Annotated in this window: 52 protein-coding genes (1 of these 52 running past the window's edge); 28 read left to right on the forward strand and 24 right to left on the reverse strand. The window is 69.8% G+C overall.

The annotated features are described in order from the left end of the window. The first annotated feature begins 47 nt into the window (after nucleotides 1–47). Nucleotides 48–2,597, forward strand: coding sequence for an AAA family ATPase (locus ACMGFH_RS00005; protein ID WP_415380723.1), 2,550 nt, complete (start codon nucleotides 48–50; stop codon nucleotides 2,595–2,597). 30 nt (nucleotides 2,598–2,627) lie between these two features. Here the strand turns inward: ACMGFH_RS00005 and hutH are convergent, their stop codons facing one another. The 5 genes from hutH to ACMGFH_RS00030 form a co-directional block, all read right to left on the reverse strand. After that, nucleotides 2,628–4,280 carry a histidine ammonia-lyase gene (hutH, locus tag ACMGFH_RS00010; protein WP_415380724.1) on the reverse strand — a complete coding sequence of 551 codons (1,653 nt, stop codon included), beginning with the start codon at nucleotides 4,278–4,280 and terminating at the stop codon, nucleotides 2,628–2,630. Beyond that, nucleotides 4,273–5,598, reverse strand: a complete 1,326-nt coding sequence (gene hutI / locus ACMGFH_RS00015; protein WP_415380725.1) for an imidazolonepropionase — start codon at nucleotides 5,596–5,598, stop codon at nucleotides 4,273–4,275. Before hutI ends, hutH begins: the two co-directional genes overlap by 8 nt. Further along, nucleotides 5,591–6,733, reverse strand: a complete 1,143-nt coding sequence (locus tag ACMGFH_RS00020) for an agmatinase family protein (protein WP_415380726.1) — start codon at nucleotides 6,731–6,733, stop codon at nucleotides 5,591–5,593. The genes hutI and ACMGFH_RS00020 overlap by 8 nt, the downstream gene beginning before the upstream one ends. Then, the gene (hutU, locus tag ACMGFH_RS00025; protein ID WP_415380727.1) at nucleotides 6,726–8,573 is read right to left on the reverse strand and encodes a urocanate hydratase; all 1,848 of its coding nucleotides are present in this window, start codon (nucleotides 8,571–8,573) and stop codon (nucleotides 6,726–6,728) included. The genes ACMGFH_RS00020 and hutU overlap by 8 nt, the downstream gene beginning before the upstream one ends. A 69-nt stretch (nucleotides 8,574–8,642) precedes the next feature. Further along, complete coding sequence (locus ACMGFH_RS00030; protein ID WP_415380728.1) at nucleotides 8,643–9,566, reverse strand: thiamine-phosphate synthase family protein; 924 nt, start codon at nucleotides 9,564–9,566, stop codon at nucleotides 8,643–8,645. Between the two features lie 153 nt (nucleotides 9,567–9,719). On the opposite strand from ACMGFH_RS00030, the gene ACMGFH_RS00035 reads away from it, so the two are divergent. Next, nucleotides 9,720–10,652 (forward strand): sulfide-dependent adenosine diphosphate thiazole synthase, encoded by a 933-nt coding sequence (locus ACMGFH_RS00035; protein ID WP_415380729.1) that lies wholly within the window; start codon nucleotides 9,720–9,722, stop codon nucleotides 10,650–10,652. 354 nt (nucleotides 10,653–11,006) lie between these two features. Here the strand turns inward: ACMGFH_RS00035 and ACMGFH_RS00040 are convergent, their stop codons facing one another. Beyond that, entirely contained in the window at nucleotides 11,007–12,233 is a 1,227-nt protein-coding gene (locus ACMGFH_RS00040; RefSeq protein ID WP_415380730.1) for an NAD(P)/FAD-dependent oxidoreductase, read from the reverse strand. 119 nt (nucleotides 12,234–12,352) lie between these two features. Between ACMGFH_RS00040 and ACMGFH_RS00045 the strand changes: the two genes are divergently transcribed. Then, the gene (locus ACMGFH_RS00045) at nucleotides 12,353–12,517 is read left to right on the forward strand and encodes a hypothetical protein (RefSeq protein WP_415380731.1); all 165 of its coding nucleotides are present in this window, start codon (nucleotides 12,353–12,355) and stop codon (nucleotides 12,515–12,517) included. A 15-nt stretch (nucleotides 12,518–12,532) separates the two neighbouring features. On the opposite strand, the gene ACMGFH_RS00050 is transcribed toward ACMGFH_RS00045, so the two are convergent. Continuing rightward, complete coding sequence (locus ACMGFH_RS00050) at nucleotides 12,533–14,074, reverse strand: SagB/ThcOx family dehydrogenase (RefSeq protein ID WP_415380732.1); 1,542 nt, start codon at nucleotides 14,072–14,074, stop codon at nucleotides 12,533–12,535. A gap of 269 nt (nucleotides 14,075–14,343) precedes the next feature. Here ACMGFH_RS00050 and ACMGFH_RS00055 point away from each other — a divergent pair, with 269 nt between their 5' ends. After that, nucleotides 14,344–16,263 (forward strand): SLC13 family permease, encoded by a 1,920-nt coding sequence (locus tag ACMGFH_RS00055; RefSeq protein WP_415380733.1) that lies wholly within the window; start codon nucleotides 14,344–14,346, stop codon nucleotides 16,261–16,263. 8 nt (nucleotides 16,264–16,271) lie between these two features. Beyond that, nucleotides 16,272–17,138 (forward strand): universal stress protein, encoded by an 867-nt coding sequence (locus ACMGFH_RS00060; RefSeq protein ID WP_415380734.1) that lies wholly within the window; start codon nucleotides 16,272–16,274, stop codon nucleotides 17,136–17,138. Between the two features lie 85 nt (nucleotides 17,139–17,223). On the opposite strand, the gene ACMGFH_RS00065 is transcribed toward ACMGFH_RS00060, so the two are convergent. Beyond that, complete coding sequence (locus ACMGFH_RS00065; RefSeq protein WP_415380735.1) at nucleotides 17,224–17,916, reverse strand: class I SAM-dependent methyltransferase; 693 nt, start codon at nucleotides 17,914–17,916, stop codon at nucleotides 17,224–17,226. Between the two features lie 121 nt (nucleotides 17,917–18,037). Between ACMGFH_RS00065 and ACMGFH_RS00070 the strand changes: the two genes are divergently transcribed. The 3 genes from ACMGFH_RS00070 to ACMGFH_RS00080 all read left to right on the forward strand — a co-directional run bounded on the left by ACMGFH_RS00070 (nucleotide 18,038) and on the right by ACMGFH_RS00080 (nucleotide 20,370). Next, the gene (locus ACMGFH_RS00070; RefSeq protein ID WP_415380736.1) at nucleotides 18,038–18,184 is read left to right on the forward strand and encodes a hypothetical protein; all 147 of its coding nucleotides are present in this window, start codon (nucleotides 18,038–18,040) and stop codon (nucleotides 18,182–18,184) included. A gap of 73 nt (nucleotides 18,185–18,257) precedes the next feature. After that, a complete protein-coding gene (locus tag ACMGFH_RS00075) occupies nucleotides 18,258–19,022 on the forward strand; it encodes a DUF7001 family protein (protein ID WP_415380737.1) in 765 nt (254 codons plus the stop codon). A gap of 85 nt (nucleotides 19,023–19,107) precedes the next feature. Then, entirely contained in the window at nucleotides 19,108–20,370 is a 1,263-nt protein-coding gene (locus ACMGFH_RS00080; protein ID WP_415380738.1) for a glycosyltransferase family 87 protein, read from the forward strand. Between the two features lie 381 nt (nucleotides 20,371–20,751). On the opposite strand, the gene ACMGFH_RS00085 is transcribed toward ACMGFH_RS00080, so the two are convergent. The 5 genes from ACMGFH_RS00085 to ACMGFH_RS00105 form a co-directional block, all read right to left on the reverse strand. Beyond that, entirely contained in the window at nucleotides 20,752–21,420 is a 669-nt protein-coding gene (locus ACMGFH_RS00085) for a class I SAM-dependent methyltransferase (protein WP_415380739.1), read from the reverse strand. After that, nucleotides 21,420–22,316, reverse strand: coding sequence for a thiamine-phosphate synthase family protein (locus ACMGFH_RS00090; RefSeq protein WP_415380740.1), 897 nt, complete (start codon nucleotides 22,314–22,316; stop codon nucleotides 21,420–21,422). The genes ACMGFH_RS00085 and ACMGFH_RS00090 overlap by 1 nt, the downstream gene beginning before the upstream one ends. A 48-nt stretch (nucleotides 22,317–22,364) precedes the next feature. After that, nucleotides 22,365–22,952, reverse strand: coding sequence for a dCTP deaminase (dcd, locus tag ACMGFH_RS00095; protein WP_415380741.1), 588 nt, complete (start codon nucleotides 22,950–22,952; stop codon nucleotides 22,365–22,367). Nucleotides 22,953–23,064: 112 nt separating this feature from the next. Continuing rightward, nucleotides 23,065–24,240 (reverse strand): glycosyltransferase family 39 protein, encoded by a 1,176-nt coding sequence (locus ACMGFH_RS00100; RefSeq protein ID WP_415380742.1) that lies wholly within the window; start codon nucleotides 24,238–24,240, stop codon nucleotides 23,065–23,067. A gap of 98 nt (nucleotides 24,241–24,338) precedes the next feature. Further along, the gene (locus ACMGFH_RS00105; protein WP_415380743.1) at nucleotides 24,339–25,100 is read right to left on the reverse strand and encodes a sugar phosphate isomerase/epimerase family protein; all 762 of its coding nucleotides are present in this window, start codon (nucleotides 25,098–25,100) and stop codon (nucleotides 24,339–24,341) included. A 96-nt stretch (nucleotides 25,101–25,196) separates the two neighbouring features. Here ACMGFH_RS00105 and pth2 point away from each other — a divergent pair, with 96 nt between their 5' ends. The 5 genes from pth2 (at nucleotide 25,197) to psmB (ending at nucleotide 28,408) form a co-directional block, all read left to right on the forward strand. Next, nucleotides 25,197–25,535, forward strand: coding sequence for a peptidyl-tRNA hydrolase Pth2 (gene pth2 / locus ACMGFH_RS00110; RefSeq protein WP_415380744.1), 339 nt, complete (start codon nucleotides 25,197–25,199; stop codon nucleotides 25,533–25,535). Between the two features lie 142 nt (nucleotides 25,536–25,677). After that, nucleotides 25,678–26,070 (forward strand): DUF5518 domain-containing protein, encoded by a 393-nt coding sequence (locus ACMGFH_RS00115; RefSeq protein ID WP_415380745.1) that lies wholly within the window; start codon nucleotides 25,678–25,680, stop codon nucleotides 26,068–26,070. 305 nt (nucleotides 26,071–26,375) lie between these two features. Next, complete coding sequence (locus ACMGFH_RS00120) at nucleotides 26,376–26,825, forward strand: hypothetical protein (RefSeq protein WP_415380746.1); 450 nt, start codon at nucleotides 26,376–26,378, stop codon at nucleotides 26,823–26,825. Nucleotides 26,826–26,940: 115 nt separating this feature from the next. Then, entirely contained in the window at nucleotides 26,941–27,675 is a 735-nt protein-coding gene (gene psmA, locus ACMGFH_RS00125) for an archaeal proteasome endopeptidase complex subunit alpha (protein ID WP_415380747.1), read from the forward strand. After that, the gene (gene psmB, locus ACMGFH_RS00130) at nucleotides 27,668–28,408 is read left to right on the forward strand and encodes an archaeal proteasome endopeptidase complex subunit beta (RefSeq protein WP_415380748.1); all 741 of its coding nucleotides are present in this window, start codon (nucleotides 27,668–27,670) and stop codon (nucleotides 28,406–28,408) included. The genes psmA and psmB overlap by 8 nt, the downstream gene beginning before the upstream one ends. 22 nt (nucleotides 28,409–28,430) lie before the next feature. Here psmB and ACMGFH_RS00135 read toward each other — a convergent pair whose 3' ends face one another. After that, nucleotides 28,431–28,703 (reverse strand): MarR family transcriptional regulator, encoded by a 273-nt coding sequence (locus ACMGFH_RS00135; RefSeq protein ID WP_415380749.1) that lies wholly within the window; start codon nucleotides 28,701–28,703, stop codon nucleotides 28,431–28,433. 192 nt (nucleotides 28,704–28,895) lie between these two features. Here ACMGFH_RS00135 and ACMGFH_RS00140 point away from each other — a divergent pair, with 192 nt between their 5' ends. From ACMGFH_RS00140 to ACMGFH_RS00150, 3 genes are all read left to right on the forward strand, one after another. After that, the gene (locus tag ACMGFH_RS00140; protein WP_415380750.1) at nucleotides 28,896–29,297 is read left to right on the forward strand and encodes a PPOX class F420-dependent oxidoreductase; all 402 of its coding nucleotides are present in this window, start codon (nucleotides 28,896–28,898) and stop codon (nucleotides 29,295–29,297) included. A gap of 79 nt (nucleotides 29,298–29,376) precedes the next feature. Next, nucleotides 29,377–30,087, forward strand: a complete 711-nt coding sequence (locus ACMGFH_RS00145) for a class I SAM-dependent methyltransferase (protein ID WP_415380751.1) — start codon at nucleotides 29,377–29,379, stop codon at nucleotides 30,085–30,087. A 116-nt stretch (nucleotides 30,088–30,203) separates the two neighbouring features. Then, the gene (locus tag ACMGFH_RS00150; RefSeq protein ID WP_415380752.1) at nucleotides 30,204–31,106 is read left to right on the forward strand and encodes a glycosyltransferase family 2 protein; all 903 of its coding nucleotides are present in this window, start codon (nucleotides 30,204–30,206) and stop codon (nucleotides 31,104–31,106) included. Between the two features lie 47 nt (nucleotides 31,107–31,153). On the opposite strand, the gene ACMGFH_RS00155 is transcribed toward ACMGFH_RS00150, so the two are convergent. Further along, complete coding sequence (locus tag ACMGFH_RS00155) at nucleotides 31,154–31,975, reverse strand: amidohydrolase family protein (RefSeq protein WP_415380753.1); 822 nt, start codon at nucleotides 31,973–31,975, stop codon at nucleotides 31,154–31,156. Nucleotides 31,976–32,280: 305 nt separating this feature from the next. On the opposite strand from ACMGFH_RS00155, the gene thsA reads away from it, so the two are divergent. Further along, nucleotides 32,281–33,834, forward strand: coding sequence for a thermosome subunit alpha (gene thsA / locus ACMGFH_RS00160; RefSeq protein WP_415383294.1), 1,554 nt, complete (start codon nucleotides 32,281–32,283; stop codon nucleotides 33,832–33,834). A gap of 191 nt (nucleotides 33,835–34,025) precedes the next feature. Continuing rightward, nucleotides 34,026–35,387: an APC family permease gene (locus tag ACMGFH_RS00165; protein ID WP_415380754.1), complete on the forward strand. Its 1,362-nt coding sequence runs from the start codon at nucleotides 34,026–34,028 to the stop codon at nucleotides 35,385–35,387. A 74-nt stretch (nucleotides 35,388–35,461) separates the two neighbouring features. On the opposite strand, the gene ACMGFH_RS00170 is transcribed toward ACMGFH_RS00165, so the two are convergent. After that, nucleotides 35,462–36,001 carry a nicotinamide-nucleotide adenylyltransferase gene (locus ACMGFH_RS00170; protein ID WP_415380755.1) on the reverse strand — a complete coding sequence of 180 codons (540 nt, stop codon included), beginning with the start codon at nucleotides 35,999–36,001 and terminating at the stop codon, nucleotides 35,462–35,464. Between the two features lie 343 nt (nucleotides 36,002–36,344). Between ACMGFH_RS00170 and lonB the strand changes: the two genes are divergently transcribed. The 3 genes from lonB to ACMGFH_RS00185 all read left to right on the forward strand — a co-directional run bounded on the left by lonB (nucleotide 36,345) and on the right by ACMGFH_RS00185 (nucleotide 40,098). Beyond that, the gene (gene lonB, locus ACMGFH_RS00175) at nucleotides 36,345–38,510 is read left to right on the forward strand and encodes an ATP-dependent protease LonB (protein WP_415380756.1); all 2,166 of its coding nucleotides are present in this window, start codon (nucleotides 36,345–36,347) and stop codon (nucleotides 38,508–38,510) included. A 114-nt stretch (nucleotides 38,511–38,624) separates the two neighbouring features. Continuing rightward, nucleotides 38,625–39,677 (forward strand): lysostaphin resistance A-like protein, encoded by a 1,053-nt coding sequence (locus tag ACMGFH_RS00180; RefSeq protein WP_415380757.1) that lies wholly within the window; start codon nucleotides 38,625–38,627, stop codon nucleotides 39,675–39,677. Between the two features lie 43 nt (nucleotides 39,678–39,720). Further along, complete coding sequence (locus tag ACMGFH_RS00185; RefSeq protein WP_415380758.1) at nucleotides 39,721–40,098, forward strand: hypothetical protein; 378 nt, start codon at nucleotides 39,721–39,723, stop codon at nucleotides 40,096–40,098. Nucleotides 40,099–40,124: 26 nt separating this feature from the next. Here ACMGFH_RS00185 and ACMGFH_RS00190 read toward each other — a convergent pair whose 3' ends face one another. The 4 genes from ACMGFH_RS00190 to ACMGFH_RS00205 form a co-directional block, all read right to left on the reverse strand. Then, complete coding sequence (locus ACMGFH_RS00190) at nucleotides 40,125–40,310, reverse strand: hypothetical protein (RefSeq protein ID WP_415380759.1); 186 nt, start codon at nucleotides 40,308–40,310, stop codon at nucleotides 40,125–40,127. Nucleotides 40,311–40,371: 61 nt separating this feature from the next. Beyond that, nucleotides 40,372–40,833, reverse strand: a complete 462-nt coding sequence (locus tag ACMGFH_RS00195; protein WP_415380760.1) for a methylated-DNA--[protein]-cysteine S-methyltransferase — start codon at nucleotides 40,831–40,833, stop codon at nucleotides 40,372–40,374. A 42-nt stretch (nucleotides 40,834–40,875) separates the two neighbouring features. Further along, on the reverse strand, nucleotides 40,876–41,514 hold the full coding sequence (locus tag ACMGFH_RS00200; RefSeq protein WP_415380761.1) for an NUDIX hydrolase: 639 nt from the start codon (nucleotides 41,512–41,514) through the stop codon (nucleotides 40,876–40,878). Nucleotides 41,515–41,568: 54 nt separating this feature from the next. Next, entirely contained in the window at nucleotides 41,569–42,027 is a 459-nt protein-coding gene (locus tag ACMGFH_RS00205; protein WP_415380762.1) for a hypothetical protein, read from the reverse strand. A 591-nt stretch (nucleotides 42,028–42,618) separates the two neighbouring features. On the opposite strand from ACMGFH_RS00205, the gene trpC reads away from it, so the two are divergent. From trpC to trpA, 3 genes are read left to right on the forward strand one after another with little or no spacing between them, the layout of a single operon-like run. Continuing rightward, nucleotides 42,619–43,404, forward strand: coding sequence for an indole-3-glycerol phosphate synthase (gene trpC, locus ACMGFH_RS00210; RefSeq protein ID WP_415380763.1), 786 nt, complete (start codon nucleotides 42,619–42,621; stop codon nucleotides 43,402–43,404). After that, nucleotides 43,401–44,660: a tryptophan synthase subunit beta gene (gene trpB / locus ACMGFH_RS00215; RefSeq protein WP_415380764.1), complete on the forward strand. Its 1,260-nt coding sequence runs from the start codon at nucleotides 43,401–43,403 to the stop codon at nucleotides 44,658–44,660. The genes trpC and trpB overlap by 4 nt, the downstream gene beginning before the upstream one ends. Then, the gene (gene trpA / locus ACMGFH_RS00220; protein ID WP_415380765.1) at nucleotides 44,660–45,508 is read left to right on the forward strand and encodes a tryptophan synthase subunit alpha; all 849 of its coding nucleotides are present in this window, start codon (nucleotides 44,660–44,662) and stop codon (nucleotides 45,506–45,508) included. The genes trpB and trpA overlap by 1 nt, the downstream gene beginning before the upstream one ends. 25 nt (nucleotides 45,509–45,533) lie before the next feature. On the opposite strand, the gene ACMGFH_RS00225 is transcribed toward trpA, so the two are convergent. Beyond that, nucleotides 45,534–47,060, reverse strand: a complete 1,527-nt coding sequence (locus ACMGFH_RS00225) for a hypothetical protein (protein ID WP_415380766.1) — start codon at nucleotides 47,058–47,060, stop codon at nucleotides 45,534–45,536. A gap of 174 nt (nucleotides 47,061–47,234) precedes the next feature. On the opposite strand from ACMGFH_RS00225, the gene ACMGFH_RS00230 reads away from it, so the two are divergent. Continuing rightward, nucleotides 47,235–48,041, forward strand: a complete 807-nt coding sequence (locus tag ACMGFH_RS00230) for a 2-amino-3,7-dideoxy-D-threo-hept-6-ulosonate synthase (RefSeq protein ID WP_415380767.1) — start codon at nucleotides 47,235–47,237, stop codon at nucleotides 48,039–48,041. 60 nt (nucleotides 48,042–48,101) lie between these two features. Here ACMGFH_RS00230 and ACMGFH_RS00235 read toward each other — a convergent pair whose 3' ends face one another. Together ACMGFH_RS00235 and ACMGFH_RS00240 are read right to left on the reverse strand one after the other, a co-directional pair. Further along, nucleotides 48,102–48,791: an HAD family hydrolase gene (locus tag ACMGFH_RS00235; RefSeq protein WP_415380768.1), complete on the reverse strand. Its 690-nt coding sequence runs from the start codon at nucleotides 48,789–48,791 to the stop codon at nucleotides 48,102–48,104. An 81-nt stretch (nucleotides 48,792–48,872) separates the two neighbouring features. Beyond that, nucleotides 48,873–49,055 (reverse strand): hypothetical protein, encoded by a 183-nt coding sequence (locus ACMGFH_RS00240; protein ID WP_415380769.1) that lies wholly within the window; start codon nucleotides 49,053–49,055, stop codon nucleotides 48,873–48,875. A gap of 177 nt (nucleotides 49,056–49,232) precedes the next feature. Between ACMGFH_RS00240 and ACMGFH_RS00245 the strand changes: the two genes are divergently transcribed. Next, the gene (locus ACMGFH_RS00245) at nucleotides 49,233–49,496 is read left to right on the forward strand and encodes a HalOD1 output domain-containing protein (RefSeq protein WP_415380770.1); all 264 of its coding nucleotides are present in this window, start codon (nucleotides 49,233–49,235) and stop codon (nucleotides 49,494–49,496) included. 12 nt (nucleotides 49,497–49,508) lie between these two features. Here ACMGFH_RS00245 and ACMGFH_RS00250 read toward each other — a convergent pair whose 3' ends face one another. Beyond that, nucleotides 49,509–50,609, reverse strand: coding sequence for an SDR family oxidoreductase (locus tag ACMGFH_RS00250; RefSeq protein ID WP_415380771.1), 1,101 nt, complete (start codon nucleotides 50,607–50,609; stop codon nucleotides 49,509–49,511). 480 nt (nucleotides 50,610–51,089) lie between these two features. Here ACMGFH_RS00250 and ileS point away from each other — a divergent pair, with 480 nt between their 5' ends. Next, entirely contained in the window at nucleotides 51,090–54,326 is a 3,237-nt protein-coding gene (gene ileS / locus ACMGFH_RS00255) for an isoleucine--tRNA ligase (protein ID WP_415380772.1), read from the forward strand. A 349-nt stretch (nucleotides 54,327–54,675) separates the two neighbouring features. Next, nucleotides 54,676–55,634 carry the 5' portion of a Glu/Leu/Phe/Val family dehydrogenase gene (locus tag ACMGFH_RS00260; protein WP_415380773.1) on the forward strand. 298 nt of this gene lie beyond the right edge of the window, so only the first 959 of its 1,257 coding nucleotides appear in the window; it begins with the start codon at nucleotides 54,676–54,678; its stop codon lies beyond the right edge, outside the window.

Consider the following 55,634-nt stretch of genomic DNA (forward strand, 5'->3'; position numbering starts at 1 on the left):
GTGACACTCGACTGTAATGACGCTCGCACGTGGCGGGGTGGCCTGACGTGGTCCCGGAACGCTTCGCGTTCGACCGGCGGCTACCGGACGAAGAGACGGTCCGCGCGGCCCTGGACGAGCGGACCGTGACCCCCTTCGGGCCGGGGGAGCGCCTCGACCGCCTCCACCGGGTGCTCTACCCGGCCTTCCGCCTGGAGTTCGAGTACGAGGCGTCGGAGCTGCTGTCGTTCGGGTCGAGCGCGGAGACGGCGACGACGCTCGTCGACGGGCTGGTCGAGGGCAACGACCGGTTCGTCCACGAGTACGTCGACGGCACCGCCGACCCGGTGACGGTCGACCCCGACGCGTTCGATCTGGGCACCGAGCACCCCTCGCTCGGGACGACGGTGATGCTGGAGTTCCAGGCCACCAACGACCGGGCCGAGAGCGTGCTGGTCGAGCGACTGATCGACTACCGCGAGCGCCGGGCCGCCGCCGGCGAGGAGGCCGCCGCGGTCTTCCTCAACAAGTTCAGGGACGCCCACGGCCTGCCGGAGGACTTCGACCCCGACGGCGGCATCGAGGTGACGGACGTGAGCCGCGTGTACCTCCCGTTCTGGCTCGCGGAGTTCCGCGCGGGCAGCGCCGAGCACGCGTATCTCGTCTCCTTCCGCGACGAGGGGGACGCCGACGTCGAACACCCCGACGGCTGGGTGGCCGAGTGGGTATCGGCCGACCCGACGGTCGTCGGCGAGTACGGCCACGAGGTCGACCTCGACCGCGTCCAGCGGGCGGCCGACGCGGCCGACGACGCCGGCGGAACCGGGCCGACCAGCGGCGCCGAGACGAACCATACGGGCGGTCCCGAACCGCTCGAATCGACCGGTCGGAGCGAGGCCGGCGCGACGGACGGTGCGACCGAGGTGGTCCAGCCCGACGGCGTCGAGATGAACGCCGAGTCGCTGGTCGATCCATCGCCCGACCACGGCTTCGGCGAAGTCGGCGGGATGGGCGAGCTGAAGGAGACGCTGCGGCACAAGGTCGTCCGGCCGGTCACCGACCCCGAGCGCTTCGCCGCCTACGGCCTGAGCGTCGTCAACGGCGTACTCCTGCACGGTCCGCCAGGCTGCGGGAAGACCTACGTGACCCGGGCGCTGGCAGGCGAACTCGGCCACTCGTTCGTGGAGGTGTCGCCCGCGGACGTGACGAGCAAGTACATGGGCGAACCGGCGCAGAAGATCGCCGACGTGTTCGAGATCGCTCGCGCGAACGCCCCCTGTCTCCTCTTCGTCGACGAGATCGACGGGATCGCCGGCGACCGCGGCGGCGAGACCGACATGAACTCCAGCGAGCAGCAGCTCGTCAACCAACTGCTGACGGAGCTGGAGTCGCTGGACGATCACGACGTCGTCGTGGTGGGTGCCACCAACTTGCTCGAAGACGTCGACCCCGCGATCCGGCGGTCGGGCCGCTTCGACGAGCGCGTGGAGGTGCCGCCGCCGAACGCCGAGGCGCGTCGCGCGATACTCGACCTGCACCTCGCGGGGCGGCCGACGGTCGACGACCTCGACCTGTCGCCCGTCGTCGAACAGACGGTCGGCTACGCGGCGAGCGACGTCGAGCTGATCGCCGAGAACGCCGCCCGCGCGGCGCTGCGCGACGAGGAGCCGATCGGCCAGTCCCACCTCGAAATCGGGCTCGACGAGACCGAGTCGAGCATCGGCGACTGGGTCGGCGTCTCCCACAAGGAGGGGACCCACGTCGTCCAGCCCGACGGCGTCGACCTGTCGGCGCACTCGCTGGTGTCGGTCGACGTCGACCAGTCGTTCGACGACGTGGGCGGGATGGCGGACCTGGAAGCCCGCCTGCGGGAGACCGTGATCGACCCGCTGGAACAGCCCGAGGCCTACGAGCGCTACGACATCGACGTGCTCTCCGGGCTGTTGCTCTACGGCCCGCCAGGCTGCGGGAAGACCCACGTCACCCGGGCGCTGGCGGGCGAACTCGGCCACGCGTTCGTGGAGGTGTCGCCGGCGGACCTGACGAGCAAGTGGATGGGCAAGCCCGAGCAGAACGTCGCCGACATGTTCGAGATCGCCCGCGCGAACGCGCCCTGCCTCCTCTTCGTCGACGAGATCGACGCCGTCGCCGGGTCGCGGGGCGACCTGCAGTCCGGCCAGCAGGGGATGGTCAACCAGCTCCTCACCGAACTCGAATCGCTGGAGGACGACGACGTCGTCGTCGTGGGCGCCACCAATCTCCTCGAAGACGTCGACCAGGCGATCCGGCGGTCGGGTCGCTTCGACGAGCGCGTGGAGGTCCCGCCGCCCGACGCCGAGGCGCGGCAGGCCATCCTTGACCTGCACCTCGACGACCGGCCGGTCGCCGACGACGTCGACTGGGACCGGATCGTCGCGGGGACCGAGGGGTACGCGGCCAGCGATATCGAACTCCTCGCGGAGAACGCGGCCCGCAACGCCCTGCAGGACGGGGAGGAAATCCGGACGGACCACCTCGACACGGCGCTGTTCGAGACCCAGTCGAGCCTGCGCAACTGGGCGGACGGCGACCGCTACGACGCCAGCGACGCCGGGTCAGACCTGCGATTCTCCGGGTGAGCTGGCGTCGCTATCGGCCCTGACAGCGACTCACTCCAGCGGCTCGTCCAGCGCCTCGGTCACTCGTGATTCGAGGGCGCCCGACGCGACCAGGTCCGCGGTGGTCTCGATCTCGCCGGCCAGCGGGCGGTCCTCCTCTAGAGGTGGGACCCGCTCGCGGACCGCCTCGAAGGCCGCGCCGGTGCCTCGGCCCGGCGTGAGATCGTCGTCGACGAACTCGGCGGCCTGGGCGCCGCAGAGCAGTTCGATCCCGAGGACGCGGCCCACGCGCTCGGCGACGTCGCGGGCCTGGAACGCGGAGGTGGCGCTCATGCTGACGTGGTCCTCCTGGTTGCCGCTGACGGGCGTGTTGTCGGTGGCGGGGCGGCCGTTTCCGCGGCACTCGTTGACCAGCGCGGCGGCGGTGTACTGGGCGATCATGAGGCCCGAGCGGACGCCGGGGTCGGGCGTGAGGAAGGGCGGGAGGTGCGACTCCTGCGTGTTCGGGTTGAGCATGCGATCGACGCGGCGCTCGCTGACGGCCGCGAGGTCGGTCAGGGCCGCGGCGAGGTAGTCCAGGCGGTGGGCGAGCGGCGCGCCGTGGAAGTTGCCGCCGGAGAGGACGGCCGCGCGGTCGGTGCCGCTGGCGCGCGTGGCCGCGGCCGCGGTGCCAACGTCCTCGCCCGGGTCGGCCACGGTGTCTCTGGCGAACACCAGCGGGTTGTCGGTCGCGCTGTTGAGTTCGGTCTCGACGGCTTCGCGGAGGTGCGCGACGGCGTCGCGGACGGCGCCGTGGACCTGCGGCAGACACCGCGTCGAGTAGGCGTCCTGCACGCGGTCGCAGTTGCGGTGAGACTCGACGATATCGGAGTCGGCAGTAAGGCGGCGAACGTTCGCGGCGCTTTCCATCTGACCGTCGTGGGGCCGGGCCGCCTGGATCGCGGGGTGGCTCGGCACCGTGGAACTCATCGTCACCTCCGTCGTGAGCGCCCCGGCCACGTCGGCCGCGCGGACGAGCCGTTCGGCGTCCGCGACGAGGAGCGCGCCCAGGCCGACGGAGAGTTGCGTGCCGTTGATGAGCGCCAGCCCCTCTTTGGCGCGCAGGGTGAGCGGTTCGAGGTCGGCGCGGGCGAGCGCCTCCTCGCCGGCGAGGCGTCGGCGGCCACCGTTCTCGTGCGGGTGCTCGCCACTGTCTTCGGCGTCGCCGTCGATTTCGGCGACGCCCTCGCCGATGAGGACGATGGTCGCGTGGGCCAGCGGCGCGAGGTCGCCGCTCGCGCCGAGGCTGCCGGTCCGCGGGACGACCGGCGTGATCCCCTCGTTCAGCATCGCGACGAGGTGGTCGACGACGACTTCGCGGATCCCCGAGTAGCCCTTGACGAGCGCGTTGACGCGGGCCACGAGCATCGCGCGGACGGCCTCGGCGGGGAGTTCCTCGCCGGCCCCGGCGCTGTGGCTGCGCAACAGGTTCGTCTGCAGCGTCTCGACGTCCTCGCGGGGGATGCGCTCGTCCACGAGTTCGCCGAAGCCCGTGTTGACGCCGTAGACCGCCTCGTCGCTCGCGAGCACGTCGTCGACGCGCTCGCGGGACGCGCGGACGGCCTCGCGGGCGTCCTCGGCGACGGAGACCGCTGCCCCCTCGCGCGCGACCGCGACCACGTCCGCCGGGGTCAGCGACTCGCCGTCGAGGACGACCTCAGACATCGGCGTCACCGCCTGACTCGTCACCCTGCTCGTCCCGCGGGGAGTCGCCCGGTTCGCCGACCCACTCGGGACCGACGACCGGGCGGCCCTCTTTCAGCACGGTCGCGACGCGGTTGATCCCGTAGCTGTAGGGGACGTGGACGTGCGACGGTGCGTCGAGGACGACCAGGTCCGCGGGCGCGCCCTCGCGGACGGCCCCCAGGTCAGGGCGGTCGAGGGCCCGGGCGCCGTTGCGCGTCCCGGCGACGAGGGCCTCTGCGGGCGTCAATCCCATCTCGACACAGGCGAGCGCGGAGGCGAATCCCATGCTCTGGGAGTGGCAGTTCGGGTTGAAGTCCGTGGCGACGGCGACCGGTGCGCCGGCGTCGACCATCGCCCGCCCGTCGGCGTAGTCGGCGCCGAGGCCGAACGCGGTCCCCGGCAGGAGTACAGGTGTGACGTCCGCGTCGATCAGCGCCTGCACGTCCTCGTCGGTGGCATGCAGCAAGTGGTCGGCGCTGGCGGCGTCCACCTCCGCGGCGAGTTTCGTCCCGCCGCGGTGGGCGAGTTCCTCCGCGTGGACCTTCGGCGTGAGACCGTGTTCCATTCCGGCTTCGAGGACGCGTCGCGACTGCTCGACGGTGAACGCGCCCTCGTCGCAGAACACGTCGCAGAACTCGGCGATGCCCTGATCCCCGACGGCGGGCAGTTGTTCGGAGACGACCCGGTCGACGTAGTCGTTGGCGTCGACGGGGTCGCCGCCCCCGTCGTAGTCTCGCGGGACGGCGTGGGCGCCCATGAACGTCGGGACCACGTCGACGGGGTGGCGGTCGTCGGCGCGGTCGATGGCCTCCAGCATCCGCAGTTCGGTCTCGACGTCGAGGCCGTAGCCGGACTTGACCTCGACGGTGGTCGTGCCGTGGGCGACCATCACGTCCAGCTGGTCGAGCAGGTTGTCCAGCAACTGCTCGTCGCTCGCGCCACGGGTCGCGCGGACGGTCCGGTGGATCCCGCCGCCCGCGGCGAGCAACTCGCCGTAGCTGGTCCCGCGGAGCTTCGCCTCGAACTCGTCGGAGCGGTCGCCCGCGAACAGGGCGTGGGTGTGCGAGTCCACGTACCCCGGGATCACCGCTCGACCGTGAGCGTCGACCGCGTGGGTTGCGTTCTCCGGCGGGTGCTCGCGAGTTACCTCGTCAGTGGGGCCGACGGCGGCTATCTCGCCGTCGACGACGGCGACGGCGGCGCCTTCGACGACACCGGCGGGGTCGTCGCTCCGGAGGTCGCCGGTGGCTGTCGCGACCTCGGCGGCGTCGCGGACGACGGCGGTCAGTTCAGGCATCGAGCGCCCCCCGTCGCGAGTGGCGACCCTTCGGCGCGGCGAGGCTGGCGAGGAAGTGGGCGACCGCCCGGGCGGCGGCGTCGACCGTCTGACCGTCGCGGTCCAGCGGCGGCGCGCACTCGACGACCTCGAACCCCGCGACGCGGCCGTGGGTCGCGACGTGTTCGAGCAACCGGTAGAGTTCCCGCGTCGTGAGCCCGCCCGGCGTCGGCGCGCTGACGCCCGGCGCGGCGGCCGCGTCGAGCACGTCCAGATCCACGCTGACGTAGATAGCGTCCACGTCGCCCAGCGAGGCGATGGCGTCGTCCATCGCGTCGATGGGCGCCTCCGCCACGTCGGTCGGCGTGAACACGCGGCCGCCCTGCTCGTGGAGGTAGTCGTGGTAGGCAGTCGACGTCTCGAAGTTCCGGGCGCCGAGGACTGCGAGGGCGTCCAGACCGTCGTCGTGGAGCTGCCGGTAGGGCGTGCCGCTGGTCGGGCCGGTCCCCTCCCGGACCTCGCGGCAGTCGAGATGTGCGTCGAAGCTAAGGACGCCGAGCGATCCCTGATCGAGCAGCGGTGCCGCGTTCGGGTAGGTAAGCGAGTTGTCGCCACCGAGGAAGACCGGGACCACGCCCCGCCCGTACAGGTCGCTCGTCACCGCGCGGACACGCTCCTGGACGGCTTCGACCGACGGTTCCCGGTCCCTGTCGTCGACCGGCACGTCGCCGCCGTCACCGCCGTCACCGCTCGGGGACCTCTCGTCGGCCTCGGGCAGTGCAACGTCTCCCAGATCCGCCAGACCGACTTCTGGGCCGATCGGCCCATGGATGCGCTCGTGGGGGACGTTCTCGCCGTCCTCGTCGGCGGGGTCACCCGCGACGGAGATCGGTCCCAGGTCGACGTGGTGCGTCTTCGTCTCGGCGAGCGACTCGCGGATGGCTGTCGGCCCCTCGGCGGCGCCACGGCGGCCGATGACTGCGCCGTCGTACGGTTCGCCGACGATCACGGCGCCGTACTCGTCGAGGTCGTCGAGCGTCGCCGGTTCGACCACGTCGCCGAACTGCTCGTCGTTCGGGTCGGCGGACGGTCCGACCCACTCGGGCGGCGGGACGAGACCATCGTTGCCGGAGGCATCGCGGGCGTTCTCACTCATCCGCTCGGTCCTCCATCGGGATCGGGATTCCGGAGTCGTCGGCCTGCTCGTGCGCCCGCTCGTACCCCGCGTCGGCGTGGCGGACGACGCCCATCCCGGGGTCGGTCGTGAAGACGCGGCGGGCCTTCTCGGCGGCCAGGTCGGTGCCGTCGAGGACGACGTGGTTGTTCGTGTGCAGGGCGTTGCCGATGCCGACGCCGCCGCCGTCGTGGACGGAGACGATGTCCGCGCCCGCAGCGCAGTTCAGGAGGGCGTTGAGGATCGGCCAGTCCGCGACGGCGTCGGAGCCGTCGCGCATGTCCTCGGTCTCGCGGAAGGGGGAGGCGACGCTGCCGGCGTCGAGGTGGTCGCGCGTCACGACGACGGGGGCCGTTATCTCCCCGTCGGCCACGAGGTCGTTGATCCGCAGAGCGAAGCGGGCGCGTTCGGTGACCCCCTGTTCGTCGGTTTCGGCCCCGAGCCAGCAGACCCGCGCGGGGAGCCCCTGGAAGGCCACCTGCTCCTGTGCGAGGTCGATCCAGCGGTGCAGGGCCTCCTTCTCGGGGAACAGCTCCTTCACCGCCTCGTCGGTGCGGTGGACGTCGTCGGGATCGCCCGAGAGCGCAACCCAGCGGAAGGGGCCCTTACCCTCGCAGAATAGCGGTCGGACGTACGCGGGGACGAAGCCCGGGAAATCGAAGGGGTCGCGCTCACCGGCCGCGGCACCCGAGAGCGGCCACTGCCGTTCGCCGTCACCATTGCCTCGATCTGCCCGCCAGTCGGCTACCTGCCCGCGGATGTTGTTGCCGTACTCGACGGCGACCGCGCCGCGATCCCGGAGTTCGAGGATGGCGTCGACGTGCCGTTCCATCGTGTCGAGGCTCTCCCGTTCGTAGCGCTCGGGGTCCCGTTCGCGCAACTCGTCCGCCTCGGCGATGGTGTAGCCCGACGGGTAGTACCCCTCCAGCGCGTCGTGGGCGGCGGTCTGGTCGGTGACGATGTCGGGGACGAACCCCCGCTCCAGCATCGCTTCGAGCATGTCCGCGGCGTTGACGTGGACGCCCACGGAGTAGCGCTCGCCGGCCGCGGCGGCTTCCTCGGCGCGCTCGATGGCCTCGTCGAGGTCGTCCGTCTTCTCCTGGCAGTAGCCGGTCGCGATGCGCCGGTCGATGCGGGCCTCGTCGACCTCGGCGGCGATACAGACTCCCTCGTTCATCGTCACCGCGAGCGGCTGGGCGCCCCCCATCCCCCCGAGTCCGCCGGTGACGACGATCCGCCCTTCGAGAGACGCCGCTCGCGGGTCGCTCTGCTCCCCGCTCGCGTTCGAGGCGCTTCGCGCCTCGCCCCCGAAGTGCTGTCGGCCCGCTTCCGCGAGCGTCTCGAAGGTCCCCTGGATGATGCCCTGCGTGCCGATGTACGCCCACGACCCGGCGGTCATCTGGCCGTACATGATGAGGCCCTTCGCCTCGAGTTCGTGGAAGTGCTCCCAGTTGTCCCACTTCCCGACGAGATTGGAGTTGGCGATGAGGACCCGTGGCGCCCGCTCGTGGGTCTCGAAGCGCCCGACGGGTTTGCCCGACTGGACGAGCAGGGTCTCGGTGTCGCTCAGTTCGCGAAGTTCCCCGAGGACCGCGTCGTAGGCGTCCCACGAGCGGGCGGCGCGGCCGGTCCCCCCGTAGACGACGAGGTCCTCCGGGCGCTCGGCGACCTCCGGGTCGAGGTTGTTGTTGAGCATGCGGAGCGCGGCCTCCTGGCGCCACCCCTCGCACTCGATGTCGGTCCCCGTCGGCGCCCCCTGGTAGGCGCGCCACTGGTCGCTCGGCTCGCCGACCGCGGCGCTGTCGGTCGTCTGCTGTGCCATGCGGTGACTTGGGTCGAGACGGACAAAAGGACGGTGGCGGCGCGACCGCTCTCGGGACGCACCACGCGCCTATCCGTCGACTCGTTCGAGCAGTTCGACGGCGAGCGCGGCCGCCTCGACCGCCGTCTCGCCGAAGACGTGGCAGACGGGTTCGATGCCGAACGCTCCCTCGTGGTAGACGAGGCGGGGGACCGCGCCGCGCTCGCGGAACCGCTCGCGCAGTCGCTCGCCGCGGTCCTCGTAGGACGCGTCGAACTCCAGCGGGTCGATGCCGCGCTCGCGCGCGGCGTCGAGTAGTTCCGCGGAGGTCGCCAGGTTCAACGCCCCGCGCACGTCCGACTCGACGCTCATCGCGGCGATGATCGCGCCCGCGACCCGCTGGGAGGCGCCGAACTCGGGGTCGGCGGGGACCACGATCCGACCGTTGACCGCCTGGAGCCTGCCGGGAACGGCGGCCACGTCGGTCGCGTCGGCGGCGCCCGGGACGGCCGTCCCCACGTTCGTGCCGACGTTCGGGATGAACGAAGCCATCCCCTGCGCGTTCGATATCCGCCGGGACGCCCGGCGGACCGCGGCGAGCGCCTCGCGCTCGGCGAGGACGGCGTCGTCCGTGCCGCGGACGCACAGATCACAGCCCATCCCCTCCAGCGCGGGCATCTCCTCCTCGTGGACCGCGCAGATCGGGCCGCGGTCCTCGAAGGCGCGGACGAGGTCCAGTAGTTCGGCGAGCGCTTCGTAGCCGTCCATCGAACCGTCGGCGAACCCGTCGGCGATGGCGTCGACCGTGGCCTGCATCCGCTCGTCCTCGGCGAAGCGGTCCTCGACGGTCACGCCCCCGCGGAGGTACTTGCTGACCGCCGCCTGGGTGAGGCCCAGGCGGTCGGCGACCTCCTTCTGGGTGAACCCGCGGTCGTGTAACTCCGCGGCCAGCATGGTCCGCGCGGTCGGCAGGAACCGCTCGACCACGATCTCGCTCGGTAGCCGCAGCGACATACCCCCCGATTCTCCCGGCCGGTGTATAAGTGCGTTGTACAACCGGCGGGTTCGACGTGCAGCGGCTCGACCACCGTTCCCTGCCGAAAATGCCATTGTACAACCGTATTATAGCGAAAGACGTTTTACCACTGGCTGTTAACACCGAGTAATATGAGCCAAGACGGCTTCGACAAGTTCAGCGACGTCGGCGAAGCGGAAGTCACGCGAGCGATCGGCCAGGAGTGGACCGAGGAGTTCATGGACTTCTCGGACTCGGACGTCATCATCGTCGGTGGCGGCCCCTCCGGGCTGATGGCCGCGAAGGAGCTCGCCGAGCGCGGCGTGCAGGTGATGGTCGTCGAGAAGAACAACTACCTCGGCGGCGGCTTCTGGCTGGGCGGGTTCCTCATGAACAAGGTCACCGTCCGGGACCCCGCCCAGCAGGTCCTCGACGAACTGGAGGTCGACCACAAGCAGTCCCAGGACTCCGAGGGGCTGTACGTCGCCAACGGTCCCGAGGCCTGTTCCGGCCTCATCAAGGCCGCCTGCGACGCGGGCGCGAAGATGCAGAACATGACGGAGTTCACCGACATCGTGATCCGCGAGGATCACAGGGTGGGGGGCATCGTCATGAACTGGACGCCGGTCCACGCGCTCCCGCGTGAGATCACCTGCGTCGACCCCATCGCCGTCGAGGCCGACCTCGTCATCGACGCCACCGGCCACGACGCGATGGCCGTCAAGAAGCTCGACGAGCGCGGCGTCCTCAACGCCCCCGGTCTGGAGGAGGAAGCCAGCGGCATGGACAAGACCGGCGACGACACCTACGGCGCGCCCGGCCACGACTCGCCCGGCCACGACTCGATGTGGGTCGGCGAGAGCGAGGACGCCGTCGTCGAGCACACCGGCCTCGCCCACGACGGCCTCGTCGTCACCGGCATGGCCACCGCGACGACCTACGGCCTCCCGCGCATGGGTCCGACCTTCGGCGCCATGCTCGTCTCCGGCAAGCGCGCCGCCCAGGTCGCGCTGGACGAACTGGAGGTCGACGCGGAGCCCGTCGACCTGACCAGCCGCAACGCAGCGGCCTCCGCTGACGACTAAGACCACAGTTTCGCCGTCACAGTTTTATTTTTGGCGCGCGCTGTCGAGGGTCCCGAGCGACAGCGAGGGCGTGAGACGAAGCCGCGCGAGGGATGAGTAGCGCAGGAGCTTGCGACGAGCAACGCAATCGGGTGGGGAGGTGTGTGGCTCTCTGCGGTGCTGTCCTGGTGGACTGAAAGGGCGAGACCCGGTGGCGCGGTCTGCGCGGGCCACTATCCGAGCGTAGCGAGGATATCCCGCACAGACCGTGCGAGCGGGTCGAGGGCTTTCGTCGCCTGCTTTCGGTAGCGGTTCATCCAACTCATAGCGAGCGGGTCGAGGACGCTCGGGGCTGTTCGAGAACTGCGATACGGCTCAGGGTCTTCCAGTCGAATCTCTCCCGTCCGTCCACCCGTCGAATCGGGAGATCGACACGGCGTCGTAGTACTCGGTCGGGTGGCCGTCGACGAGTTGTCGGGCGACGATGGAGCCGACCGAAGGGGCGTACTGGATGCCGGCTCTCGTCACAGCCAGTGAGAGTCCCTTGACGGCGGTCCAGCCCACGATTGGCTTGCCGTCAGGTGTGCTCGTCCCAACGCCGACCCACTCGTCCACCAGTTCTGCGTCTCCGAGAACCGGCAGTAACCGTTCGGCCCATCGGAGCGCGGTTTCACGGTACTCGTCGGGGGCGGTGTCGCTCACCGCCGAGGGGTCGTAGGTGGACTGGCGCTCGTCGCTGTCGGGTGTGTAGGTCACGAGGACGAGGTCGTCGCGCTTCGGGTGGATACCGACCGAGGACTCGTGGGATTTGATCATCGGGAGCGAATACCGGAACGGCTCGTCGAGTTGCAGCGCGAACACCGGCGATGGGACGTGTTCGATCGGGAGGTCCAGTCCCGCGAGCGACCCGACCCGGTCGTTCCACGGGCCGGCCGCGCAGACGACTGACTTGACGGCGGTCGTGTCGCGTCCGTCGGTCTGGATAGCGGTCACGCGCCCGTCCTCGGTATGGATGTCAGTCACTTCGGTATCCGTCTCGAAGCAGACCCCCTGGTCCCTGGCGCGCTCGACGAACTCCAGGGCCAGTTCACGGGGGCCGAGCGTTCTGCTGTCGTCCTGTACGTACCCGTACTGGGGCCGGTACAGCGCGCCTTCCACGGTTTTGGTCTCCAGCGGGGGGACGATGAACCGCCGGTCGACCCGCTCGCCCGGGACGTAGCTGACCGGGCTGTTGGCGTACTTCTCCGCGCCGTCCGGCGCGTCGCCTCCTTCGGAGGAGGAACCGGCGCGGGCGAACCCGGCGAGTTCGCTGGCGCCGGCCGTCGAAGTCGCGACCCTGAGCCGGCCCGACTGCCTGTACTGGGGATCTGCCGCCGGGTCGGCGAAGAAGTCGTTGTACAGTCGGAAGCCGTACTCCTTCATGCGGTGGTACGGGTCGGGACCGGCGACGCCGATCATCGCGGTCGCCCGGAACGTCGTCTCGGCCGCCAGCTCTCCGCACTCGTAGACGACGACGGGGTCGTCCGTCCGCTCGACGAGGTGGTAGGCGACGCTCGCGCCAACGATACCGCCGCCGACGACCGCGTGTCGCGTCGTTCCCATCTGATCGCCTCGTCGAACGGTGGTGTATTAGAGACTGCGGCGGCCTGAGAGGGACGCACACTCTCCCGGACGGAGGCCACCGACGGACCTATACTCGCGAGATCCGAACGCCGAGGTGAGTGACCGACGAGACCGAGTACTGCCGACTCTGCGGGGCGGAACTCTCGACGGGGCTCGCAGCCACGGACAGCCGGCAGTGCTGTCTCAACGCGACGCCGATCGCGGGTGTCTGCCCCGAACACGGGCCGCTCGGGCCTCATCACACCACGACCGACCCGACCTAACCACGCCCTCGGTTCTCACGCCGGCTTGCCGAACGCAAAGAGCGTCATCGGCGTCTGCCCGTCGGCGTGCGGCGAGAGGTACTCCGCGACCTCGCCGTCAAAGAAGGTGAACCCGCGACCGCCCAGTTCCAGGTGGGCGTACGTCGCCAGATACAGTCGGCCCAGCGCGATCCCGGCCTCCAGTTGCGCGAGCCGGTAGCCACGATTCCCGAACTCCTCGACCACCGCGTCCACGTCGGCGACGAGGTAGACGTTCACCGCCGCGTCGCCGACGACGGACTGGCCGAGCGCGAGGTGCCCGGCGGTCTCCCGGTCGGTCTCGCCCACCCACTCCAGTTCGTCGCTCCCGGGGTGGTACTCGTAGACGCCCTGGTCGATGTCCTCGACCGCGTGGACGAGGCAGTAGCAGTCGACGAGTCCTCGCAGGTCGCCGGCGAAGGCGTCGGCGGGGACCCCGCGGAGCGCCCGGTCCAGCACCGTCGCGAACTTCCGGGCGCTGATGGGGTCGTGGCTGTAGTCGCGACAGGAGCCGCGTCGCTCGATAGTGTTCCCGACCGGTCGCGCCGAGGCCGTCTCCGCGTCGACGGGGTCGAGTGCGACCCGCTCCCCGTCGGTGTCGGGGCGCGCGCCGAGCGAGGCGTCCGCGACTTCCGCGGCGACCCCGTCGCGCCAGGCGTCGGCGGCCACACCGTCGTCGAGTCGGCTCTGGCGCCACGCGTCGGGGACGAGCGGGTAGTCGACGGGGTCGTCGGAGAGCGGACGTTCGTCGGGGTCGATGGGGTCGAGGTCTGCCGAGTTCGGCGCGTCGGGGACGGGTGCGCCCGAGCCGACGGGGACGAGTTCCAGCGGCGCCTCCTCGTCGGGGTCCAGACCGAGCAGGTCGACGACGGGGTCGTCGGCGAACCCCGCGACCACCTCGGTGCGGTGGCCGCTCCCGTGGGCGACGGCGAGCAGGTTCGCGAGGATCGTCCCGGAGTCCCAGAAGGCGTGGCGGTAGGTGCGCTCGCGGTACTTCCAGGCGTTCCGCCACCACTGGGAGGTGGCGACGAACGTGACCGGCGCCTCCGCGACGCCCGCGTGGTCGCCGGAGGTCTCGGTCAGCACCGGCCGGTAGTCGCCCTCCCGGAGCACGTCGAACTCGCCCGAGTCCGGGTCGAAGTGGTACACTGCGGGGTCGAACTGCCCGCACTCGCCCGCGACGGCGTATAGGTCGACGTGATAGAGCTTCCCCGTGCAGGCGGCGGCCCGGAACGGCATCGACTGCCCCTGGATCTCCAGTTCCTTCGTGATCCCGGCGGCGTAGTGACAGAGCGTCTGGATGTCGGGGTCGCCCGACGGATCCGGAACCCCGTCGGGCGGCTCGGGATCGGTCGCCGCCACGGCGGCGAGGGCCGGGGTTTCGGGTGGGTCCGGGTCACCGCCGGGCGCGATCCGGGGGAGGTGCTCGTAGACCTTGTACGGGCGGGGCTGGTTCGTCCGGTCGAGCCGGAACGACTCCTGGCGGAGCTTCTCGGGAGAATGATTCGTCCGTTCGTGGTACTCGCGGGCGTCGACCATGCCATCCGTTCGACCGGTCGGAACTAACCCCTTGGGGAGCCGCGGGGGTCGATGTCACTGGGGGCGCCCCAGCCGTTCCGGGACTCGACGGCCAGTCCGTCCCCGCGATGCCCCCGGCGAACGCGCCTCCTATCGCCGGGATGGCAGTCGATAACCGAACGTCGGCTCCGAGTAACGGCTCTCTACGGCGCTCCGGGGGACGCCGTCGCGCGGAGCGGCCGGTTCAACGTATACAGGCCTTCTTAACCGGTACATCCGTTCGTGTCGCTATGGTCTCCGCGAGCGTCGGGCAGGCGGTGCCTCCGGCGGGCGTGACTCCCGAGATGCTCGTGGTGTTCGCCGTCACGCTCGCCGCGGTCGTGCTCTTCGTGACGGAGTGGCTCCCCATCGACGTGACCGCTATCGCGATCATGGTCACGCTGATCGTGCTCGAACCGTGGACCCAGATCTCGCCGACCGACGGGATATCGGGCTTTTCCAGCCCGGCGACGATAACGGTCCTCGCCATGTTCATCCTGAGCGCGGGGATCAGCCGGACGGGTGCCGTCCAGATCGTCGGCCGGAAGATCGCCGCGTTCGCCGGCGATAGCCTCGAGAGGCAACTGCTGGCGACCATCGGTGTCGCCGGGCCGTTGTCAGGGTTCGTCAACAACACGCCGGTCGTCGCGATCCTCGTGCCCGTCATCTCGGACGTCGCCCACAAGGGGAACACGTCGCCGTCGAAACTGCTGATCCCCCTCTCGTACGCCTCGCAACTCGGCGGCATGCTCACGCTCATCGGGACGTCGACGAACATCCTCGCGAGCGCCACGTCGGCGCGGCTCTCCCGCAAGTACCCGAGCCTCCACGCGTTCGACTTCTTCGAGTTCACCGCGCTCGGCGCCGTCGTCCTCGTCGTGGGGGGGATCTACCTCGTGACCATCGGCCATCGGCTCCTCCCCGAACGGGTCCCGCCGGATGTAGCCGTCGATGAACCCGGCGTCAAGGAGTACCTCGCGGAAGTCGTCGTCGACGACGGGTCGCCCCTCGTGGGTCGGCGGGCGACGACCGCGGTCGAAGCGTCCGACGTGGACGCCGACCTCCTCCAGCTGGTCCGCGACGGTGAGCGGTTCACCGACGGGTTGGACCAGCGGCGACTCCGACCGGACGACACGCTGCTGATCCGGGCGAGCAGCGAGACGCTCGGGGGACTCGACAGCGTCGACGGGCTGGTCCTTCCGGGAGCGGGCGAAGCGGTCGACGCTGCCGATCGGGCGGCGACGGACGACCGGTCGCTCGTGCAGGTCGTGGTCCCGTCGAGTTCCCCGCTCGTCGGCGAGACTCTCCGCAGTTCGCCGTTCCGGGGGCGCTACGACGCGACGGTCCTGGCCCTTCGAACGCGGAGCGGTGCCGTCCGGGACCGCCTCGACGACTTCACCATCCGGGGGGGCGACACGCTCCTCGTCCGGGCGAGCGACGGCGGCGTCGACCGCCTCGCGCGGACCCGCGACTTCGTTCTCTCGCGGGACGTCGGCGACCCCGACTACCGGTCCGAGAAGATCCCGCACGCGATCGCGATCATGATCGGAGTCGTGGGCCTCGTGGCGCTCCCGTGGGAGTTGCTCGCGACCGTTCTAGTCGGTGCGACCGGGATCCAGCAGCTTTCGGTGGTCGCGGGCTTCCAGCAGGACATCTTGGTCTCCGCGCTCGCCGGCGTCGTCGCCATGGTCGTCGCGGGCGTGCTCGGACCGGGCGAGCTGTACGAGTCGGTGGACTGGACTATCATCTTCCTGCTAGCGGGTGTCATTCCGCTCGGCGTGGCGCTCGAACGGACCGGCGCCGCAGCGCTCGTCGGCAGCGCGGTGGCAGCGTCGGCGGGCTTCCTCCCAGACCTGCTCGTGCTGTGGGTGTTCTACGTCACGACCGGACTGATCACCGAGGTGATCAGCAACAACGCGAGCGTGGTGTTGATGATCCCCGTCGCGGCGGCCGCAGCCACCGCTATCGGCGCGAACCCGTTCGCGTTCGTGCTGGCGGTCACCTTCGCCGCGTCGACCGCGTTCCTCGGCCCCATCGGCTACCAGACGAACCTGTTCGTCTACGGCCCGGGCGGCTACCGGTTCACCGACTACATGCGCGTGGGCGCCCCGCTGCAACTTCTCCTCTCGATGGTGACCGTCCTCGGAATCGCCTTGTTGTGGGGGCTCTAACGGATCGTATGTTCGACCGGATACTCGTCCCAGTCGACGGGAGCGAGGCGAGCGATCGCGCCGTCAGGTACGCGCTCGCGCTCGCCGACGACGATACGACGGTCCGCGCGCTCGCCGTCGTCGACAGGAGCGCCGTCCCCGAGCGCTCCCGCGACTCCGATCTCGGCGATCGGATCGAGGCGTCGGTGCGGGAGGCAGCGCAGTCGGCTCTCGACGAGGCGACCGAGGCCTGCGACGACGCCGGTGTCGCCGCCACTGGAGCGATCGCCGTCGGGCACCCGACGGAGGAAATCGTCGAGGACGCGTCCGCGAACGAGGTCGACCTCGTCGTGATCGGTGCGCACGCCCGCGGGCGACTGGCCCGGTTCCTCCGGCGCTCGGTGGCCCGACAGGTCGCCCAGCACTCGACGATGCCGGTGTTGATCGTCCGCGCGGACGGTCCCGACGTCGACCGGGGGATCCGCCGCATCCTGCTGGCGACCGACGGGAGCGAGAGCGCTCAGCACGCGCGCGATTACGCGTTCGGACTCGCCGCCGCCCACGACGCGACGGTCTATGGCCTCTACGTGGTCGACAGCCGATTCGGGAGCACGGGGGCGCTGCACGCCGTGCTCGAACAGCAGGGCGAAGCGATCGGCGACGCCCTGCGCGCTCGCGGTGCGCAGGACGGTGTCGACGTCGCGCCCGAGACGCGGGAGGGCGAACCCGAACGGACGATTCTCGAGTTCGCGGACGAACAGGACGTCGACCTGATCGTGGTCGGGACCCACGGGCGGACGGGTCTCGACCGGTTCGTGATGGGCAGCGTCGCCACGGCGGTCGTACGCGGCGCCAGCAGACCCGTGTTGACCGTCCGGACCCCCGCGCGAGAGTGACCTGGACTCGACGCACCGGCGGAATCCTGTCGCCCAGACGGATCGACGCGACGGCGTCGACGCCACAGCGCGCCGACCGGTCGGCTCACGGTTCGATCACGAGCATCTCCGTCGCGCCGGGCTGGAACTCGTAGGGGACCTCGCGGAGCGAGACCGCGTGGCCGTCTGCCCTGAGCGAATCGACGACCGGATCGACGTACCCCGACCGGGTGCGGTCGAGCGAGTGCAGCGGGAACACCCGCACCGCATCGCGGGCCACGCGGGCCAGTTCTCGGAGCGCGGCCGCGTGGAACTCGCGGTCGAGCCGGTCGTCGTAGACGAACAGGAGGTTCGCGACCAGCGCGAGGTCGACGCTGTCGTCGCCGAGGGGGAGGTCGGGGAGGCCGCCGGCGACGTAGCGGTCCGGGTGGGTCGCGTAGTCGGCGAGGAAGCGTTCGGCGGCCGCGCGGAGGTACCGCCCGCGGGTGTCGACGTCCCCGTAGACGTCCCAGACGAAGAGATCCCGCTTCTCGCGGAGCTGCGCGACGTTGTACTCGATCGCCGCGTCGAGGTCGGATTCGAGCGCGTCGGGCGGTGGCCCGTACAGGGGATCGACAGCCACGACCCTGTCCGCCAGCTCGGCGGCTGTGGCGGTGAACGCGCCCGCGCCACCACCGCAGTCGAGTATCTCGCGGCCCGCCAGGTCCTCGACCCCGAGGTCGAACATCCGCCGGTACTCCGCGAACGTCCGTCCGATCGTCAGGAAGTCGTCCGCGACTTCGAACTTCTCTCCCGACATCTGTGTTCCCTATCGAACTAGTCTGTACATCAGTGTATAATATTTTCGGGTATACGACCCGAAGGTATCCGGGACGTATCTGGGCAGACGGAACTTTGCGGGAGCGAGCGTAAGTCCGTACATGCCCGATACCGAGGCATCACAGCGGGAGTACGTCGCGTGTCCGGCGACGGCGTGCAACCGGAAGGGGAGACGAAGCGTGATCCGCGACCACCTCGCCGAGATGGACGACCAGCGCCACGAGCGGTTCGACGGGAGCGAGGTATAGACCGAGGGCCCGGGTCACGCGACAGCGCGGGCCGGACCGTAACCAGTTTCACTCGGTGGTACCACCGGTTCGTATGGTCGAGGAGGTCACGCTCTATCGCGCGCCCACCACCGAAGCCGGTGCCGACGCGGTCGCCGACTGGCTCCGCGAGCGGGTCGACGCCGAAGTTTCGGTACGCGATCGGTTTCTGTCCGTGTTCGGCGACCCCGACCTCGCCGAGTCGTTCGCCGAGGCGCGAGTACTCTCCCCGTACGAGCGCGAGACGGGCAACACGATGGTCGGCATCGTCCGCTACGAGGAGCGCGCGCTGGAGACTCCCGAACGCGCCGGCGGAGTCATCTACGACGGATATCAGGTCCAGGCGATACTCCGCGACTTGCTCCCCGACGACGAGCGCGGGCTCGACCACCTGCACGTCCCCGTGCTCGACCGCGTCGTCGGAACCTGGGGCGACCACGACGGCCGCTGGCACAAGCGCGTCAACGTCCTCGGCCAGCCCGGAGTCGTCTCCGTCCCGGGGCTCTACGAGGCGCCCGCCAAGCCCGAGCAGTACTACAAGGAACAACAGAAACACGCGCTGCTCTCCGGTGACTCGCCGCCGCGGGAAGTGCTGGAGAACGAGGTCGAAGGGGAGTTTCTCGTCGCCGCCGACCCGCGGACGACCGAGGCGCTGAAGGGCTACGTCCTGCAGGCGTACCACTACCTGGCGACCGGCGAGGGCTTCTGTGACGACGAGGACTGTCGGCTCCACAACCCGCACCGCCAGCCGGGCGTTATCCGGGCGCAACTGCGGGATCCCGAATTCTGCCCGGAACACGCCGAGCGGTATCGAGTGTAGCGCCGTTTCCGAGGCCGTCCGCTCCGCCCGCCGATCGAGACAGTCGTTCGACACGCCCAAGACCCTCACCGTCGCACCGGCGAGTATGGCCGACCGGAGACGCGACGCGCTGGCGGTGTTCGGAACGGGAGCGCTCCTCGGGCTGATCGCGCTCGCCAACTACGCCGTCAACCGGCCGGGCACCTTCGGGCTCAACTACCGCGTCTACCACGTCGCCGCAGAGGCGGCCCTCGCGGGCGAGAACTTCTACGCAGTCACTCCTCCGAACAGCGGCTTTCACTACCTCTACCCGCCCGCGACGGTGCTCGCCTTCCTCCCCTCCGCGCTCGCCGAGAGCTGGGTGCCGGGATTCGTCGCGATCACGCTGGTCTCGGTACTGGCCTCGGTCGTCACGACTCGGCTCCTCTCGGGCTACGTCGAGTCGCTGGGCTATTCCGTCGGTCGTGCCGAGCGCGCGCTGCTGTTCGCGTTCCTGTTCGCCTCGGCGCACTCGGCGCCCTCAATCGCGTACGGACAGGTCAACCACCTCCTGGTCGCCGCGCTCGCGGCCGGCTTCGTCTGGCTGGCCCGCGACCGGGAAGCGCGGGCCGGTGCCGCGTTCGCGCTCCCGGCGTTCGTCAAGGTGTTCCCCGGCCTCGTCGGACTCTGGCTCCTCCGCAGGCGCGCCTGGCGAGCGATCGGCGCGGCCGTCGGGACCGCCGCCGGACTGACGGCGCTCGGCCTGCTCGCCTTCGGCGTCGACACGACCCGGACCTACGTCGTCGACGCGCTCGTCCCCCGGCGCGAAACCGCGGCGTTCGTCGGCGGCCTCCCGGCCGACCGGAGTTTCGTCACCCTCCGCCGCCCGCTCTCGGTGCTGTTCCCCACCGCCGACCCGACGTGGTACGCGGTCGGCGCCGCGGTCCTGCTCGCGCCCGTCCTCGCCGCCCTCTACTGGCGCGTCGAGACGACCACCGACCGCCACGTCGCCGTCCACGGGACCCTCGTCGCGATGATCATCGCCGTCCCGTCGCTGTTGCTCTACTACGCCTACACGGCCGTCTCGCTGGTCGTCCTGCTGTACGACCTGCCCGCCGGCCGCGGCCGCCGGGTGTTCGTCGCCGGCGCGCTGCTGGCCAACCTCTCGATGTCGTTCCGCACGCTCCGGGAAGCCGTCAGGACGGCCCCGCTCGACCCCGGAACCGCGCAGGCGATCCTCGACTCGCTCCTGCCGGTCTTCCGATTCGGGACGCCCGTCCTCTACGGCAGCCTGCTGACCCTCGCCGGCTGCCTCATCTATCGCGTCGAGTCGGGGTCGTTATCGGTACCCGACTCGCTCGGGGCGTCCGTCTTCGAGCGCGACTCGTGATGTGAGAGATCCGGGGATAGACGACAGCCAGGCGCCAGCACCGCGAACAGCGTGAAAGCCCCCGCTGGCTCGTGGTCCCTGACTCGCTGCGCGCTTCGGTCGCTGCGCTCCCTGCAGTGCTTGCATCGTCAGATGTCCACGAGCCAGCGGCCCCTTTCATACCCACCCGTGTCGGCTGGTCGGCCTGTCTGTGCGGGTGGGAATGAAAGGGGCGACGCGTTCGACGAAGGCGGGCGACGTAAGCACGCGACCGAAGGGAGCGCGCGCAGCGAGCCCCCCAAGTCGAACGCGTCGGGGCTTTCACGCTGTTCGCGGTCGGCACGTCGGTAGCGGTAGCGGTCACAGACTTCGCGGTTGAACAGTTTACTCCCCGGACAACCGCTAGACCTCGCTCCGTTCGCCCCAGGCGAGGCCAAGGTAGCCGAGGCCGAACTCCTCGAAGCCGTGATCGGGGCAGTTCGAGTACACCGCGTCGCGCGCGGTGGCGACGCGCCGTTCGAGGCTCTTCGACGGCGACTCGCGGCCGTCGCCGGGGGCGGCCGCTCGGACGAACGCGCGGAAGCCGAGGTTGAGCGGCGCGGCCACACGGCGGTCGGAGCGGCCGGCGTTCAACAGCGCGATCCGCCCGCCGGGGGCGAGCATCTCGATCCAGCGCTCGACGGCCGGGCGGGGATCGGCGAACATGCCGACGACGAACGTCGCGAGGACGGCGTCGACCGGGCCGTCGATCGGTGGTCGTCGCGCGTCCGCGCGAGCGAGGTGAACGTTCCGCCAGCCGGCGCGGTCGACGCGCTCGCTCGCCCGGCGCAGCATGCCGCGGGTCAGGTCGACGCCGACGACTCGCCCCTCGGGGCCGACGCGGTCGCGCAGGTGCGAGACGTTCGCGCCGGTGCCACAGCCCATCTCGACGACGGTGTCGCCGGGCTCCAGGTCCAGGGCGTCGGCGGCGCGCTCGCGCCAGGAGCCGACGCCGGGGGCGGTGGCGAGCCAGTCGTAGGCTCTGGCCCATCGGCCGTAGAACGACTGCGTGGCGCCGACGTCGTCTGGCATTACAGCTCCCGGACGACGCGCGCCGCGGTCGGCCCGTCGACCGCCAGCACGTAGACGATCGGTTCGACGCCGAACCCGCCGGTCTGGTAGAGCACGTCGGCGTCGGGCGACTCCGCGAGCGCGTCGGCGATAGCCGGCTCCAGGTCCGCCTCGGCGTCGAACTCGACGGCGGTGTATCCCGCCTCGGTCAGCGTCTCGACGATGTCGGAGCCGTAGCGAACGTTGAGGGCGGCACGGGCGTCACTCCCGCCGGCGCGGGCGGCGAGCAGGACGCTCGCGACGTGCTCGCTGACGCCGAACTCGGGGTCGGCCGGAATCGCCGTCGTCCCTTCGAGGTCGAGGATGCGGCCGGGGACGGCGGCGACGTCCTCGATGCCGTCGGCGTCGGGGAGGCACTCGACGAGGTTCGACCCGACGGCGGGGACGAGATCCGGGAAGTCGTCGGTGTTCTCGAGGATGCGGACGCCGCGGCGGAGGGATGCGAGGACCTCCTCGGCGGCGCGGACAGTGCTCTCGGGGTCGTGGATGGCGAAGCGGTCGTCGCCGTACTCGGCGAGGCCGGGCATCGACTCCTCGTGGAGCTGGGCGAGCACGCCGCCGCGTTCGAGCCGGCGGACGAACACCTCGGCCTCGACGAGCGCCTGGACGCGGCTCATCTCGCCGCTTGCGAGCCCCTCGGCGAGTCGCTCGACCAGTTCGCGCAGCCGGCGGTCGCCGAGGAGGCGGTCGTTGCGCTCGACCTCGCCGTGGACGTACTTCGAGACGGCGCTCTGGCTGATGCCGAGGTGGTCGGCCACCTCGCTCTGGGTCAGCCCCCGCTCGCGCAGTGCCTCGGCGAGCATCGAGCGGAACGTCGGCAGGAACTCCTCGACGACGAGCTCCTCGACGAACTTCATCGGCCGCCCCCCGTCGGCTCGGGGACCGCGCTGGCGCCAGTCATCGCCCTACTGGTCACCCCCGAACTCGCGGTCGCCCTGGATCTTCGAGGCCTGCGGCCCGGACTGGTCCTGGTACTTCGAGCCCCGCTCCTCGCCGTAGGGGCGCTCGGCGGGCGTCTTCAGTTCCGTGAAGGTGAGCTGGGAGATGCGCATTCCGGGGGTGAGCGCCACGGGCGCGGTGCCGAGGTTCGAGAGTTCGAGCGTGATCTGGCCCTTGTAGCCGGGGTCGCAGAGACCGGCGGTGGCGTGGACGACGATGGCGAGGCGGCCCAGCGAGGAGCGCCCCTCGACGTGGGCGATGAGGTCGTCCGGGATGCCGACGCGCTCGTAGGTCGTGCCGAGGACGAAGTCGCCCGGGTGGAGGATGAACTCCTCGTCCTCGTCGACGACCGTCTCCTCGACGTACTCGGCGACCTCGTTCTCGCTGTTGGGGTGGATGCAGGGGATGTTGGCGTGCTGGAACTCCAGGAACTCCCGTCCGAGCCGCAGGTCGACGCTGGCGGGCTGGATCTGGATGTCCGGATCGTCGAGGGGTTCGACCACCAGGTCCCCTTCCTCCAGGCGCCGCAGGATGTCCGCGTCCGACAGTATCATACAGGTTTCTCTGCCCGCCGGCGGTAAAACATCACGGTTGCCAGCGGCCCCGAATCCGGTCGCGGACCGCGCCGACGCGACGGATCGGCGCCTGCGCGCGACGGGCCGGCGCCTACGTCCGAGTGAGGGCGCGCGCCCTGCGCGGCCAGTCGGTCAGCGAGACGTAGTAGCCGGCGAACAGCGTGTAGACGACGACGGCGGGGCCGAGGAAGTTGCGCCAGCCGGCGACCCAGATCCCCATCGCGGTCACGACGATGGCGACCAGCGGCGTCGCCCACAGCGCGAGCAGGTCCCACCGCTCGCGGACCACGGCCGCGTGGATCCCCAGCACGGCGAGAACAAATAGCGGCCCGAGCGTCACCATCGCCCTCAGCGCGTGGCCCTCCGACCAGCCGGGCATGACCGGCGAGAAGAACCAGGCGCCGCGGAGGGCGGCGATGGCGACGACGTGCTCGGCGTTGGCGACGAAGAAGTCGACGACGCCGCTGGCCGGGGCCGGCGAGTAGTCGTAGACGAACCGGTCGGGCGTGATGACGATCCCCTCCCGCCAGTGGAACAGCATCGACCCGCGCGCCCAGCCGAACTGCAGGCGGTAGGCGATGGCGGCGACGAGGCCGCCGACGAGCGCGAGGTTGACCTTCGCGGGGAAGCCCAGGTTCAGCCGGTGGTCGCTCGTCGCCGGCAGGAGGTCGTAGAGGAGGTACGCGGCGACGATGGGCAGGCCGTTGGGCCGGACGAGCGCAGCGAACCCGAGGGTCCCGAGTGCGAGCAGACGGTTGCGCGTCGTGGGCGTCGTGTGGTAGTGCGCGAGGCGCCACAGCGCCAGCGCGACGGCGAACGTCAGCATGAACTCCGACTGCGGCCGGGCTGCCCAGCGGTACACCTCCCACTGGACGGCGAGCGCGCCGCCGGCGACGAGGCCCGCGGAGCGACCGACGAGATGCCGGCCCGTCGCGTAGACGAGGACGCACGACAGCGCCGAGAGGGCGACCTGGACGGCGACCCAGCCGTGGACGTACTCGCCCGTCGCGCGCAGCCAGCCGCAGTAGGGGAGCCAGTAGCCGGAGTAGACCAGCGCCCGGGTGCCGAAGAGCGTGCCGAGCGAGAACTCGTTGCACCACGCCAGGTATCGGGTGGCGTCCCGGACGACCATGGTGCCCATGTTCGACCAGACCCACCCGCGGAGGACGAGCGCGACCAGGAAGATGGCAGTGGCGTCCCGCTGCCAGGTCTCGTCCGGGATCGGCCCGGAGAGGGCGGCGGCGACGCTGGAGCGGCGGAGGACCATATGTAGCGTTGCCGACACCCGCCTCGCATGAAAGTCTTGTTTCTGCTATCGCATGCTCGAAGCCGACTCGTCGACGAACCGCCCGACGCGAGCGCGGTTCAATCGCCGTCGGTGCGAGCCTCGCGCCGACCGAGGTGACCAGTGTGCTCGTCGAGCAGGAGCGACGCGTGCGATGGCTCGGCCACGGGGTCGACGGGCTCGTCGTTCTCGAACAGTCCCCACTCGGCACCGATGCGGCGGGCCGCCGCGACCGCCTCGGCCAGGTCGAGGTCGCCCTCGCCGACGGTGACGAACTCGCCGGCGTCGAAGTCCATGTCCTTGAGATGGACGAGCGAGACGCGGTCGCCGATGTCGTCGAGCAGCGCCGCCGGGTCGACGCCGCCGACGCCCGCCCAGCCCACGTCGACCTCGAAGCGGACGCGGTCGGTCGCGTCGACGAGCGCCTCGTACCCGGTCGTCTCGCCCAGGTCCGTGAACTCGTGGGCGTGGTTGTGATAGTGCAGTCGGAGGCCGCGGTCCGAGAGTCGGTCGGCGGCGGCGTCAAGCCGCTCGGCGGTCGACTCGACGGCCTCCCGGGTCGCGAAGTGCTCGGGGTCGATCCACATGACGACCACGTCGTCCGTGTCGAAGGCCTCGCACGCCGCGACGTGCGCGTCGAGGTCGTCGTCGAGCGCGTCGAGCCCGGAGCCGACGCTCGATACGGCGAGGTCGTTGGCGTCCAGCGCGTCGCGGACGGCGTCGGTGTTCGCGTCGGGGCCGAGTTCGACCCCCTCGTAGCCGGCGCGGGCGATCCGGTCGAGTTTCAGGGGGAGCGGTTCGTCGATGGCGCTGATCGTGTAGGGCTGGATTCCGATCCGCATCGTCCCGACTGCTACCGGGTATCACAAGCCGGTTTCGACCGCGGAAGTGCCACCGTCGATGAGAAACCCTATCTCCCGCCGGCCGCCAATCGGGGTATGAAACAGGCCATCGTCGCCCGGGCCGACCTGGGGATGGGCGAGGGGAAACTCGCCGCGCAGGTCGCCCACGCCTCCCTCATGGCCGTCGAGGACGCCGACCGACAGGCGAAAAACGAGTGGAAGGGCAGCGGCCAGAAGAAGGTCGTCCTGCAGGCCGACAGCGAGTCCCAGCTGTTCGAACTCGCCGACAAGGCCGAACGCGAGGGTCTCCCCCACGCCGTGGTCCGCGACGCCGGCCACACGCAACTCGAGCCCGGTACCGCCAGCGCGCTCGCCGTCGGTCCCGCCCGCGACGACCTCGTCGACAAGGTGACCGGCCACCTCTCGCTGTATTAGCTCGGACCGCCGGCTCGAATCGCACCTCGCTGACAACTCGCGTCCATTCCGTCTGTGGCCGCGGCTATCTGGCACGTGAAGCTGAAATTACCTGTGGATGCCGGCAAGTTCGCTTAACACGTCAGCCAGCCTGTATTCGCGCATGGTAAAGTGGATGGCTGTCCTGTACGGTCTCGTCGCATCGCTCGTGATCGGCCTCCTCGGTGGCTTGGGCCTCCCGTTCACCGACGCGACTCTCCCGGCGGTCGGGGCGGGATTGACCGGCCTCATCGCCGGCGCGATCGCCGGGTACGCCGCTCGGGAAGGCCTGGGCGGCGGCGCGGTACACGGGTTCCTCGCGACGACTATCGGGGGGATCGTCGTCGCGCTGGTCCTGCTGTTCGTCGGGACCCTCGTCGCCGGCATCTTCGGATTCGGGGCCGGCGTCGCCGCGCTCGTCTGGGTCGCCGCGACCGGGATTCCCGGCGCGATCGGTGGTGCGATCGGCGGCGCCGTCGCGCCGGAACCCGAAACCGCCGGCCAGCCCGTCGCCTGACGCTCTCTCCCGTACCGATCGACCCGATCCCGTCCCGATCGAACCGAAGTAGTCCGTGCGTATCGGACCGAACGCCGGGTAACGGACCGGTTCAGTCGCCGACACCGCCGCGGACCGACGTTTTTCTCCGTCGGTCCGGCGGGACCGATGATACGAGTTAAGCCTCCGTAGTCGGGAGGATAGGGTATCGATATGACCGCGCGATCCGTCGCGACCCAGTCCAGTTCCGAACACCCGTCGACCGCCGGTCCGAACGCCAACGGTTCGTGGATCCTACCGCGAGGCGGCAACGGGGACCGCCGCTGATGTACGAGACGACCGCCGTCGCCCGACTCGCCGGTGCGGTCGCTCTGCTGGTCTCGCTCGCGGTCTGGGGGCTGCTGTCCGTCCTCGCGGTCGGTGAGACGACCGCGTCGACGTGGGCGTTGGGGCTCGTCGTCATGTTCCCCGTCAGCGCGCTCGCGCTGGGATACGCCCGCGACCGCACTCCGCCGCGGGTCGGCTCGGAACACGCACTCGGGCTCGCCGTCGCCGTCGCGGCCGTCACGGTCACGTATCTCGGTGCGCTCGCGGTCGACTTCTCGCCGGTCGACGCCCTCGTCGAGGCGACCCCGCTCGAACTCGTCGTCGCCGCCGTCGGCTTCGCCCTGCTCACCGCGGCCCTCGCGGTCGTCGACGCCCGGTACGTCGAGCGCCCGGCCACGGCGGCCCGCCTCGAAGCGCGATACATCGACGACCCCATCGCCGACGACTGACGGGCCCGCTGTGACCGCGGAACACACCGACGCGGAGTCCCGTGGTCTGGTGAAAAGGCCTATATATCACAACCACTAACTGGAAGTTAGTCACGCTGACTCAGTGACGCACACTATGCAGGATCAGAACCAGCAGGCGTACGACCGCGGGATGACGATCTTCTCGCCGGACGGGCGCCTCTACCAGGTCGAGTACGCCCGGGAAGCGATCAAGCGCGGCACGGCGAGCGTCGGCGTTCGGACGACCGACGGCGTCGTGCTCGCGGCGGACCGCCAGGTTCGCTCCCCGCTCGTCGAGGAACAGAGCATCGAGAAACTCCACCGCATCGACGACCACATCGCGGTCGCGAGCGCGGGCCACGTCGCCGACGCGAGACAGCTGATCGACTTCGCCCGCGAGCAGGCGCAGGTCAACCGCCTCCGCTACGACGAGCCGATCGGCGTCGAGGCGCTGGCCAAAGAGGTCACCGACTACATCCAGCGCCACACCCAGAGCGGCGGGGTCCGCCCGTTCGGGACCGCGCTCGCCATCGGCGGCGTCGACCCCGACGGCACGCCGAAGCTCTTCGAGACCGACCCCTCCGGGACGCCCTACGAGTGGCAAGCGACCACCATCGGCGGCAATCGCGAGACGCTCATGAACTTCCTCGAAGACGAGTACCGCGGGGACATGGACCTCGACGCCGGGATCACCCTGGCGCTCGAAACGCTCGCCCAGAGCAACGAGGACATCGATCCCGAAGCGGTCGAGGTGAGCGTGATAGACACCGAGACTCACCGCGTCCGCTCGCTGGAGGCCGCGGAGATCGACTCCCACCTCGCGGAGTTCGGAGGTGAAGACGGTGAGTAGATTCACCGACCCCCTCACCGGCGCCGACGCGATCGGCGACCCCACCGAACCCGAACTCGGCGCGGGACAGTTCGACGGTGCGAACGCGGGCGGCGACGCGCAGGCCCGCGACGACGAGTCGGTCAACAAGACCGGGACGACCACGGTCGGCATCTCGACCGACGAAGGCGTCGTCGTGGCGACGGACATGCGCGCCTCGCTCGGCGGCCGCTTCGTCTCGAACAAGTCCGTCCAGAAGGTCGAGCAGATCCACCCGACCGGCGTGCTGACGCTCGTCGGTTCGGTGGGCGGCGCCCAGTCGTTCATCCGGACGCTCCGCTCGGAAGTCGACCTCTACGAGGTCCGCAAGGGCGAGCCGATCAGCATGCACGCGCTGGCGACGCTCGCCGGCAACTTCGCCCGCGGCGGGCCGTGGTTCGCCATCAACCCGATCCTCGGCGGCGTCGACGACGAGGGCAGCCACGTCTACAGCATCGACCCCGCCGGCGGGGTCATGAAAGACGACTACACGGTCACCGGTTCCGGGATGCAGCTCGCCCACGGGGCGATCGAGGGCGTGTACGACCGAGAGATGAGCCTCGACGACGCGCGCGACCTCGCGGTCCGCGCGGTCGAGGCGGCCAGCGAACGCGACACCGGCTCAGGTAACGGCGTCTACGTGGCGACCGTCACCGGCGACGGCGTCGAGATCGAAGGCTTCGACGAGACCGAAGACGCGTTCGCCCAGCGGTAGGGCGGCCGCGGCTTTCGGGCCGCTAGTTGTTGAGGAAGTAGACCTGTTTTCGCGCGTCGTGGAAGCTGTGTCGGGACCCGATCAGCTCCGCGTCTTCGAGTCGGTTCAGGGCGTAGCGGACGGTCCGGTCGGGCAGCAGCGACTCCTCGGCGAGCTGTCCCTGCGACAGCGGCGCATCGGTCTCCAGCACCTTCGCCACGAGCTTGGCGCTCGGGGGCAGTTCGCGCAGGCGGTCGCGGAACTCCGCCTCACCCAGCCGCTCGTCCGCACTCGGTTCGTCTATGGTCGTACTCATGCCTGAGCTTCTCTGGAGGGTACTGGTAAAAGTTGGCTATATGGATGACCAAATTGTCCTAAGCATATAAGGTGTCCTTGTATTTTCGGCCGTTCGCCGAGTAGATCGGCACACAGCGGCGCTTTCGGCAGGTCTCCTCCGCGGAGTCCGGGGTCCCAAGACCTTTCGACGCTGGCGGTCGTCGATCGGGGTATGACGTCCATCCCGGAGTCCTACCACGATCTATTCGAGACGCAGACGTTCGCGCACTTCGCGACGATGACGCCCGAGGGGTTCCCGCACGTCACGCCCGTCTGGGTGGACTACGACCCCGAGGCCGACCGGGTGCTGATCAACACGGCGCGGGGCCGACGGAAAGAGCGCAACGTCGCCCGGAACCCGAAGGTCGGCGTGAGCATGGTCGACCCGGAGGACCCCTATCGCTACTGCTCAGTTACGGGAGAAGTGACGGCGATGACCGAGGAGGGCGCCAGGGAACACATCGACGCGCTCGCCCGCCGCTACATGGACGTCGACGAGTACCCGAGTTACGACCGCGATCCGGGCGCTCGCGTCGTCGTGGAGATCCGTCCGGACGAAGTATACACGTCCTGACGCCGGGCAGGGACGGCGACCGCGCCGGGCGTCCGCTTTCAGTACTCTTTTGGTCCCAGACTGGGGAAATTCCCGTATCGTGAAGGGTAAGGAGTGGTACCAGCAGGAAACTGTCGTCGAGTCCTACGAGGACAAGCGCTTCTCCCGCGGCGGCGGCCGGCTCACGGACCGCCTGGAGAAGGCCGCCGTCGGCGAGGCGCTCGCGCCCGTCGAAGACAAGAAGATCCTCGAGATCGCCTGCGGCACCGGCCGGTTCTCGGTGATGCTCGCCGAGCAGGGCGCAGACGTCGTCGGACTCGATATCTCGGCGCCGATGCTCGGGGAGGGTCGGGACAAGGCCCGCAAGGCGGGCGTGGACGACCACCTGGAGTTCATGCGCGGCGACGCCGCGCGGCTCCCGTTCCCCGACGACCACTTCGACGCCGTCTTCGCCATCCGCTTTTTCCACCTCGCGGACACCCCTGGGGAGTACCTCCGCGAGATGGCCCGGGTCTCCAAGCGCCAGGTCGTCTTCGAGACCTACAATCGCTCGTCGGGCCGGTCGCTGTACAACTGGGCGCTCCCGATGGGGTCGCGGCTCTACTCGCGGCGGGAAGTCGACGGCATGCTCGACGCCGCACAGCTGCGCCTCGTCGACGAGACCCACGAGTTCGTCGTCCCCTTCGGCCTCTACCGTAAGCTCCCCGGCGGCGTCGCCAAGGCGTTCCGACGGGTCGAAGAAGCGGTCGACCGTACGCCGCTTGGCGACCGCCTGGCCTCTATCTCCTACTGGAACGCGACCGTCGACTGACGGTCGTTCGCGTGATGGACGGTTGACGGTCGTTCGCGCCGCTGACAACTGACGACCGTGTCGACCGCCCCGTTCGTCCCACGACTTTTATACGCGTCGAGTCTGCTACGGTCTGTATGCAGCTCTCGGTGGTGGTCCCGACGCTCGACGGCCGGGAGCAACTCGCCCGGACGCTCGACGCGCTGGCCGAACACGTGCCCGCGGCCGAGATCGTGGTCGTGAACGGCCCCTCGACCGACGGGACGACCGGGATGGTCCGCGAGCGCGCGGACGTTGACGTGCTCGTCGAGGTCGCCGACCGGACGGTGACGGCCGCGCGCAACGCCGGCATCGAGCAGACCACGGGCGACGTCGTCGCGCTGGTCGACCAGGGGTTGACGGTCACCGACGAGTGGTACGACGCGCTCGTCGACGACCTGGGCGGCGCCGACGTCGTGTCCGGGCCGGTCCACGAGCAGCTCCGCGGCGGCATGACCGCCGAGGAGGTCGAATCCGACGCGCTCGCCGGGCGCGAGGTCACCTACTTCAACGGGGGCAACGTGGCCTTCTCGCGGTCGGCGCTCGACGCGCTGGACGGGTTCGACGAGTACCTGGAGATCGGGAGCGCCCGCGACGGCGCCCACCGCCTCGCCGCGATGGACTTCTCGGTGACGTGGGCGCCGGAGATGGGCGTCGCCCGCGAGGTCGGCGCCGACGGCGGCGGCCCGGAGACCGACCCCGGCTGGAAGTACCGCTCGCTCGCCTACCGGTTGGTGAAGAACTACGGCGTGCGCCCGCGCGTCGCGGCGCGTCTGGTGGCCTACGCCGGCCGCGACGCGCTCGGATCACTGCGGGACGTGGCGCGGGGCGACGCGACGCCGTCGGGCTGGCTCGGTACCGGTCGCGAGGTGCTGTCGGGGCTCGCGGTCGGGTCGAAAGACGGAACCTGGGCGCGGCTGCTCGACCGGTCGACCCGGCGCAACCCCTACGGCCGGTCGGCCCGCTCGGACCGGCCGGTCGCCGTCTACGACCGCCGGTAACCGTTCTTCTGGCGCCGACCGGGTGACACTCGCGCGACTAGCGGCCGCTACGCGCCGCCCGCGGGCGAGAGCGCGTCGAAGACGCGCCCGGGGTTGTTCGAGAAGACCTTCCGCATGGCGTCTTCGGGCACGTCGAGCGTGAGGATCTCCATGACCGCGACGTTCGGGTGGGCGGCCGGCGACCCGCTGCCGAACAGGACCCGATCCGGGTGCTCTCTGATCGCGCGTTCGAGCGGGTCGCGGAAGCGGACGAAACTCGTGTCGAGGTACAGCGACGACGATCGGTCGAGCAGATCGATGCTCGTCGCCATCAACTCGCGGTCGAGCGGGTGCCCGCCGAAGTGCGCGAGCACGACCGGGAGGTCGTACTGCAGGAGCGTCGCCTCGACGGCGTCCGGCCCGAACCCGTGGCCGCCGTGGACGATGACGGGCAGTCCCGCCTCGGCCAACTGTTCGAGGACCTCCTCGTCGGGGAGGCCGTCGCGCGCGGGATGGAGTTTGAAGCCGACGAACCGGTCGTCGTAGGCGTACTGCTCCACGTCGGCGGGGGAGGTGTGGTCGTCGGTGCGGTGCGCGGTGAGGTTACGCAGCGTCGCCACGGGGGTGTCCGCGGGGTCGCGGGCGCCGTTGATCCGGGCGACGGCGACGAACGGGCGGCCGACGCTCATCCGCGCGACGGCGTTGTTCGCGGCGAGGTAGTTGCCGTCGCGCCCGCTCGGGAACACCAGCGACCGCACCACCCCGGCCTGGTGCATCTCCCGCTCCAGTCGCTCGGGGTCGCCCAGCCCCTCGCGCTGTCGGCGGTCCTCGTCGGGCTCCAGGCGCGCGTGGACGTCGACCACCCGGAACCCGTGCTCCAACTCCAGCATTCACCCTACCATGTGCGCACCTCGTTAAAACGGTTGTCGGAGGCCGTTCCCCGCCGAGCGCCGCCCAGGGCTCGCCCGGGACCGCTCCAGACCACGACCGCGACCGCCGATCCCCCGGCACAGATCACGCCGAACGCCGGAATGCCGGTCGGCTCCCAAGCATCACTTAAAGGCTTTCCGGCCATTCGTGCGGGGCCCCCTGACACACCGCTGGCGGTGGTTCCGGCCCCTGGTTGGAAAGTTTTATATAGAACCGCTTACGATGAATTAGATGAAACTCAACCATGTCATCTGGCCAGCGACGCATGGGTGGACAGCCGATGTTCATCCTCAACGAGGACAGTGATCGCACGCAGGGCAAGGACGCCCAGAGCTCCAACATCACCGCCGGCAAGGCCGTCAGCGAGGCGGTACGGACCACACTCGGTCCCCGCGGGATGGACAAGATGCTCGTCTCGGACAGCGGCGACGTCGTCATCACGAACGACGGCGCCACCATCCTGGACGAGATGGACATCGAACACCCGGCCGCGCAGATGATCTCCGAGGTCGCCGAGACCCAGGAGAGCGAGGTCGGCGACGGCACCACCACCGCGGCGGTGCTCTCCGGTGAACTGCTCTCGCAGGCCGAGGACCTGCTCGACGACGACGTTCACCCGACGACGATCGTCGAGGGGTACTACCAGGCGCTCTCGCTGGCCCACGAGGCCATCGACGAGGTCACGCTCGACGAGGAACTCGACGACGAGCTCCTCGAGACGGTCGCCCGCTCCTCGATGACCGGCAAGGGCACCGGCGACGTCTCCGCCGAGCGCCTCGCCGAGGTCGTCGTCGACGCCGTCCGCCGCGTCGCCGACGACGGCGTCTCCCGCGACAACATCACCGTCTACACGCAGACGGGCTCGTCCTCGTCGGCCACGCGCCTGGTCGACGGCGTCCTCATCGACGAGGAGCCGGTCCACGACAACATGCCGCGCAGCTTCACGGACCCGCAGATCGCCTTCGTCAACGACGACATCGAAGTGCGCGAGGCCAACATCGACGCCGAGTACAACGTCTCCAGCGTCGACGACCTCAACACCGCAATCGAGGCCGAGGAGAACGAGCTCCGCGGCTACGCCGAGCACGTCATCGACCTGGGCGTCGACGTCCTGTTCGTCGACGGCGACGTCGCGGACCAGGTCGCCGCCATCCTCGCCAAGAACGACGTCGCCGTCTTCGAGGTCGGCGACGACGAGGGCGACGAGCTCGCCCACGCGACGGGCCTGTCCCGCGCCGCGGGCGTTCAGGAACTCGAGGCCGACGACCTGGGCTCCGCCGGGTCGATCTCCGTCGAAAAGTACGGCGACGAGTACGTCACCTTCGTCGAGGACGGCGACGCCGGCCAGTCCGTCACCGTCTTCGCTCGCGGGGGCACCGAGCACGTCACCGACGAGCTCGAACGCGTCCTCGGCGACGCGCTCGACGTCGTGACCGCCGCCCTCGACAAGGGCGGCGTCGTCCCCGGCGCCGGCGCCACAGAGATCGCGGTCGCCGACTACATCCGCAGCGAGGCCGCCAGCATCGAGGGCCGCAAGCAGCTCGCCGTCGAGGCCTTCGCCGACGCGGTCGACGTGCTGCCGCGCACGCTCGCCGAGAACACCGGCATGGACCCCATCGACGCGCTGGTCGACCTGCGCGCCGAACACGAGAGCGAGGGCATCGCCGGTATCATCTCCGAGGGCCAGACGGGCGTTATCGACGACCCCATCGACCTGGCCGTGCTCGACCCGGCCGCCGTCAAGCACGAGGCCGTCGAGAGCGCAGCCGAGGCCGCGACGATGATCGTCCGCATCGACGACGTCATCTCCGCGAGCTAACTCGGTAGCCGCCGAACACAACTTCACCTCGCCATTTTTCGACCGCGAACCGCTCCGTAGCTTCCGCTGCGTCTCGGTGTTCAACCCGCTCGTAGCGTCCGCTCCGTCGTCGTCGTCTCTCCCGTGCCCCACCGAATCCGGCTCGACCGGCATCACGTTGAACCGTCTGACGACCGAAACGAACGGCACCCGTGTCCGGAGAGCAACTCGGCCTGGCCGAGAGCGTCTCGATCGCGCTCGGCGGGATGATCGGCGGCGGCATCTACGCGGTGTTAGGCGTCGTCACCGGGATAACCGGGCCGGCGACGTGGGCGTCGTTCGTCCTCGCGGGCGTGGTCGCGGCCTGCGCGGGCTACTCGTACAACGCCCTCAACGACGTGGACGACGAGAACCAGGGCGGGTCGGTCTCGTTCGTCCAGTCGTTCGTCGGCAACGCGACGCTGGCGGGGATGATCGGCTGGACGCTCCTGTTCGGCTACATCGGGTCGATGGCGATGTACGCGTTCGCGTTCGGCGAGTTCACCGTCGCGCTCGACGGCGTGCCCGACCGACTGGTCGTCGTCCCCCTCCGCCCGGTCGCGTCGGTGCTCGCAGTGGCCGGGTTCGTGGGACTCAACCTGCTCGGCGCCCGCGCGACCGGGAGCGCCGAGAATGTCCTCGTCGCCGCGAAAGTGGGCGTCCTCGTCGCCTTCGGGGTCGGCGGCATCGCCTACGTCGCTGGCGGCGCCAGCGGCGCGACGCTCTCGCTCGGCGCTTCGCAACTCGCGTCGTTCGGTCCCGTCGTCGCGGCGGCGGTCTCGTTCGTCGCGTTTCAGGGGTGGCAGCTCCTGTTCTACGACCAGGAGCGCATCGAGGACCCAGTCGAGACGATCCGAACGGCCGTCTACGTCGCGATCCCGGTCGCGGTGAGCATCTACGTGCTGGTGGCGGTGGCGACCGTGGCGCTGGCGCCGGAGGCGCTGAAGTCCCACCCGCACACCGCGCTGGCGACCGCGGCCGGGGCCGTCACCGGCTCGGTCGGCTTCCGACGCGTCGGCGTCCTCGCCATCTCGTTGTCTGCGCTGTTCTCGACGGGGTCGGCGATCAACGCGACGCTCTTTTCGACGGGCTACTTCGCGAAGGGGATGCTCTCCGACGAACTGCTCCCGGATCGCGTCGGCGATTCGAGCGCCGAGGGGATCCCGAGACGGACGCTCCTCTTGCTCGGCGCGGTCACCGCCGCCTTCGCGGCGGTCGGGAGCCTCGGCGGGATCACCTCCTTCGCCTCGGTCGCGTTCATCGTCGTCTTCGGGTCGATGAGCTCCCTCGCGCTCCGGGAGCGCGACCGGGACCGGATCAACGCGCTGCCGCCCGCCGTGGGCCTCCTCGGAACGAGCGCGTTCCTGCCGCTGCTGTTCTGGCACCTGTACGCGAACGAGCGAGGCACGTTCTACGTGGTGGTGGTGATCTCGGTCGTCGTCGTCGGCGTCGAGTTACTGTACTTCGAGCGAGAGGCGATCAGAGACGAGATCGAGGCGGTCGAACCGGACGTCCTGAGCGACTCCTCCCGGTAGGCCGGCGGCGGCCAGCGGTCAGTGGCTAGTCGTCAGTCGCGAGTCGCAAGTTGTCTGTCGCAAGGTGCCAGACGTCAGTCGCCTTGCTCGGCTTCCCAGCGGCGGGAGACGTCGTCCTTGGCGACGGTCTGGAGGCGCTGGACGCCGCTGAACTCGTCGATCACGTCGGCGACCACGTCGGGGACGCGGTCGGTCCAGGTGTCGTCGCCGAGCATCCGCTCTCTGATGTCGCTGCCTTCCAGCCGGTCGCGGTCGAACATCGGCGACTGGCGGACCTCGATGCCGCGCTCCTCGAACAGCTGGACGACGAGGGGGTTGTTCGAGTAGGCCACGTCGAACGACGGCGACATGCTCATGATGTGACTGACCCAGACTGCGTTGCGGTCGATGTCCTCGATGGGCACGACGTAGGTCGGCACGTCGACGTCCTCGACGGCCTTGGTCACCATCATCACGCGTTCGCCCGCGGTGAAGGGATTTCGAGTGGTGTGCGAGACGTCTGCGCTCCCGATGCCGAGGACGAGTTCGTCCACCTCGTCGACGATGTGGTCGACCATCGCCCGGTGGCCGTTGTGAAACGGCTGGAACCGCCCGATGTAGAACCCGCGTGTCATACCCTATCGTGGGCCCACCGACTACATTAACCCCTGTGACTCGCGGCCCGGTCGTCCCGAGTGACCCGGGGAGCGGTGGCTCGAACGGGCCCGCGGGCGCGAACGAGCGCTATCGATCTGGCCGCCGCGTCCGTGGCGGCGATGGCCGAGCGGGTTGCGCCCGTGGCGGCCTCGAACCGGCCGTATACGCCCCCTGTTTTTCCACAGTCGAGGGGTAAGAGCGGTGTCCCTGTTTCGACCCGATACCGGTCAGGTCCGGCGGTTTTCGCCTGTTATCGAACCGTACGAGGGGAGAAAGTATATCAATAAACAGCCCTTGGCTTCAGTTGTCAGAATCGTTTATATGAGTGAGAATATCGACACCGACGAACCGTCCGCAGCGGACGCGGACGAGACCGAGGAGGTCGGCGCGACCGACGCCGAGTCTCCGGACTCCGAACGCGGCGAGCAGCCGGAGTCGGAGCCGGAGTCGTCGGTCGGTGGCGACGGGCCCGCCGGCGACGAATCGGCCGTCGAGGAGTCCGAGGGCGGGGGGAACGCCGTCCCGGTCGACGGCGACGACAGTCTCGGCAGCGCGGTCGAGATCGACTCCGACGAGGCTGCCGTCGAGAACGCCGACGAGGACCTGCTCGGTGGACTCGATATCGAGACTACCGGGGACATCGAGGTCCCCGACCGCCTTGTCGACCAGGTCATCGGGCAGGACCACGCCCGAGACGTGGTCAAGAAGGCCGCCAAGCAGCGCCGCCACGTGATGATGATCGGCTCGCCGGGGACGGGCAAATCGATGCTCGCCAAGGCGATGAGCCAGTTGCTCCCCAAGGAGGAACTCCAGGACGTTCTCGTCTATCACAACCCCGACGACGGCAACGAGCCGAAGATCCGGACCGTCCCGGCGGGGAAGGGCGAACAGATCGTCGACGCCCACAAGGAAGAGGCGCGCAAGCGCAACCAGATGCGGTCGTTCCTGATGTGGATCATCATCGCGATCATCATCGGGTACGCCCTGCTCATCCAGGGATCCGTCCTGCTGGGCATCCTCGCGGCCGGGGTCGTCTACCTCGCCTTCCGCTACGGCTCGCGGGGCAACGACGCGATGATCCCGAACCTGCTGGTCAACAACGCGAACCAGCAGGTCGCGCCGTTCGAGGACGCCACCGGCGCCCACGCCGGTGCGCTGCTGGGCGACGTCCGCCACGACCCGTTCCAGTCAGGCGGCATGGAGACGCCCAGCCACGACCGCGTCGAGGCCGGCGACATCCACAAGGCCAACAAGGGCGTGCTGTTCATCGACGAGATCAACACGCTCGACATCCGCAGCCAGCAGAAGCTGATGACGGCTATCCAGGAGGGCGAGTTCTCCATCACGGGCCAGTCCGAGCGCTCCTCGGGCGCGATGGTCCAGACCGAGCCCGTCCCGACGGACTTCATCATCGTCGCGGCCGGGAACCTCGACGCCATGGAGAACATGCACCCCGCCCTGCGCTCGCGTATCAAGGGCTACGGGTACGAGGTGTACATGGACGACACCATCGACGACGACGCGGAGATGCGCCGCAAGTACGCCCGCTTCGTCGCCCAGGAAGTCGAGAAGGACGGCCGCCTGCCCCACTTCACCGAGGACGCCGTCGAGGAGGTCATCCTCGAAGCCCGGCGTCGCTCCGGTCGGAAGGGTCACCTCTCGCTGAAGCTCCGTGACCTCGGTGGGCTGGTCCGCGTCGCGGGCGACATCGCCCGCGCCGAGGACAAGGAGTTCACCGAGCGCGGCGACGTGCTCCAGGCCAAGAAACGCTCCCGCTCCATCGAGCAACAGCTCGCGGACAACTACATCGAGCGCCGCAAGGACTACGAGCTCACCGTCAACGAGGGCGACGTGATCGGCCGCGTCAACGGCCTCGCGGTCATGGGCGAGGACTCCGGTATCGTCCTGCCCGTCATGGCCGAAGTCACGCCCTCGCAGGGGCCCGGCCAGGTCATCGCGACCGGCCAGCTCAAGGAGATGGCCGAGGAGGCGGTCCAGAACGTCTCGGCCATCATCAAGAAGTTCAGCGATGAGGACATCTCCGAGAAGGACGTCCACATCCAGTTCGTCCAGGCCGGCGAGGGAGGCGTCGACGGCGACTCCGCCTCTATCACCGTGGCGACCGCGGTCATCTCCGCGCTGGAAGACGTGCCCGTCGAGCAGAACCTCGCGATGACCGGCTCGCTGTCGGTCCGGGGCGACGTGCTCCCGGTCGGCGGCGTCACCCACAAGATCGAGGCCGCCGCGAAGTCCGGCCTCGACACGGTCATCATCCCGAAGGCCAACGAGCAGGACGTGATGATCGAGGACGAGTACAAGGACCAGATCGAGATCATCCCGGTCTCGCACATCTCGGAAGTGCTGGAAGTCGCCCTCGCGGGCGAACCCGAGAAGGACGGCCTCGTCGACCGCCTCAAGTCCATCACGGGCAAGGCGCTCGAACAGCGAGAGGTCGGTCAGACCGGCGGCAGCCCGAGCCCGCAGTAACGGCTCGGCCAGCTCGTTCCGACGCGCCGCCCGCTCGGGATTTTTCGCGTCCGTCGCTCCGAAACCCTCGTTCGCTCCGAAACGACTTTCGACCGGCCAGTCCCAACTCGAACTGTGACAGCCCGGCCTCTCGCCGCGCCCGCGCTCGTTCCCTCCCCGGAGACGGACCTGGCGGCGTTCGCCTGGCTCGTCGCGTTCGTCCTCGCGGGCTTCCTCATCCTCGCGCGGCTCTCGCAGGGCGTCGTCGACGACGAGAGCGACGATGGCGGCGAGAGGGGCGGTGCAGACGAGGCGGACGAAGACGAGGGGGACGCAGACGACGGGATCGGCCGGGGTACGCCGAGACGGCCGGAGTTCGATTTCGATGCCCCACGCGACTCCGCGAACGAGAGGGGCCGCGACGCCGACGAACCGAACGGAGACGAGTTCTCACCGGTCGCACATCCGCTGGCCCCGGACGGAGCAGTGGGACAGACCTCGACCGACGACGACCGGGCGGCCGCGCCCCGCGACGACCGGCCGGTCGACTCGGCTCCGCTCCCGCGCGCTGCGGAGCCCCCCGCGATGTCGCCGGGGCTGTTGCTCCTGAACGTCGCACTCACGCAGGGGCTGTTCGGCGCGATCCTCGCCGGCGGCGCGTGGTACTTCGGCGTGCCCCTCCCGACGCTGGGGATCAGCGGTGACGCGCTCTCGACCGGGCTCCCAGCGCTCGCGGTCGGCGTCGGCTTCGGCCTCGCGCTCTGGGTCGGCAACGAACTCGCCTCCGGACTGGCGGCCTCGTCGGGCGCCGACTACGACGAGGGCCTGCGCGAGATGCTCGCGCCGGACGGCCCCGGAGCCTGGGCGCTCCTGCTCGGTGCGACGCTGCCGGTCATCGCCGTCGTCGAGGAGTTCATCTTCCGGGCGGCGGTCGTCGGCGCGACCACGGAGGCGCTGGGAGCGTCGCCGTGGCTGCTGGCGGTCGTCTCCTCGGTCGCCTTCGCGCTCGGCCACGGCGCGCAGGGCCGGGTCGGCGTGGCGGTCACCGGCGCGCTCGGCTTCGCTCTCGCTGCGGGGTTCGTCCTGACGAACAGCCTGCTCGTGGTCGTCGTCGCCCACTACCTCGTCAACGCGCTGGAGTTCCTCGTCCACGAGGGGCTCGGGCTGCCGGACCCCGTCTGGTCCTGAGAGGAACGCTACCGTTTAGTGACAACCGAGTGAACGGTGCCGCATGAACGTCGACGATGCCGTCGTCCGCCGTGCGACGCTCGCGGGATGGGCGCTGTTGGCAGTCGGCTGGCTGGTGCTGGCGGTGACCGACTCGACCGGCGCGCTCGCGTTCGACCCGGAGGACCTCGCGCTGGGGCTCGCGCTCGTCGTCGGTGGCGCCGGCGCGGTCGCCGTGGCCGGGACCGAGGCGCATGCGCGGCTGGTCGCCGGCGTGCTGCTCGTCGTCGGTGGGATCGCGCTCGTCTTGACGACGGTCGGTGTGGCGGGCCTACCGGTCGCCCCGGGGACGCTTTCGCTGGTGGCGGACCTGACGGTCCTCGCCGCGATGTTGCTGGTCCTCTGGAATCGGACGGGCGACGCCGACGACGCGGCGGCCTGAGGTCGCGTCCGTTTTCCGGCGCGAACTCACCACGCGATCCGCGCCGCGAGCGACGCGACGCCGCCGACGACGGCCCCCGAGGCGGCGCCGAGGGCCGAGAGTGAGTCCGTCGGGAGGAAGAGAAGGCCGAGACAGCCGCTGGTCAGCCCCCCGGCCGCGCCCGCCGCGACGGCGGTCCCGTCGAACCCGACTTCTGGGAGCAGTGAACCCACTGCCGCCGGTGTCAACCTGGTATCATATAAGTCCGCCAGACCGGCGGTTCCGAGGCCTCCGCTACAGCCCCTCGACCGAGCGCAGTCGCTGTTCGACTTCAGCGGGGGCGGCGCTGGGGCCGTCGCGGACGCGGTGGTCCGGGATGAGCAGCGGCGCGGGATTGTCTGCGAGGGCGCTCCGGGCGGTCCGCACGTCCTCGTCGTCGTCCGGGTCCATGTCGGGCGTCATCCGGAGGAGCTGCGCGACGCCGACCTGCTCGCCGTACGGGACCTCGCGGACGGCCTCCAGGACGCCGCGCCGGTCGGTCGGGACGGTCAGTGCGACGGTCACGTCGGCGAAGTCGTCCTCGACGCCCGAGAGGTAGTCCTCGATCCGGTCGAGCAGCTCGTGGTCGGCTCCGGCCTCGTCGTCCGGGACGTTCGGGAACGTGACCGAGAGCACGCGGCCCTGTGCCGCGCCGAACTGGACGTACCGGTCGAGAAACGCCGACTCGCGCGCGTAGATCCCCGCTTCGTCGTTCATACTACCTGTCCGTGCGGTCGACCCTTGAAGATTTGTCTCCGATCAGCCCGGCAGGTCGGCGTCTGCGTCGACGGCGTGGTCGGGCTCGGGCGGGAGCTCCCAGTCGGTGGTCAGATCCAGCAGCTGGACGAGCATGTTCGCGGTGGCGCCCCAGACGGTGTAGCCGCCGACGTGGAAGAAGTGCAGGCGGATCTCGCCGTAGTGCGGGTGGTCGCGGCGCTCGCTCTCGTAGTTGTCGAGGTCGGTGAGTCCGTCGACGGGAAGGACGGCGACCTCGGCGACCTCCGCGTCGCTGGGCCGGTACTCGCGGTCGACGACGCGGACCACGAACGGCCGGACGAGGTAGTCGGTGATCGTCCGGATGTCGTCGAGTCGGCCCACGACCTCGACCTCCTCGGCGCGGAGGCCGATCTCCTCGTTGCCCTCCCGGAGCGCGGTCGCCAGCAGGTCGGCGTCGGCCGGTTCGCGGCCGCCGCCGGGGAAGCTCATCTGGCCGGGGTGGTCGCTGAGGTGCTCGGCGCGCTTGGTGAACAGCACGTGCTCCGCGCCGTCGCGGGTGACGATCGGAGCGAGGACCGCGGCCTCGCGCTCCTCGCCGGTGAGCCGGTCGCTCGCCGCGGCTCGCGACCCGTCTCCCGCGAGTTCGACGGGGTCGCGTTCGCGCACCCGCGACAGGTCCATAGGCCAACGAATGGGGCGGGTGGTCTTAACTGACGGGATACCCTCGTAGGCAGGTCACACCCCGTCGAGGCGCGCCCGGAGGCCTGCGGTGTCGACGGCGGCCCACGTCTCCAGGTCGTAGCAGACGTCGACGAGTGTGTCGGCGCGCTCGCTGTTCCCGCCCGCAGCGACGGCCTCGGTCTCGGCTTCGAGTCGCTCGCGCACCGCGGCGGCGACCGCCTCGCGCCCGACCGTCCGCTCCTCGACGTCCATGATGTGCGGCAGGTCCTCGGCGTGTTCGGGGAGCGTCGGGAACGCGACGGGCCCGGCGACCAGCAGCGTCTCGCCCTCGTGCTCGACGGGGACGATGTGGTAGCTCTCGACGGTGTCCTCGACGGCGGCCGCGACGGCGTCGCCGTCGGGCTCCTCCCCGCGCTTGAACGCCAGCTCTTCGAGCGCGCGGTGGAGTTCCTCGCGGGTCAACCCGCCGAACAGGTCGACCACGCCGGCGAGTTCGTCGGCCAGCAGACTCATACCGGGGGCCACGACGCCGCCCCTTTTGAGCGTTCGGCTCTCCGAGTTTCAATCTGTCGTACAGCTGTCGTTGTCGGGTAGTGAGTTCTCGACTGGAACCGAGCGGCTGGGGACAAATTAGTGGACATTGGCCGTCCTGCCGCGGACAGCAAACGATGAAAATCCTCGGCACGCTCGCTAGCAGGAACAATGACCGCAGCGTATACTGAGAGTTGAAAGCCCTCGGTGCGCTCGCTCACGGGTCGCTGCGCTCCCCGTTCGCATTCGAGGTCTCCCTTCGGTCGACCTCGCATTCGCGGTCGCTGAGCGACATACCCTCGATTCGCTCGGGTAGAGGTCGCTCAGACGACTAAACTGCACGCGAGCGCGCCTCGCCCTTTCAGTCCACCAGGAACAGCACCGCCCCGCCCCGCAGACAGCCACGCGCCTCCCCAGCCGATTGCGTTACTCGTCGCAAGCTCCTGCGTTACTCATCCCTCGCACGGCTACGTCGCGCGCATGAAAGCGCGCGACAGCGCGCGCCACCGCGTCTCACTCGGTCGACCCCATGGCGCAACTCTTATGTACAACTCTGTCCGTTAGTGGACATCAATGAGTACTGATGGTGAGATAGCACCGAAGGTGCGGTCGATACTCGACGCGGCCCGCGAGCGCTCGGGCGGCGGCGAGCGCGTCGCCGTCGACGCGCGCTCGCTCCCGGCAGCCTTCGACCGGGCCGAGGCGGACGGCCGGGTCCCGATAATCGCGGAGGTCAAGCCGACGAGTCCGACGACCGACGGCGAGCGCAGGGACGACCCCGTCGAACTGGCCGAACAGATGGTCGACGGCGGCGCGGCGGCGCTGTCGGTGCTGACCGAGCCCGAGCACTTCGGCGGGTCGACCGACGCGCTCGAACGGGTCCGTGCGGCCGTGGACGTGCCGGTGCTGCGCAAGGACTTCGTGGTCCGCGAGGCGCAACTCGACGCGGTCGAGTCGGACGTCGTGCTCCTGATCGTCCGCTTCCTCGACGAGGAGGGGACCGACGATCTGGGGGACCTGCTGGAGGCCGCCCGCGACCGGGGATTTCAGGTGCTCGTCGAGACGCACACCACCGGAGAGGTCGAGCGCGCGCTCGACGTGGGCGCCGAGATCGTCGGCGTGAACAACCGCGACCTCGCGGAACTGGAGGTCGACCTGGAGACGTTCGAGGGAGTCGCCCCTGAGGTGCCGGAAAACGTCACCCTCATTGCGGAGAGCGGCATAGCGACGAGGAACGACGCGCTGGCGATGCGCGAGGCGGGCGCCGACGCGCTCCTGATCGGTTCGGCGATCATGGACGGGGACGTGGCGGAGAACACCCGGCGCTTCGCGAGTGCGGAACGGGATATCCAATCATGAGTACGGACGACGCGAAGTTCGGCGAGTACGGCGGACAGTTCGTGCCGGAGTCGTTGATGCCGGCCATCGAGGAGCTCACCGACGCCTACAAGCGCTACGTCCTCGACAACGAGGACGGCTTCATGGACGAGTTCCGGCGGCGACTGGCCGACTTCGGTGGCCGACCGCTCCCGCTCCAGCACGCGGAGTCGCTCTCGGAGCGCTACGACACCGAGGTGTACCTCAAGCGCGAAGACCTGCTCCACGGCGGGGCGCACAAGCTCAACAACGCCCTCGGGCAGGTCCTGCTCGCGAAGTACATGGGCAAAGACCGGATCATCGCCGAGACGGGCGCCGGCCAGCACGGCACGGCGACGGCGATGGCCGCCGCGCACCTCGACATGCCCTGCGAGATATACATGGGCGAGACCGACATCCGGCGCCAGCGGCCCAACGTCTTCCGGATGAAGATCAACGGCGCGGAGGTCAATCCCGTCACCACGGGCCGCGGGACGCTCAAGGAGGCCATCTCCGAGACGATGCGCGACTGGGCGACCACGGTCGAGAACACCCACTACGTCATCGGGTCGGTCGTCGGCCCCGCACCCTTCCCGCGGATGGTCCGGGACTTCCAGGCCGTCATCAGCGAGGAGGCCCGCGAGCAGGTCCAAGAGAAGGCGGGCCGCCTGCCCGACGCGGTCATCGCGTGCGCCGGCGGCGGGTCGAACACGATGGGCACGTTCCACCACTTCGTCGACGACGAGGACGTGGGTCTGTACGCCGTCGAAGCGGGCGGCTCGTCGCTGGAGGTCGACGAGGAGGAGGGCGTCGCACCCAACTCCGCGTCGCTGTCGACCGGCGAGGAGGGCGTGCTACATGGCGCGCGAACGAAGCTCCTGCAGGACTCCCACGGCCAGATCATGGAGTCCCATTCGGTCTCGGCTGGACTGGACTACGCCGGCGTCGGCCCCGAGCTCGCCCACCTCGTCGACGAGGGCCGCGTCGAGGCGGTCAACGTCGACGACGACGGCGCGCTCGAAGCGTTCCACCGACTCTCCCAGGACGAGGGCATCATCCCGGCGCTGGAGTCGTCTCACGCGCTGGGCTACCTCGAAGAACACCACGACGAACTCGGCGGCCTCGTGATCGTCAACGTCTCCGGCCGCGGCGACAAGGACCTGGAGACGGTGCTGGAGGAGACGGAGAAGCGCGACCTGGACGTGGCCCCGGACATGTCGGTGCTGCGCGAGGCCGCCGGGAGCGGAGGTGACATCTGATGGGATTAGAGCGCGTCTTCGCCGACGAGCCCGCCTTTATCCCCTACGTCGCGGCGGGCGACCCGACCTACGAGGAGTCACTGGAGTACGTCGAGGCCCTCGAACGGGGCGGCGCCGACGCCATCGAACTCGGGCTACCCTTCTCCGAGCCCATCGCGGAGGGGTCGACCATCCAGGAGGCGGTCGTCCGCTCGCTCGAAGCGGGGATGACCCCCGAGCGGTACTTCGAGTTCGTCGAGGACCTGGACGTGGACGTGCCGCTGGTCTGCATGACCTACTACAACCTCGTCGCGCAGTACACGAACGAGGAGACCGGCGAGCGCGGGCCGCGGGCGTTCGCCGAGCGCGCCGCGGAGGTCGGCATCGGGGGCTTCGTGGTCGTCGACCTGCCCGCCGAGGAGGCCGGGCCGCTCCGGGAGGCCTGCGACGAGTTCGGTCTCGATCTGGTGTTCATCATCGCGCCGACGACGAAGGGAGAGCGCCTCGACCAGATGCGCGAGCACGTCTCGGGCTACGTCTACGTGCAGGCGCGCCTCGGCGTGACCGGCGCGCGCGAGGACGTCTCCGACCAGACCGAGGAGTCGCTGGCTCGCGTCGACGACTGGGACGTGCCCAAGGCCGTCGGCTTCGGGATCAAGACCGGCGAGCACGCAGAACGCATCGTCTCGGCGGGCGCCGACGGGATCATCGTCGGTTCCGCGCTGATCGACATCATCGCCGACGGGGCCGACCCCGACGTGGATCAGCCGTTCGCCGAGACCGCCCAGCGCCTGGAGTCGAAGGCCCGCGAACTCAAGGAGGGCGCGCAGGCGGGCGCGGAGACGCGAGCGGCAGAGCAGTCCGACTGAGCGTCCCGAACATTTTCCCGTCGTTTCAGGGTGAGCGCATCGAGCGTTCGAGCCGTTGTTCCCGCTCTCGCCCGTGCCCTTCGCGCCGCTTGAGTCGGCGGAGCGCGCCGTACAGCGGGATTCCGGCGACGACGCTCAGCCCGGTCGCGATCGCGAAGAAGGCGACGCCCGCGCCGCGGAGCGGGGCGAACGCCTCGCCGTCGATACCAACCCCTGTCGTCTCCCCGGATCCGAGACCGGTGAGGAGGGCGGCACCGAGCGGCCGCGCGTCGGGGCCGTACTGGGCCGTGACGGGCGCCGAGCCGTTCACGTGGCGGTCGAGCCAGTCGTCGTCGGGCTCCCCGGTTACCTCGGCGACGGTCTGGGCGAAGACGGCGTAGGTGACGACGCCGTCGTGGCGGTTGAGCCGGCGAACGACGGCTTCGAGCGAGCGGTGGCCGTACGTCTGTTCGCGGATCCGCTGGTCGAGGACGGCGAGCGCGCGCCCGCCCTTCCGCTGGGGGACGGCGTCGCTGCCCCAGCTGTCGGGATCGGTGAGCGTCGCCGTCGACGGCGCGCCGTCGAGGTGTCGATCCATGGCCGCGCGGTCGATCAGCCCCTGTTCGCGGGCGAGCGAGGCGGCGTAGTACTCGGCGCTGGCCTCGCGGAACCACGTCATGTTCTCGGCGAGGGCGAACGACTGGCGGGTGTGGACGTACTCGTGGAGCCAGACGGCCTCGGCGTCGTCGAGTCGGGACCCCGCGTTGACCCAGAACTCGTCGCGGGCGGGGACGGACTCGCCGCCCCAGCGGGCGGAGCCCGGCGCCGCGAAGGCGAGCGCGTCGTCGCCGCGGTCGCCCACGTCGAGGTCTCGGGACGCCCGCGCGAGCGAGTCAGCGACCCGTTCGGCCTGCGCTTCGCCCATCCCTCCGGACGGGACCACGAGGTCGATTCGCCCGTTCGGCGTCGCGCGGCGGGTCACCTCGTATTCACCCACGACGGCGTACCTGTCGCCGAACAGGGCCGCGGCGCCGGCGTCGGGGGTGCGCCGCTCGGTCAGCGGCCACGAGCGCTCGATCGACCCGTCCTGCGCCCACTGGATCTCGACGAACGGGACCCGGCCGAACGTCCAGCCGTCCGCGGCGACCGTCTCCTTCGCGGACGCGGCGTTCGCACTGACCGCGACGGTCACCGCGGCTTCGCTCCCTGGCGGCGCCGTCGAGACCAGTCGCGTTGCTCCACTGCCGGGCACCCGGTCGAACCCCGGCGAGGACACGAGGGTCGCCGGACCGCGGAGGACGACCCAGAGCCGACCCGACTCGGGGCGGTCAGTCACGCGGAGGTCGTACGCCACCGTCCCCTCGTCGGTCCGCCGCACGGTGACGTTCGTCGTCGGTTCGGTCGCCTCGGTCGTCTCCTGGCCGGACTTTTCGACGGCCGGCAACGCGTCGTCCCGGAGTGAGGTCGACCGGTCGTCGGCCGCCGTGGGAGTCGCCGCTCCCGCCGTCGCGAGCGCCCCGACCGCAGCGAGCACGCAGATCAGCGATATCGAAAGAGAGACGGGCGCCCTCATTACCCGAACTGAGGGATTTGTCTGCTATATCTGTGCCCCACGGAATATCAGGAGTGAAAACAGGTTCGGGGAGGCAGGAGCCGCGTGGACGTCGCCGCGGTCGGCCTGGTGGCTCGTGCAATCCGGGCCGCAACCGGAAGGCAAATAACCGTACTTGCCACACCCTCACACAACATGACTGCAGGGAAAGACGCGCGTCTCGCCCGCATCGGGACAGGGGGGCGGTACCTGGTCGTCCCGATGGACCACGGGATCACGCTCGGAGCGGTGAAAGGCCTCGTCGACCTCGAATCGACCGTCGACGCCATCACGCGCGGCGGTGCCGACGCCGTCCTCACGCAGCGCGGCGTCGCCGGCCGCGTCCACCCGAACAAGAACGACGCGGGCTACATCGTCCACCTCAACGGGTCGACCTCCATCGGCCCGGACGAGAGCGACAAGCGGATGACCGGGACGGTCGAGGACGCCATTCGCGCCGGGGCCGACGCCGTCTCCTTCCACATCAACGTCGGTAGCGAGCACGAACCCGACCAGATCACCCAGCTCAACGAGGTCACGAGCCAGGCCGAGCGCTACGGCCTGCCCACGCTCGCGATGGCCTACGCCCGCGGCCACGACGTGCGCGACGACGACCCCGAGCTGTTCGCCGAGGACCTGAGCCACGCCGTCCGCCTCGCCGAGGAACTCGGCGCCGACGTGGTCAAGACCGCTTTCAGCGGCACCGCCGACACGTTCGAGCGCGTCGTCGAGGCGACCTCCCTCCCGGTCGTCATCGCCGGCGGCTCGAAGGGCACCGACCGCGAGACGCTCTCGATGGTCCGCGGAGCGGTCGACGCCGGCGCCGCCGGCGTCTCGATGGGCCGCTCTATCTTCCAGCACGACGACCCCGAGGCGATCACACGGGCCGTCGCCGCCGTCCTCCACGACGACGCCTCCGCCGACGAGGCCGCCGAACTCGCCGGGCTTCCCGCCGAGGCCTGAGCGATACTGTCCGTCTTTTCTGCCGACCGCTGATCAGATCGGTCACGAGCGGCCGCTAGCTCAGAGAACCGCGGCGAGGTCGGTCATCGATTCGAGTCGGTGAGTCGGCGCCGGGTCGGGGTCGGTGGCAGGGGCCGCGTCGTGGCGGACCAGCGGGATCCACGCCGACCGGAGTCCCGCTTCGTGCGCGCCGACCACGTCGGCAGCGTGGCTGTCTCCAACGTAGAGCGTTCGCTCGGGCGGGGCGTCGAGGGCCGCGAGCGCGCGCTCGAACGGGGTGGGATCGGGTTTCGGCGCGACCCCGTCGGTCGGGTCGCAGAAGACCGTCGCGTCGAACGCGTCCGCGATGCCGAGCGCTTCGAGTTTCGCCGACTGCGTCGCTTCGCCGCCGTTGGTGATCAGGCCCACGTCGTAGCGCTCGCGGGCGCGGTCCAGCGCCTCGCGGGCTCCCTCCCGGAAGGTGACGGCTGCGGGGTCGACGACCTCGACGGTCGCCGCGGCGAGATCCGGCGCGTGCGCGGGATCACCGCCGACGGACTCGCAGACCTCGCGGTAGAGAGACTCGTAGAACTCGCGGTCGCTCTCGGCCGTCGGTAACTCCGCGGCATCGACCGCGCGCACGTCGGCGGGCGAGAAGAACGGGTCGACGCCGCAGCGGTCGAAGACCGCCTGGTGGATCTCGGCGTCGGACTGCTCGGAGACGCAGAGCGTGCTGTCGAGGTCGAAACAGACCGCATCGAACGCGCTCATACCGTCGAGCGTCCGACCGCGCACGCTTAAACGTTCTCACGCCGTGAGGGAGTGTCGCACCGGGTCAGCGACGCCGTGCCCTCACTCGTGGAACGATTCCAGAATCTCGAAGTCGCGGGTCGTCTTCGTGAACTCGGCGACCCGCCTGGTGGCGTCGCAGTGGTTACAGTCGAGCGTGTCGTCGGGCTCGGGGAGGTCGGCGGGGTTGGCTTCCCACTGTTCGTCGCAGTCCGGACACCGGAGCTGGATCCAGGCCTCCTGCATACTCGGTGGTGCGTCCGCATTCCGAAAGAGTGTTACGGCGATTCCCGGGGTCTGGCGGGTCGGGACGCGGGTGTTCCACGATCCGTTCCTCTGTTGTCCCGAGTCGCTGACGTGTCGGTGAGAGATCGGGAGCGGTCGAAACAAGATACAAGTCCCCTGATACGTTTGGAGGTGAACATGGTTGGGACCGACGGCGAGGTCGTCACCGTGAATCGGACGTACGATGCGGCGAACAGGCGGCCGAGCGCTGCCGTCGTCGGGGCGCTCGCCGACGTGAAGAACACGACCCCCGCGGCGCTCTCGCTCTCGCTGCACGACTACGTCGACGCCGACTCGATGGATCGGTTCCTCGCCCGGAATCGAGGAGCCAGGGTGTCTTTCTCGATGGACGGCTACTCAGTCACTGTCACCGGGGACGAAGTCGTCCTCTCTATCGCGTGAGCACCGGCCGCCTCAACGCCGCTTCGCGACGGGCCGCCGTCGGGTCCGTTCGCTCTCGCCGCTCCCGCGGGCCTCCCGGGACGACCGGCCGCGCTCGTCATCCCGAGCGGCGCGATAGAGGGCGTAGCCGGCCGCCGCCACGACGCTGGCGGCGCCGAGGGTCTTCCCGTTGACGCCGCTCGTCGCGAGGCGAGTGTAGAGGCTTCGCTCGGCGACGTGGCCCTCGTGGTCGCCCCGTTCTTTCAGGTCGTCGCTGGGCTGGTCGAAGGCGTTCTCCGCGGGCGGGCGCGGCGGGCGGTCGCGCTTCTGGAGGCCGACGAACAGTTTCTCCATGATCTTGTCCAGCAGGCCCGGCGCGTAGTACTCCATCTGCGCCATGTGCTTCGCGGCGCCGCCGACGTAGATGTCACGTTCCGGGGTTTCGGCGGCGTGACAGATAGCGCGGGCGACGGTCTCGGGGGCGTAGACCGGAGGCGGGAGCGTCACCTGGCTGTCCGTGTAGTTCTTCGCGTGCTCGGGGTATGGCGTGTCGATGGCGGCGGGTTTGACGAGCGTCACCGACACCGGCGCGCCTTCCGCTTCGAGTTCCATCCGGAGGACGTCGGTGAACCCCTTGACGGCGTGTTTCGACGCGGTGTAGGCGCCCTGCAGGATCATCCCCCGCTCGGAGAGGACGCTGCCGACGTTGATTATCGCCCCACCGCCACGGTCTTTGAGGTGTTCGGCGGCGACGAGCGAGCCGTACAGCACACCCCAGACGTTGACCTCGAAGAGTTCGCGCATGTCCGAGACCGGCGTCTCGTCGAGCCTGCCGTAGATGAACTTCCCGGCGTTGTTGACCCAGGTGTCGAAGCCGCCGTAGGTGTCCTCGGCGACGGCGGCGATCTGCTCGACGTCGTTCCTGTCGCTCACGTCGGCGACGACGTAGACGGCGTCGCCGCCCTCGTCGGCGATCTCGTGAGTCAGCTCGTCGAGCGCGTTCTCGCTCCGGGCGGCGAGGACGAGCGAGGCGCCGCGGTCGGCGGCCATCCGAGCGGTCGCCAGCCCGTTGCCGGACGTGGCTCCCGTGATGACCATCACTTGCTCGTCGAGCGGTTTCAGGTCGGGCGTCACGGCGACCGCCCCGCGGCTCCGATCGGTTCCGGGGCGGTCGGTGGACGAGACTCGGCGCAGTCCGGTGCGGCGGCGGGAGAACGCGGTCGAACCATCTGTGTCAGCAGGTAACGAACCAGCGCGGGTTGATGCCCCTGCCTGAATACGCGCGTCGGGGGCGACCGCGCCGAAAACGATTTATCGACCGAGACGAATTACTCCGGTAATGACGCGGCACGTCGTGCCCGCGGCGGCGTTCATTATTGCCCCGTCAGGGGCATAGTACCAACTTTCTCGGGGCACGACGGTTCGTTCGAACTCGACAGCGCCGCCCGTCTCGTCCGGCGCTGTGACCGTGCGTTCGTCGCGCGCTCGCTCTCGTTCGGGCCCGCTCGTGCCGTGAGTCGTGACCTATCGACGGCGACACACCGACCAGCGTTCGATCCGCGGTGAGTCGTCGCGTACCGCCTGCGAACTGCCACGACGAGACGCATCTGCACGATGCCAGAACGACTACCCGAACACTACGACCCGAACGCGGTCGAACAGACGGTCAAAGACCACTGGACGGACGCCGACGCCTTCCCCGGCGTCGACGCGCCCGCGGAGACCAGTCACGCGTACGAATACGCCAAACAGCGGGCGGCCGAGCGGTGCGCCGACGGCGAGGACTTCTACTTCCTCGACGGGCCGCCGTTCACGAGCGGACGGATGCACGTCGGCAACGCCTGGGGGAAGATCCTCAAGGACGCCCTGCTGCGCTATCACCGGATGCAGGGCCGCGCGGTCCGCGCTCGCCCCGGCTACGACACCCACGGGCTCCCCGTCGAGGTGAACGTCGAGCAGGCCCACGAGTTCGAGACCAAGCAGGCCGTCGAAGACTACGGCGTCGCCCGCTTCGTCGACGAGTGCCGCGAGTTCGTCGAGGAGCAGCGCGCGGTCATGGACGAGGAGTTCCGCGACCTGGCGGTGTGGATGGACTGGGACGACGTGTACCAGACGATGGACGCCGAGTACGTCGACACGGTCTGGGACGCCTTCGCGGCGCTGTACGAGTGCGGCCTCGTCGAACGGGGCCACCAGGTCGTCAACACCTGTCCGCGCTGTGAGACGGCCGTTTCGGACTCGCGGCTGGAATACGAGGACCGGGCGGTCGGCGCCGTGTACGTCGGGTTCGCGCTCCGTGACCGACCGGGCACGCTCGTCGCGTGGACGACGACGCCCTGGACCGTCGTCGGCAACCAGTTCGTCGCGGTCGACGCGGACGGGGAGTACGCCGTCGTCGAAACACCTGATGGGCTCCGATACGTCGCCGCCGAGCGCGTCCCCGCGGTGATGGACGCCCTCGGCGTCCCCGCGGACGACTACGCGGTCACCGAGACGCTCCCGGGAAGCGACCTCGTCGGCGCGACCTACGACCACCCGCTCGCGGACCGTCTGCCCGACCACCCGACGCCGCGGGGGACAGTCGCCCACGCCGAGTACGTCGAGACGGGCGGCGACGGGACAGGCGTGGTTCACAGCGCACCGGGATTCGGCCACGAGGACTTCGAGCGTGCGCGGGCTCTCGGAGTCGGCGACCGAGCGTACTCGCCGGTCGACCTCGCCGGACGGTTCACCGCGGAGGCGGGGCCGTTCGCCGACCTGCGAGTCCACGGCGAGGGTCGAGCGGCCGTCCTCGACGCCCTCCGCGAAGCCGGGGCGCTCCTCGCGACGGAGCAGTTCACCCACGAGTACCCGCAGTGCCCGCGCTGTGACACCGACGTCGTCATGCGAGCGGCCGAGCAGTGGCTCGTGGGCGTGACGGGGCTGAAAGACGACCTGCTCGACGCCGTCGGCGAGACGACGTGGTACCCCGCGGAGGCGCGGGACGGACGCTTCCGCAACACCGTCGAGAACGCGCCGGACTGGAACGTCTCCCGCCAGCGCTACTGGGGGAGTCCGCTCCCGGTCTGGCACTGCGGCGACTGCGGCCGCGACGTGGTCGTCTCCTCGCGCGCGGACCTGGCCGATCGGGCGGGGCTCGACGACGCGCCGGAGGACCCGCATCGTCCGGTCGTCGACGAGGTGACGGTGCCGTGTCCCGACTGCGGCGCGGACGCGACGCGCGTGGAGGACGTGCTCGACGTGTGGTTCGACTCCGCCGTCGCGTCGTGGGCGAGCCTGCGGGAGCGCCCGAGCGAGAACCCCAGACCCGACGACTGGCCCGCAGACCTCGTCGTCGAGGGCAACGACCAGACGCGGGGCTGGTTCCTGATGCAGCTGTACCTCGGGGTGGCGTTCGCGGACCGGGCGCCCTACGAGGAGGTGCTGATGCACGGCTGGGCGCTGCTGGACGGCGAGCCCATGTCGAAGTCGCGTGGACACGTCTTGCGACCGCCGGAGGTCGCCGAGGCGCACGGTCGCGACGCGCTACGGGCGCACCTGCTCGGCCACGAACAGCAGGGCCAGGACGTGACGATGACCTCCGACATGGACGGCGTCGAGACGACGCGCGAGCGCTTCGACGTGGTGTGGAACGTCGCTCGGTTCGCCGCGATGTTCATGGCCGAGGACGGCTACGAACCGACGCTCGCGCTCGCAGCCGACGCCGAGGACTGGACTGTCCTCGACGAGTGGGTCCTCGCCCGACTGCGCGAGGTAGTCGAGACTGCGACCGAGGCCTTCGACTCCCGCGAACCGAACGTCGCACTCGATGCGACTCTCTCGTTCCTCGTCGAGGACGTCTCGCGCTACTACGTCCAGTCGGTCCGGGACCGCGTCTGGACCCCCGATTCGACCGCGGACAAGCGGGCGGCCTACGATACGCTCGGGACGGTCCTCGCCGCCTCCGTCCGCTTACTCGCGCCGTTCGCGCCGCATCTCGCCGAACGGCTCTACCACGCGCTCGACGGGCCGGGGGACGCCGATGAACCGACGGTTCATGCCACTGAGTGGCCCGAAGTGGACGCGCTCGACCTCCCGTCTCGGCCTGACCTGGTCCGGCACGTCGACGCGCTCCGGGAGGTCGAAGGAGCGGTCGCGACTGCCCGCCAGGAGATGGGCCGCAAGCACCGCTGGCCGGTCGCGGAGGTGGTCGTCGAGACGGCCGAGGGAGCGGTCGCGGAGGCGGTCGAGACCCACCGCGACCTGCTGGCCGAGCGGTGCAACGCCGAGCGCGTCGCGCTCACCGACCGGTATCCGGCGCGCGAACGGGTGGTCGTCCCCGAGATGGACGCGCTCGGGCCGCGGTTCCGGGAGGACGCGTCGGCCGTGGCCGACGCCGTCGAGGGACGGCAGGCTGCCGAGTTGCCGCTGTCAGTCACCGTCGGCGGTCGCGAGTACGAAGTCACCGAGAACATGGTCTCCGTGGTCGAACGCGTCCCCGACGGGGTGTCCCGCGTTCCCTTCGACGGGGGTACCGTCTACGTCGACGAGTCGCTGCCCGAGGAGCTACGCCGGAGGGGCCTCGCGCGCGACGTGACGAGACGCGCCCAGGAGATGCGCGCCGACCTCGACCTGGCGGTCGACGAGCGGGTCCGGCTGTCGGTCGTCACCGACGACACGGAGGTCCGGGCGGCCGTCACCGACCACGCCGATGACCTGCGCGCCGCCGTCCGAGTCGACGACCTCTCAGTCGCCGGAGACGGGAGCGGCACGACCGGTGAGTACGAACTCGTGCGCGAGTGGACGGTCGCCGAGTCGCGGGTGACGCTCGGGATGGAACCGACGGCCATCTCCGCTGTCGATTCGAGGTGAGTCGGTCGGAAGGATAGGAGGACGGGATGTCCACTGCGAGGCGGGGAACGGGAGCGTGTGACCGTGCGCCGCCCCGGCGTCTTCGAGTGATGCGCCATCGGGTATAAAGGGCCGTCAGACTTCGGGCTGACGACCGGCAGACGCCGGCCGATTTCGGCTCGTTCCTCCGTTCCGTCCGCCGCCACTCGGCCGATCGCTCCGCGCCGAACACCCGTTCCGACCGGCTAATTATGTGATTATATACCTATTATTGTCACAATCCCCTTCCTGTATAATAATCCCACAGCCATGCCGCGTTTTACTGGACGAATCCGATTTATTTTTACCAGAAGTCAACGACTGTCCACGTATGGGATCCGACGTAAACCCGTTCGCGAGCCTACAGGAACAGATCGACGAGGCCGCCGAGTACCTCGACGTCGACGAGGGCATGCTGGATCGGCTGAAAAACCCCGAGCGGATCCTGGAGACGAACCTCTCGGTCGAGATGGACGACGGCTCGATCGAGGTCTTCCGCGCGTTCCGCTCGCAGTTCAACGGCGACCGCGGGCCCTACAAGGGCGGCATCCGCTACCACCCGCAGGTCTCCCGCGACGAGGTCAAGGCGCTGTCGGGCTGGATGGTCTACAAGACGGCGACCGTCGGCATCCCGCTGGGTGGCGGGAAGGGCGGGATCATCATCGACCCCGACGACTACTCCGAGGACGAACTGGAGCGCATCACGCGCGCATTCGCGAAGGAACTCACCCCCATCATCGGTGAGGACCGCGACGTGCCCGCGCCGGACGTCAACACCGGCCAGCGCGAGATGAACTGGATCAAGGACACCTACGAGACCCTGGAGAACACGACCGAGCCGGGCGTCATCACCGGCAAGGACATCTCCAGCGGCGGCTCGGCGGGACGCGTCGAGGCGACCGGCCGCTCGACGGTCATCGCCGCCCGCGAGGCCTTCGACTACCTCGACAAAGAGGTCGAGGGTGCCACCGTCGCCGTCCAGGGCTACGGGAACGCCGGCTGGATCTCCGCGAAGCTCATCGACGAGATGGGCGCGAACGTCGTCGCCGTCTCCGACTCCAGCGGCGGCGTCTACAGCGAGGACGGCCTCGACCCCGTCGCCGCCAAGGACCACAAGCGCGAGACCGGCAGCGTCGTCGACTACCACGAAGCCGACGAGGAAGTCACCAACGACGAGCTCCTCCAGCTCGACGTGGACCTGCTGATCCCGGCCGCCCTCGAGAACGCCATCGACGAGGAGATCGCCCGCGGCGTCCAGGCCGACGTCATCTCCGAGGCAGCCAACGGCCC

This window comes from Halosimplex rarum (assembly GCF_047715405.1).
In the GTDB taxonomy this organism is placed as follows: Archaea; Halobacteriota; Halobacteria; order Halobacteriales; family Haloarculaceae; genus Halosimplex; species Halosimplex rarum.

Bases quoted from the DNA above. Each gene is read 5' to 3' on its own strand.
- hutH (WP_415380724.1), bottom strand. From the start codon at position 4,280: ATGTCTGAGGTCGTCCTCGACGGCGAGTCGCTGACCCCGGCGGACGTG.
- hutI (WP_415380725.1), bottom strand. From the start codon at position 5,598: ATGCCTGAACTGACCGCCGTCGTCCGCGACGCCGCCGAGGTCGCGACA.
- ACMGFH_RS00020 (WP_415380726.1), bottom strand. From the start codon at position 6,733: ATGAGTGAGAACGCCCGCGATGCCTCCGGCAACGATGGTCTCGTCCCG.
- hutU (WP_415380727.1), bottom strand. From the start codon at position 8,573: ATGGCACAGCAGACGACCGACAGCGCCGCGGTCGGCGAGCCGAGCGAC.
- ACMGFH_RS00030 (WP_415380728.1), bottom strand. From the start codon at position 9,566: ATGTCGCTGCGGCTACCGAGCGAGATCGTGGTCGAGCGGTTCCTGCCG.
- ACMGFH_RS00035 (WP_415380729.1), top strand. From the start codon at position 9,720: ATGAGCCAAGACGGCTTCGACAAGTTCAGCGACGTCGGCGAAGCGGAA.
- ACMGFH_RS00040 (WP_415380730.1), bottom strand. From the start codon at position 12,233: ATGGGAACGACGCGACACGCGGTCGTCGGCGGCGGTATCGTTGGCGCG.
- ACMGFH_RS00050 (WP_415380732.1), bottom strand. From the start codon at position 14,074: ATGGTCGACGCCCGCGAGTACCACGAACGGACGAATCATTCTCCCGAG.
- ACMGFH_RS00055 (WP_415380733.1), top strand. From the start codon at position 14,344: ATGGTCTCCGCGAGCGTCGGGCAGGCGGTGCCTCCGGCGGGCGTGACT.
- ACMGFH_RS00060 (WP_415380734.1), top strand. From the start codon at position 16,272: ATGTTCGACCGGATACTCGTCCCAGTCGACGGGAGCGAGGCGAGCGAT.
- ACMGFH_RS00065 (WP_415380735.1), bottom strand. From the start codon at position 17,916: ATGTCGGGAGAGAAGTTCGAAGTCGCGGACGACTTCCTGACGATCGGA.
- ACMGFH_RS00070 (WP_415380736.1), top strand. From the start codon at position 18,038: ATGCCCGATACCGAGGCATCACAGCGGGAGTACGTCGCGTGTCCGGCG.
- ACMGFH_RS00075 (WP_415380737.1), top strand. From the start codon at position 18,258: ATGGTCGAGGAGGTCACGCTCTATCGCGCGCCCACCACCGAAGCCGGT.
- ACMGFH_RS00080 (WP_415380738.1), top strand. From the start codon at position 19,108: ATGGCCGACCGGAGACGCGACGCGCTGGCGGTGTTCGGAACGGGAGCG.
- ACMGFH_RS00085 (WP_415380739.1), bottom strand. From the start codon at position 21,420: ATGCCAGACGACGTCGGCGCCACGCAGTCGTTCTACGGCCGATGGGCC.
- ACMGFH_RS00090 (WP_415380740.1), bottom strand. From the start codon at position 22,316: ATGAAGTTCGTCGAGGAGCTCGTCGTCGAGGAGTTCCTGCCGACGTTC.
- dcd (WP_415380741.1), bottom strand. From the start codon at position 22,952: ATGATACTGTCGGACGCGGACATCCTGCGGCGCCTGGAGGAAGGGGAC.
- ACMGFH_RS00100 (WP_415380742.1), bottom strand. From the start codon at position 24,240: ATGGTCCTCCGCCGCTCCAGCGTCGCCGCCGCCCTCTCCGGGCCGATC.
- ACMGFH_RS00105 (WP_415380743.1), bottom strand. From the start codon at position 25,100: ATGCGGATCGGAATCCAGCCCTACACGATCAGCGCCATCGACGAACCG.
- pth2 (WP_415380744.1), top strand. From the start codon at position 25,197: ATGAAACAGGCCATCGTCGCCCGGGCCGACCTGGGGATGGGCGAGGGG.
- ACMGFH_RS00115 (WP_415380745.1), top strand. From the start codon at position 25,678: ATGGTAAAGTGGATGGCTGTCCTGTACGGTCTCGTCGCATCGCTCGTG.
- ACMGFH_RS00120 (WP_415380746.1), top strand. From the start codon at position 26,376: ATGTACGAGACGACCGCCGTCGCCCGACTCGCCGGTGCGGTCGCTCTG.
- psmA (WP_415380747.1), top strand. From the start codon at position 26,941: ATGCAGGATCAGAACCAGCAGGCGTACGACCGCGGGATGACGATCTTC.
- ACMGFH_RS00135 (WP_415380749.1), bottom strand. From the start codon at position 28,703: ATGAGTACGACCATAGACGAACCGAGTGCGGACGAGCGGCTGGGTGAG.
- ACMGFH_RS00140 (WP_415380750.1), top strand. From the start codon at position 28,896: ATGACGTCCATCCCGGAGTCCTACCACGATCTATTCGAGACGCAGACG.
- ACMGFH_RS00150 (WP_415380752.1), top strand. From the start codon at position 30,204: ATGCAGCTCTCGGTGGTGGTCCCGACGCTCGACGGCCGGGAGCAACTC.
- ACMGFH_RS00155 (WP_415380753.1), bottom strand. From the start codon at position 31,975: ATGCTGGAGTTGGAGCACGGGTTCCGGGTGGTCGACGTCCACGCGCGC.
- thsA (WP_415383294.1), top strand. From the start codon at position 32,281: ATGGGTGGACAGCCGATGTTCATCCTCAACGAGGACAGTGATCGCACG.
- ACMGFH_RS00170 (WP_415380755.1), bottom strand. From the start codon at position 36,001: ATGACACGCGGGTTCTACATCGGGCGGTTCCAGCCGTTTCACAACGGC.
- lonB (WP_415380756.1), top strand. From the start codon at position 36,345: ATGAGTGAGAATATCGACACCGACGAACCGTCCGCAGCGGACGCGGAC.
- ACMGFH_RS00185 (WP_415380758.1), top strand. From the start codon at position 39,721: ATGAACGTCGACGATGCCGTCGTCCGCCGTGCGACGCTCGCGGGATGG.
- ACMGFH_RS00195 (WP_415380760.1), bottom strand. From the start codon at position 40,833: ATGAACGACGAAGCGGGGATCTACGCGCGCGAGTCGGCGTTTCTCGAC.
- ACMGFH_RS00200 (WP_415380761.1), bottom strand. From the start codon at position 41,514: ATGGACCTGTCGCGGGTGCGCGAACGCGACCCCGTCGAACTCGCGGGA.
- ACMGFH_RS00205 (WP_415380762.1), bottom strand. From the start codon at position 42,027: ATGAGTCTGCTGGCCGACGAACTCGCCGGCGTGGTCGACCTGTTCGGC.
- trpC (WP_415380763.1), top strand. From the start codon at position 42,619: ATGAGTACTGATGGTGAGATAGCACCGAAGGTGCGGTCGATACTCGAC.
- trpB (WP_415380764.1), top strand. From the start codon at position 43,401: ATGAGTACGGACGACGCGAAGTTCGGCGAGTACGGCGGACAGTTCGTG.
- trpA (WP_415380765.1), top strand. From the start codon at position 44,660: ATGGGATTAGAGCGCGTCTTCGCCGACGAGCCCGCCTTTATCCCCTAC.
- ACMGFH_RS00225 (WP_415380766.1), bottom strand. From the start codon at position 47,060: ATGAGGGCGCCCGTCTCTCTTTCGATATCGCTGATCTGCGTGCTCGCT.
- ACMGFH_RS00230 (WP_415380767.1), top strand. From the start codon at position 47,235: ATGACTGCAGGGAAAGACGCGCGTCTCGCCCGCATCGGGACAGGGGGG.
- ACMGFH_RS00235 (WP_415380768.1), bottom strand. From the start codon at position 48,791: ATGAGCGCGTTCGATGCGGTCTGTTTCGACCTCGACAGCACGCTCTGC.
- ACMGFH_RS00240 (WP_415380769.1), bottom strand. From the start codon at position 49,055: ATGCAGGAGGCCTGGATCCAGCTCCGGTGTCCGGACTGCGACGAACAG.
- ACMGFH_RS00245 (WP_415380770.1), top strand. From the start codon at position 49,233: ATGGTTGGGACCGACGGCGAGGTCGTCACCGTGAATCGGACGTACGAT.
- ileS (WP_415380772.1), top strand. From the start codon at position 51,090: ATGCCAGAACGACTACCCGAACACTACGACCCGAACGCGGTCGAACAG.